The organism is Nitrincola alkalilacustris (genome assembly GCF_008973755.1).
Lineage (GTDB): Bacteria > Pseudomonadota > Gammaproteobacteria > Pseudomonadales > Balneatricaceae > Nitrincola > Nitrincola alkalilacustris.
Genome location: NZ_WBOM01000005.1, coordinates 115100 through 171578 on the forward strand (window position 1 = coordinate 115100; position 56479 = coordinate 171578).

The 56479-nt window shown below is 54.2% G+C and carries 58 protein-coding genes (2 of these 58 cut by a window edge); 30 read left to right on the forward strand and 28 right to left on the reverse strand.

The window, feature by feature from the left end; all coding sequences use genetic code 11:
* The 4 genes in view from recB to F7R27_RS10725 are tightly spaced (at most 48 nt apart) and all read right to left on the reverse strand, a layout consistent with a single transcriptional unit that may run on beyond the window.
* On the reverse strand, positions 1-3642 hold the 5' portion of the coding sequence (gene recB, locus F7R27_RS10710; RefSeq protein ID WP_151704254.1) for an exodeoxyribonuclease V subunit beta. 111 nt of this gene lie to the left of the window's left edge; only the first 3642 of its 3753 coding nucleotides appear in the window; the start codon lies at positions 3640-3642; the stop codon falls past the left edge of the window.
* On the reverse strand, positions 3639-7142 hold the full coding sequence (gene recC / locus F7R27_RS10715; RefSeq protein WP_206060475.1) for an exodeoxyribonuclease V subunit gamma: 3504 nt from the start codon (positions 7140-7142) through the stop codon (positions 3639-3641). Before recC ends, recB begins: the two co-directional genes overlap by 4 nt.
* Before the next feature lie 47 nt (positions 7143-7189).
* On the reverse strand, positions 7190-7534 hold the full coding sequence (locus F7R27_RS10720) for a DUF4870 family protein (RefSeq protein WP_151704256.1): 345 nt from the start codon (positions 7532-7534) through the stop codon (positions 7190-7192).
* Positions 7535-7582: 48 nt separating this feature from the next.
* A complete protein-coding gene (locus tag F7R27_RS10725; protein WP_151704257.1) occupies positions 7583-8524 on the reverse strand; it encodes a DMT family transporter in 942 nt (313 codons plus the stop codon).
* Between the two features lie 306 nt (positions 8525-8830).
* Between F7R27_RS10725 and F7R27_RS10730 the strand changes: the two genes are divergently transcribed.
* Complete coding sequence (locus F7R27_RS10730; protein WP_151704258.1) at positions 8831-9172, forward strand: hypothetical protein; 342 nt, start codon at positions 8831-8833, stop codon at positions 9170-9172.
* 107 nt (positions 9173-9279) lie between these two features.
* Positions 9280-10587 (forward strand): hydroxyacid-oxoacid transhydrogenase, encoded by a 1308-nt coding sequence (locus F7R27_RS10735; protein ID WP_151704259.1) that lies wholly within the window; start codon positions 9280-9282, stop codon positions 10585-10587.
* Between the two features lie 53 nt (positions 10588-10640).
* Here the strand turns inward: F7R27_RS10735 and F7R27_RS10740 are convergent, their stop codons facing one another.
* The gene (locus tag F7R27_RS10740) at positions 10641-11279 is read right to left on the reverse strand and encodes an NAD(P)-dependent oxidoreductase (RefSeq protein WP_151704260.1); all 639 of its coding nucleotides are present in this window, start codon (positions 11277-11279) and stop codon (positions 10641-10643) included.
* A gap of 114 nt (positions 11280-11393) precedes the next feature.
* Between F7R27_RS10740 and F7R27_RS10745 the strand changes: the two genes are divergently transcribed.
* Complete coding sequence (locus F7R27_RS10745) at positions 11394-12290, forward strand: LysR family transcriptional regulator (protein WP_151704261.1); 897 nt, start codon at positions 11394-11396, stop codon at positions 12288-12290.
* A gap of 3 nt (positions 12291-12293) precedes the next feature.
* Here the strand turns inward: F7R27_RS10745 and F7R27_RS10750 are convergent, their stop codons facing one another.
* The 6 genes from F7R27_RS10750 to F7R27_RS10775 all read right to left on the reverse strand — a co-directional run bounded on the left by F7R27_RS10750 (position 12294) and on the right by F7R27_RS10775 (position 17141).
* Positions 12294-13133: a DODA-type extradiol aromatic ring-opening family dioxygenase gene (locus F7R27_RS10750; protein WP_151704262.1), complete on the reverse strand. Its 840-nt coding sequence runs from the start codon at positions 13131-13133 to the stop codon at positions 12294-12296.
* Positions 13134-13162: 29 nt separating this feature from the next.
* Positions 13163-13519: a TfoX/Sxy family protein gene (locus F7R27_RS10755; protein ID WP_151704263.1), complete on the reverse strand. Its 357-nt coding sequence runs from the start codon at positions 13517-13519 to the stop codon at positions 13163-13165.
* A gap of 94 nt (positions 13520-13613) precedes the next feature.
* On the reverse strand, positions 13614-14204 hold the full coding sequence (locus F7R27_RS10760; protein ID WP_151704264.1) for a hypothetical protein: 591 nt from the start codon (positions 14202-14204) through the stop codon (positions 13614-13616).
* Between the two features lie 68 nt (positions 14205-14272).
* On the reverse strand, positions 14273-15343 hold the full coding sequence (ada, locus tag F7R27_RS10765) for a bifunctional DNA-binding transcriptional regulator/O6-methylguanine-DNA methyltransferase Ada (protein ID WP_151704265.1): 1071 nt from the start codon (positions 15341-15343) through the stop codon (positions 14273-14275).
* Positions 15344-15359: 16 nt separating this feature from the next.
* Positions 15360-16337 (reverse strand): DMT family transporter, encoded by a 978-nt coding sequence (locus tag F7R27_RS10770; RefSeq protein WP_206060476.1) that lies wholly within the window; start codon positions 16335-16337, stop codon positions 15360-15362.
* 147 nt (positions 16338-16484) lie between these two features.
* The gene (locus F7R27_RS10775) at positions 16485-17141 is read right to left on the reverse strand and encodes an alternative oxidase (protein WP_151704266.1); all 657 of its coding nucleotides are present in this window, start codon (positions 17139-17141) and stop codon (positions 16485-16487) included.
* Positions 17142-17346: 205 nt separating this feature from the next.
* Here F7R27_RS10775 and F7R27_RS10780 point away from each other — a divergent pair, with 205 nt between their 5' ends.
* From F7R27_RS10780 to F7R27_RS10820, 9 genes are all read left to right on the forward strand, one after another.
* Positions 17347-18732, forward strand: coding sequence for an FAD-binding oxidoreductase (locus F7R27_RS10780; RefSeq protein WP_151704267.1), 1386 nt, complete (start codon positions 17347-17349; stop codon positions 18730-18732).
* Between the two features lie 63 nt (positions 18733-18795).
* The gene (locus F7R27_RS10785; RefSeq protein WP_168927480.1) at positions 18796-19254 is read left to right on the forward strand and encodes a protein disulfide oxidoreductase; all 459 of its coding nucleotides are present in this window, start codon (positions 18796-18798) and stop codon (positions 19252-19254) included.
* Between the two features lie 119 nt (positions 19255-19373).
* Positions 19374-19616, forward strand: a complete 243-nt coding sequence (locus F7R27_RS10790; protein ID WP_206060477.1) for a type II toxin-antitoxin system Phd/YefM family antitoxin — start codon at positions 19374-19376, stop codon at positions 19614-19616.
* Positions 19617-19620: 4 nt separating this feature from the next.
* On the forward strand, positions 19621-19968 hold the full coding sequence (locus F7R27_RS10795) for a type II toxin-antitoxin system RelE/ParE family toxin (protein WP_151704270.1): 348 nt from the start codon (positions 19621-19623) through the stop codon (positions 19966-19968).
* An 11-nt stretch (positions 19969-19979) separates the two neighbouring features.
* A complete protein-coding gene (locus F7R27_RS10800) occupies positions 19980-20813 on the forward strand; it encodes an alpha/beta hydrolase (protein ID WP_151704271.1) in 834 nt (277 codons plus the stop codon).
* A 125-nt stretch (positions 20814-20938) separates the two neighbouring features.
* A complete protein-coding gene (locus tag F7R27_RS10805) occupies positions 20939-21217 on the forward strand; it encodes a DUF3325 family protein (protein ID WP_151704272.1) in 279 nt (92 codons plus the stop codon).
* A gap of 143 nt (positions 21218-21360) precedes the next feature.
* Entirely contained in the window at positions 21361-22242 is an 882-nt protein-coding gene (locus F7R27_RS10810; RefSeq protein WP_151704273.1) for a ZIP family metal transporter, read from the forward strand.
* Positions 22243-22437: 195 nt separating this feature from the next.
* Entirely contained in the window at positions 22438-23625 is a 1188-nt protein-coding gene (locus F7R27_RS10815; RefSeq protein ID WP_151704274.1) for a M24 family metallopeptidase, read from the forward strand.
* Between the two features lie 105 nt (positions 23626-23730).
* Entirely contained in the window at positions 23731-23925 is a 195-nt protein-coding gene (locus F7R27_RS10820) for a dodecin domain-containing protein (protein ID WP_151704275.1), read from the forward strand.
* 80 nt (positions 23926-24005) lie between these two features.
* On the opposite strand, the gene F7R27_RS10825 is transcribed toward F7R27_RS10820, so the two are convergent.
* On the reverse strand, positions 24006-24590 hold the full coding sequence (locus tag F7R27_RS10825) for a TetR/AcrR family transcriptional regulator (RefSeq protein ID WP_151704276.1): 585 nt from the start codon (positions 24588-24590) through the stop codon (positions 24006-24008).
* A 104-nt stretch (positions 24591-24694) separates the two neighbouring features.
* Between F7R27_RS10825 and F7R27_RS10830 the strand changes: the two genes are divergently transcribed.
* The 4 genes from F7R27_RS10830 to F7R27_RS10845 all read left to right on the forward strand — a co-directional run bounded on the left by F7R27_RS10830 (position 24695) and on the right by F7R27_RS10845 (position 27811).
* Positions 24695-25501, forward strand: coding sequence for an MBL fold metallo-hydrolase (locus tag F7R27_RS10830; RefSeq protein WP_151704277.1), 807 nt, complete (start codon positions 24695-24697; stop codon positions 25499-25501).
* A gap of 65 nt (positions 25502-25566) precedes the next feature.
* Complete coding sequence (locus tag F7R27_RS10835; protein ID WP_151704278.1) at positions 25567-25773, forward strand: dodecin; 207 nt, start codon at positions 25567-25569, stop codon at positions 25771-25773.
* A gap of 15 nt (positions 25774-25788) precedes the next feature.
* On the forward strand, positions 25789-26700 hold the full coding sequence (locus tag F7R27_RS10840) for a LysR family transcriptional regulator (protein WP_151704279.1): 912 nt from the start codon (positions 25789-25791) through the stop codon (positions 26698-26700).
* A 199-nt stretch (positions 26701-26899) separates the two neighbouring features.
* Entirely contained in the window at positions 26900-27811 is a 912-nt protein-coding gene (locus tag F7R27_RS10845; protein ID WP_151704280.1) for an alpha/beta hydrolase family protein, read from the forward strand.
* On the opposite strand, the gene F7R27_RS10850 is transcribed toward F7R27_RS10845, so the two are convergent.
* Together F7R27_RS10850 and F7R27_RS10855 are read right to left on the reverse strand one after the other, a co-directional pair.
* Positions 27771-29102, reverse strand: a complete 1332-nt coding sequence (locus F7R27_RS10850; RefSeq protein WP_168927481.1) for a heavy metal sensor histidine kinase — start codon at positions 29100-29102, stop codon at positions 27771-27773. The genes F7R27_RS10845 and F7R27_RS10850 overlap by 41 nt on opposite strands.
* A gap of 1 nt (position 29103) precedes the next feature.
* Complete coding sequence (locus F7R27_RS10855; protein WP_151704282.1) at positions 29104-29787, reverse strand: heavy metal response regulator transcription factor; 684 nt, start codon at positions 29785-29787, stop codon at positions 29104-29106.
* Between the two features lie 193 nt (positions 29788-29980).
* Here F7R27_RS10855 and F7R27_RS10860 point away from each other — a divergent pair, with 193 nt between their 5' ends.
* The 4 genes from F7R27_RS10860 (at position 29981) to F7R27_RS10875 (ending at position 33554) form a co-directional block, all read left to right on the forward strand.
* Positions 29981-30685, forward strand: coding sequence for a cupredoxin domain-containing protein (locus tag F7R27_RS10860; RefSeq protein ID WP_151704283.1), 705 nt, complete (start codon positions 29981-29983; stop codon positions 30683-30685).
* Entirely contained in the window at positions 30682-32337 is a 1656-nt protein-coding gene (locus F7R27_RS10865) for a cbb3-type cytochrome c oxidase subunit I (RefSeq protein WP_151704284.1), read from the forward strand. Before F7R27_RS10860 ends, F7R27_RS10865 begins: the two co-directional genes overlap by 4 nt.
* Positions 32338-32352: 15 nt before the next feature.
* Positions 32353-32556, forward strand: a complete 204-nt coding sequence (locus F7R27_RS10870; protein WP_151704285.1) for a hypothetical protein — start codon at positions 32353-32355, stop codon at positions 32554-32556.
* Between the two features lie 68 nt (positions 32557-32624).
* Positions 32625-33554 (forward strand): WD40/YVTN/BNR-like repeat-containing protein, encoded by a 930-nt coding sequence (locus F7R27_RS10875; RefSeq protein ID WP_151704286.1) that lies wholly within the window; start codon positions 32625-32627, stop codon positions 33552-33554.
* Positions 33555-33659: 105 nt separating this feature from the next.
* Here the strand turns inward: F7R27_RS10875 and F7R27_RS10880 are convergent, their stop codons facing one another.
* From F7R27_RS10880 to F7R27_RS18720, 3 genes are all read right to left on the reverse strand, one after another.
* Entirely contained in the window at positions 33660-33875 is a 216-nt protein-coding gene (locus F7R27_RS10880) for a DUF2933 domain-containing protein (RefSeq protein WP_151704287.1), read from the reverse strand.
* Between the two features lie 17 nt (positions 33876-33892).
* Complete coding sequence (locus F7R27_RS10885; RefSeq protein ID WP_240776345.1) at positions 33893-36187, reverse strand: heavy metal translocating P-type ATPase; 2295 nt, start codon at positions 36185-36187, stop codon at positions 33893-33895.
* A gap of 87 nt (positions 36188-36274) precedes the next feature.
* Positions 36275-36925 carry a Spy/CpxP family protein refolding chaperone gene (locus tag F7R27_RS18720; protein ID WP_206060479.1) on the reverse strand — a complete coding sequence of 217 codons (651 nt, stop codon included), beginning with the start codon at positions 36923-36925 and terminating at the stop codon, positions 36275-36277.
* A 721-nt stretch (positions 36926-37646) separates the two neighbouring features.
* Between F7R27_RS18720 and F7R27_RS10890 the strand changes: the two genes are divergently transcribed.
* From F7R27_RS10890 to F7R27_RS10910, 5 genes are all read left to right on the forward strand, one after another.
* A complete protein-coding gene (locus F7R27_RS10890; RefSeq protein WP_151704288.1) occupies positions 37647-38216 on the forward strand; it encodes a diguanylate cyclase in 570 nt (189 codons plus the stop codon).
* Complete coding sequence (locus F7R27_RS10895; RefSeq protein WP_151704289.1) at positions 38213-39325, forward strand: beta-ketoacyl-ACP synthase III; 1113 nt, start codon at positions 38213-38215, stop codon at positions 39323-39325. Before F7R27_RS10890 ends, F7R27_RS10895 begins: the two co-directional genes overlap by 4 nt.
* A gap of 10 nt (positions 39326-39335) precedes the next feature.
* A complete protein-coding gene (locus tag F7R27_RS10900; RefSeq protein ID WP_240776346.1) occupies positions 39336-40052 on the forward strand; it encodes an iron-containing redox enzyme family protein in 717 nt (238 codons plus the stop codon).
* A complete protein-coding gene (locus F7R27_RS10905; RefSeq protein WP_151704290.1) occupies positions 40045-40896 on the forward strand; it encodes a DUF6999 family protein in 852 nt (283 codons plus the stop codon). The genes F7R27_RS10900 and F7R27_RS10905 overlap by 8 nt, the downstream gene beginning before the upstream one ends.
* 112 nt (positions 40897-41008) lie before the next feature.
* Positions 41009-41665, forward strand: a complete 657-nt coding sequence (locus F7R27_RS10910) for an alpha/beta hydrolase (RefSeq protein ID WP_151704291.1) — start codon at positions 41009-41011, stop codon at positions 41663-41665.
* Between the two features lie 63 nt (positions 41666-41728).
* On the opposite strand, the gene yfiB is transcribed toward F7R27_RS10910, so the two are convergent.
* The 3 genes from yfiB to yfiR are packed head-to-tail and all read right to left on the reverse strand — an operon-like array spanning position 41729 to position 43948.
* Entirely contained in the window at positions 41729-42226 is a 498-nt protein-coding gene (gene yfiB / locus F7R27_RS10915) for an outer membrane lipoprotein YfiB (protein WP_476739165.1), read from the reverse strand.
* Entirely contained in the window at positions 42192-43496 is a 1305-nt protein-coding gene (gene dgcN / locus F7R27_RS10920) for a diguanylate cyclase DgcN/YfiN (RefSeq protein WP_151704293.1), read from the reverse strand. Before dgcN ends, yfiB begins: the two co-directional genes overlap by 35 nt.
* Complete coding sequence (gene yfiR, locus F7R27_RS10925; RefSeq protein WP_168927482.1) at positions 43493-43948, reverse strand: regulatory sequestration protein YfiR; 456 nt, start codon at positions 43946-43948, stop codon at positions 43493-43495. Before yfiR ends, dgcN begins: the two co-directional genes overlap by 4 nt.
* Positions 43949-44366: 418 nt before the next feature.
* Between yfiR and F7R27_RS10930 the strand changes: the two genes are divergently transcribed.
* The gene (locus F7R27_RS10930; RefSeq protein ID WP_168927483.1) at positions 44367-44726 is read left to right on the forward strand and encodes an META domain-containing protein; all 360 of its coding nucleotides are present in this window, start codon (positions 44367-44369) and stop codon (positions 44724-44726) included.
* 4 nt (positions 44727-44730) lie between these two features.
* Here the strand turns inward: F7R27_RS10930 and F7R27_RS10935 are convergent, their stop codons facing one another.
* A complete protein-coding gene (locus F7R27_RS10935) occupies positions 44731-45486 on the reverse strand; it encodes a substrate-binding periplasmic protein (protein WP_151704296.1) in 756 nt (251 codons plus the stop codon).
* A 157-nt stretch (positions 45487-45643) separates the two neighbouring features.
* On the opposite strand from F7R27_RS10935, the gene fusA reads away from it, so the two are divergent.
* The 4 genes from fusA (at position 45644) to F7R27_RS10955 (ending at position 51643) form a co-directional block, all read left to right on the forward strand.
* Entirely contained in the window at positions 45644-47749 is a 2106-nt protein-coding gene (gene fusA, locus F7R27_RS10940) for an elongation factor G (RefSeq protein WP_476739166.1), read from the forward strand.
* 226 nt (positions 47750-47975) lie between these two features.
* A complete protein-coding gene (locus F7R27_RS10945; protein WP_151704298.1) occupies positions 47976-48542 on the forward strand; it encodes a DJ-1/PfpI family protein in 567 nt (188 codons plus the stop codon).
* A gap of 49 nt (positions 48543-48591) precedes the next feature.
* The gene (locus tag F7R27_RS10950; RefSeq protein ID WP_151704299.1) at positions 48592-48942 is read left to right on the forward strand and encodes a ribbon-helix-helix domain-containing protein; all 351 of its coding nucleotides are present in this window, start codon (positions 48592-48594) and stop codon (positions 48940-48942) included.
* A gap of 94 nt (positions 48943-49036) precedes the next feature.
* Positions 49037-51643: a PEP/pyruvate-binding domain-containing protein gene (locus F7R27_RS10955; RefSeq protein WP_151704300.1), complete on the forward strand. Its 2607-nt coding sequence runs from the start codon at positions 49037-49039 to the stop codon at positions 51641-51643.
* Positions 51644-51759: 116 nt separating this feature from the next.
* On the opposite strand, the gene gdhA is transcribed toward F7R27_RS10955, so the two are convergent.
* The 7 genes from gdhA to F7R27_RS10990 all read right to left on the reverse strand — a co-directional run.
* Entirely contained in the window at positions 51760-53109 is a 1350-nt protein-coding gene (gdhA, locus tag F7R27_RS10960) for an NADP-specific glutamate dehydrogenase (protein WP_151704301.1), read from the reverse strand.
* A 169-nt stretch (positions 53110-53278) separates the two neighbouring features.
* A complete protein-coding gene (locus tag F7R27_RS10965; RefSeq protein ID WP_151704302.1) occupies positions 53279-53623 on the reverse strand; it encodes a Na+/H+ antiporter subunit G in 345 nt (114 codons plus the stop codon).
* Entirely contained in the window at positions 53620-53889 is a 270-nt protein-coding gene (locus tag F7R27_RS10970; RefSeq protein ID WP_151704303.1) for a K+/H+ antiporter subunit F, read from the reverse strand. The genes F7R27_RS10965 and F7R27_RS10970 overlap by 4 nt, the downstream gene beginning before the upstream one ends.
* The gene (locus F7R27_RS10975) at positions 53886-54380 is read right to left on the reverse strand and encodes a Na+/H+ antiporter subunit E (RefSeq protein ID WP_151704304.1); all 495 of its coding nucleotides are present in this window, start codon (positions 54378-54380) and stop codon (positions 53886-53888) included. The genes F7R27_RS10970 and F7R27_RS10975 overlap by 4 nt, the downstream gene beginning before the upstream one ends.
* Positions 54377-55903, reverse strand: a complete 1527-nt coding sequence (locus tag F7R27_RS10980) for a monovalent cation/H+ antiporter subunit D (protein ID WP_151704305.1) — start codon at positions 55901-55903, stop codon at positions 54377-54379. The genes F7R27_RS10975 and F7R27_RS10980 overlap by 4 nt, the downstream gene beginning before the upstream one ends.
* Positions 55900-56238, reverse strand: a complete 339-nt coding sequence (locus tag F7R27_RS10985; RefSeq protein WP_151704306.1) for a Na+/H+ antiporter subunit C — start codon at positions 56236-56238, stop codon at positions 55900-55902. The genes F7R27_RS10980 and F7R27_RS10985 overlap by 4 nt, the downstream gene beginning before the upstream one ends.
* Positions 56238-56479, reverse strand: partial view of a monovalent cation/H+ antiporter subunit A gene (locus F7R27_RS10990; RefSeq protein ID WP_151704307.1) — the final stretch only. 2557 nt of this gene lie beyond the right edge of the window; 242 of the gene's 2799 nt are visible here — the last part of the coding sequence; the start codon falls outside the window, past its right edge; its stop codon occupies positions 56238-56240. Before F7R27_RS10990 ends, F7R27_RS10985 begins: the two co-directional genes overlap by 1 nt.

Sequence of the window (56479 nt, forward strand, 5' to 3'; positions counted from 1 at the left end):
GCCGCCCATGTCCCGCTCATAGTCGTAATCGCGCAGACGTGTTTTCAGCAGGCGGTGCAGGGCCAGCAGGTAGAGGGCGTATTGCACGTCGTAGCGTTTTTCTAGCACGGCGTTGTGGATCGCCTCGCGTGTGTAGGCCTGATCATCCGGGCCAAGGTGGTTGGATTTCCAGTCGGCGACGTAGTAGCGCCCCTGATGTTCAAACACCAGATCGATAAAGCCTTTGAGCATGCCGTTGATGGTGTTGGGCAGCAGAGCCGGACGCGCGTGGCCGGGCAGCAGGTGTTGTCGGCAGAGGCTATCCAGTGCCTGAGTCGTGACCTGATGACTGGCAAACATGAACTCCATCTCGGCCTGACACTCAGTCAGATCGGTCAGACGGAAGGTGACCAGTTGATCACCCGATTCCAGCCTGAATTCGGTGCTGATGAAATGCTTCAGCCAGCGATCCAGCGGATCGATCCAGGCCTCCCAGCCACGAATCTGGCAGCGTCTGGCCAGCATCTCCCGGCGTGCCTCATCATTCAATGTGGCCTGTTCAAACCCTTCGGCAACCGCCCACTCCAGCAGACCATGCAGGAAAGTGCCCGGGTTCGGGCCGCGGTGGAAACGGTGCAGCTGCTGATCATTATCTGCCGGTTGGCTTGATGCACGATCTGCCTTGCTGACCTCATGCTCCTCATCCTGAGTGGCCTGTATCGCGTTTTCCGGCTCATCGGGGACAGCTGCATCAGTCGGCTCACTGTCCAGTTGCACACCGGTCTTGAGTGCCGAGTAGCTGGCGATCCACCAGAATTCACGCGGGCTGCGTTCAGCGATCAGTGCCGGTTGCAGTGCCTCCAGGGCAGGTGGTGTAAAGCGTTGAGCACTGGGCTCAGGCGCAGGCTGCAACTGAATGTGCTCGCTCTGTTGGCAGAGCTGCTCCAGTGTGCTGTTCAGAAGGTCGGCATCTATCCTGTTGCGCCCCTGCAGCAGATAGCCGATGGCACTCTTATGCAGGTCGCAGTTTTTGCTGTTGCCGACTCTCAGTGGCGCTACTCCCAGCCACAGGGCATGACGGGCACGTGTCAGGGCGACATAGAGCAGGCGCATATCTTCAGCCTGTCTGTCTCTGTCTGCTGTCTGCCAGGCGCTTGCCGCTTTCTTGTTGCCGGCGATCTCAAGTCGCTGATAGCCCGGCTCCTGAATTGTCACCTCAGAGGTTTTGCCATCCACTTCACGCCAACTGCTGATAAAGGGCAGCATCACCAGCGGGTACTCCAACCCCTTGGATTTGTGGATAGTGACCACCTTGATCAGATCGGCATCGCTTTCCAGACGCAGTATCTGTTCTTCGCTGGTCTCTTCCAGTTGCTCGGCCAGATGACGGATCAGACCCTGTTCGCCCTCCTGCTGCACGCTGGCTTGCTGCAGCCATTCGGCCAGATGCAGCAGATTGGTCAGACGGCGCTCGCCATCCGCTCTGATCAGCAAGCGTTGCGGCAGTTCGTACACCTGCATCAGACGGCGCAGCATCGGCAGCACCCCCTGGCTATACCAGAGACGGCTGAAGGTGCGGAAGTGTTCCGTCTCGCTTTCCCAGGTCAGCTCATCCCGATTAAGCTGATCCAGTCGGGACAGGGGCAGATCCAGCGATGAAGTGGCCAGTGCTGCACGCAGCTTGCGATCATCTGCGGGTTCTGCGCAGGCGCGCAGCCAGATTAGTATATCCTGCGCTTCCTGGGTGCTGAACACCGATTCCCGATCCGACAGATAGACACTTGCCAGCCCGCGTTCACTGAGTGCCTTGCGGATTGCGTCTGCTTCGCCACGGCCACGCACCAGTATCGCGATATCCGCCGGTTTCAGCGGAGTATGTCGACCCTCCTTGAGAAAACCAGCCTGGCATAGCCCTTCCTGACTCAGCCCTTCCTCATCAGTCCTCGCCTGATTCAGCCATTCGACCAACTGGCTGGCACAGCTCTGCGCCATCCTCTTGCGGAACTGGGTGCTGGCTACGGCCGGGTTGTCATCATCCGTGAGCATCCACCAGGTCAGAGCCTGTGCAGGTTTGTTATCCAAGAGCAGTTGCTCATCCCGTCCCTTGGCATCCACCTCGATAAACGGCACAGGGTTGTCATCCTCCTCCCTGAAGTGGAAGGCTCCCTCGGGAAAGGCTTCTGCATGCCGGAACAGGGTATTCACCGCCTCGACCACCGCCTGAGTGGAGCGGTAGTTGGTTTTCAGATTGAAATGTCGGCCTTCGGTGGCTGTGCGAGCCTGAAGATAGGTATGGATGTCGGCGCCACGGAAGGAGTAGATCGCCTGCTTGGGGTCGCCGATCATGATCAGTGCCGTGTCCTGCTGGTTCTGCTCCACCCGATAGATGCGGTTGAAGATGCGATACTGCAGCGGGTCGGTATCCTGAAACTCGTCGATCATCGCTACGGGATACTGGCGGCGCAGTGTCGCCGCGAGATGTTCGCCCTGCTCGCTGCCAAGCGCCTTATCCAGTTGCTGCAGCAGATCATCAAAGCCCAGTTCGGCTCGCTCCAGCAGTGCTGTTTTGAGCCGCTGCTGCATCCAGCGGCTGGCATGGCTCAGCAGATGAGCACGCAGGCTGGGTACCGTGCTCTCTTCATCCCCGGTATCCAGACTTACCAACTCGCCAATGGCTGCCAGTGCTGGGTGTTGTGGCTGGGGTGGTGCTTTCTTGCCACCGCTCAGCGGGATCGCACCCTGGGCCAGCCTCTTCAACTCATTCGGTGCGGAAGCACCCTCCGACCAGCTGGCCAGATCGTCGAGCAGTTGGTTGAAGTCGTCATCCTCTTTCTTACGCCGGAAGCTGTTACCATTCAGGTGCGGGCGCAGCTCATGCAACAGCGCATTCAGATCAGCCTGATGAATCTGCCAGAGTGCTCTTGCCTGCTGTTCAATTCGTGCCTTTTCTATTGCTTTGGCGGCATATTCGCCGATGATGCCCTGAATATTAGTATCGGATGCCAGGGGCTGGCCGGCATAAGTGAGCTGACTTTCTGCGCGGCGGAGCAGCGGCTGAACCGCCCTCAACAGCGCCTCTGGTGTGGCAAACTCTCCCAGAATCAGGCTGGCCGCCGCCGTGCCCAGCGGGTAGAAGTGGATACGCCAGTAGTCGCGGATCAACTCCCCCAGCAACTCCGACTGATCGGTGATCAGGTTCTGCGAAAAGAGACTGCCGCTGTCAAACGCATGTTCACGCAGCATGCGGTAACACCAGCTGTGGATGGTCGAGATGGCCGACTCATCCATCGACTGTGCCGCCAGTTGCAGCAGGCGTGAGCAGGTCAGCCATTGCTCAGGTGGGTAATCGGCGCGGATCTGATGCAGCGGGTCTTGCGGGTTGTTCACGGCTGTTGTCGGATCATCCATAAAACAGGCCGCAGCTTCGACCAGACGCTGGCGGATACGATCCTTCAGCTCCTGTGTCGCGGCATCGGTAAAGGTGACCACCAGAATATCGGCAGGGCTCAGCGCACGAGCAAACGCCTGCTCCGCGCCATGTTGCAGAATCAGGCGCGTATAGAGCAGAGCGATGGTGAAGGTCTTACCGGTACCGGCGCTGGCTTCAATCAGGCTGCTGCCACGCAGTGGAAAGGTGGGGATATGCAGATCCAGGCCGCTCATGCGTTATCCTCCGCCACTGTCTGTTTGCCGCACTGCTGGATCATCGGCTCATAAAGTGCTCGACTCAATTCATCAAAACGACTGCCTGGAACTCGTGCTTCTGAAACAAGAGCGTCTGAAATCAGGGTGCCTGAAACACGTGTGTCTGAAACAAGTGCATCGAAATCGGGCCAGAGCCTAGCCAGCGCAGGACTGCTGCCCACTTCTCCCTGATGCTGATAGCCGCCTTCGTATGTCTGGCGTGCCTCTTTTTCCCGGTCGCCGCTGTCGGTCAGCCAGACGCAGGCGGTTTTACAGGCGATCGGCAGGGGTTCAGTCATATTGTGTAACCAGTGCTCCATCAGTCTTGTCAGCAGTGCTTTTGCGTCATCTTCTGCCAGTGGTGGCAGTTGCAGATCCGTGTTCGGGCCGAGAATACGGGTGTGAGTCGGGCCGTTCAACTGAGCGGCCAGATGCAGGGGCCAATGGCGCACCAGATTGTGCCATTTCCAGGTTTTGCCCTCATGGATATTGCTGGTCTGCAGTACCAGTCGCATCCGCTCACCGGCAGCATTGCAGCGGATATCAGACAGATAATCATGCAGCGTCAGAGTTGGGGTCGTCAGTTCTACTGCCTCAGGTGGCTGTTTGTGCCAGAGCGACAGCAGCGACTGATATTGCAGCAGTGGCTGAGCCAAGGGGGCGACCAACTGTTCGGCAATGCAGGGGCCAAAGGGGGGCAGGGGGAGCTCGCCTCTCGCCTGCTGCCGGGCCACCTGTGACGACAGGGCTTCGGCCGGGTCCAGCGTGATGCCCTTATCCATTGCCTGACGCAGTTGTCCGAGCAGTTGATCCTGATGCTGCCAACGGCTCAGACCATCAACATTAAAGGGCTCCTGATCCTCACCCGTCACATCGCTCTGATCAAACTGCACACTGAGCCTTTCTTTGAAAAACTGACTGGCGGGATCACGCAGCAGCGCACCGAGCTGCATCAGCGTCAGAATCTGTTCAGGCTGCTGCTCGGAAAGATGCTCGGACAAATAGGGGGAAAGAGGCGCGTCAGCATACCAGTCCTGATCGCGTGTTTCATGAATGCTCTGCCACTCGCGGGCATAGGTGCTGAATCCAGATCCTGCGGTGAAGTAACGGCGACTGAACGGCTGCAGCGGGTATTCACGTGTCAGCGCTGCCAGCTGTTCCTTGCCATGAATATCCGCCAGATAGTCACGCAACTGACCGACCAGCACCGAGGGTGGGCGCTCGGTATTGTCGCGGATACTGCGCCCTATCCAGCTGATATAGAGCTGATCACGGGCAGACAGCAGAGCTTCCATGAACAGATAACGGTCATCTTCGCGTCGGGAGCGATCACCGGGGCGATAATCATGCCGCATCAGATCAAAATCGACAGCGGGTACCTGACGTGGATAGTCGCTCTCGTTCATGCCAAGCAGGCAGATATGTCGGAAGGGGATCGCCCGCATCGGCATCAAGGTGGCGAAGTTAACGGCGCCGGCCATGAAGCGCTGGCTCAGGTCGCTCTGATCGATCTGGCCCAACAGCACCTCACGCACGATACCCAGTGGCAGTGGCTGATCGAAATCGGCGGCTTCACACTCCTCCAACCAGTTTTGCAGGCTCAGCTCTATCCGGGTCAGCAGCAGTTCATCACGGCTGTCGGTGGCGCTGAAAAAACGCTGGCAGAGCTGGCGCAGGCAGGCGACCCAGTCTTGTGGCGTCATCTGCTCCTGCAGGCGCTGCCAGTACTCCTCCAGGGCATTGAGCAGGCGTACGAGTGAACCCGCCAGTGCTGCATCCAGCCCACCGATCTCGGCATAGGGCTCGATCGCTTGCCAGGCATCCCCCTGACCCACGGCATAGCCCAGCAACATTCGCTTCAGGCCGAACTGCCAGGTGTTCTGTTCACTGCCGGGCGGCAGATCAAACTGTTCGCGCTGGCGGGCATGCAGTCCCCAGCGGATATTTGCGCCCTCCACCCAGCGGTGCAGCAGGGGTTTATCCTCTTCACGGATACTGAAGGTTTCACGCACGGCCGGCACTTCGAGCAGATCCAGCAACTCACTGACGCTGAAACGTGAGCGTGGCAGATTCAACAGCATCTCCAGCGCGATCAGCAATGGTGCCTGCTGGCGCTGTCCCTGATCCGACAGGGTGAAGGGGATAAAACGCGGATCAGTCTGATCGATCTGGGCAAACACGGCGCGGATATGCGGTGCATAGAGGTTGATATCGGGCACCATCACCAGCACATCACGCGGGCGGAGATCCGGCTGTGCGGCAAAGGCAGTCAGCAGATGGTCCTGCAGTATCTCCACTTCGCGTTGAGCACTGTGCGTGATATGAAAACTCAGGCTGCGATCCTGCTGTGGATCGGGTGTTCTGCCCAGTGATTTGATCTCGGTTGGGTTGCGCAGATTCAGAATATCGCTCTGTAACTGGGCCAGCAGGCTTGTGGTGCTTGGTTCTTCAAACAGGTCGATACTGAGCTGATTGCCCTGGAACAGGGGCTCATACTGATGGCGTTGATCATGTTCATCCAGCAGGCGGATATAGTCGCGCCCCTGTTTACCCCAGGAAGCGAGCAGGGGGTGTGCATGCAGGTGCAGGTCATCATCGGTCAGCTCACCACTCCACTTGCTGGTGTGGCGTGCAAACGCTTGTTTGAACAGATGCCGATCCTCGACGATATCGCCCCAGTAGTGCTGGCAGGGGTTATGCACACAGAGCAACACCTGCGAGCAGTTGGCGACAGCGCTGAGCACCTCGACCGCCTGCTGCGGCAGGGAGGATATACCGAACACCACAACCCGTCGTGGCAAAGTGGCAGGGCGAGTCTCGGGTGTCAGCGCTTTGGCGGCACTCAGAAAACGTTGATGCACCTGAGCACGGCTGGTGTCATTCTGATCCTCTGGCATCTGTGCGATGATCCGGCGCCAGAGTGCGGCCTGCCACACCTGCTCGCTTGAGGCCATGCCACCCTCGGTAAACATAGAGTCATCTCCAGCCGCCCAGGCATCAAGCCAGTCAGCGCGGTAAACCTGATACTGATCGAACAGGTCTGCCAGGCGCTGTGCCAGTTGAAACTGTTTACGCAGATCCTGATCATCACGCAGAAATCGTTGCAGGGGTGCAAACACCGGATCATCCAGCAGATCCGGTAGCATGCGCAACAAGCGCCAGGTCAGCAGATGCTTATCATAAGGGGAGGAGTCGGGCAGATCGCCCAGCACGGCGCGGTAGGCCTGCCAGATATAACGCGCGGGCAGGCTGATATTCAGAGCGGCGGCAATACCGCAACCACCGCCATTGGCGGCATCTTCATCTTCAGCCAGAGCGAGCTTCAGCCACTGGGCGATACCATTGCTCTGCACCAGTATCGTTTCATTCTCCAGCGGCTTCAGCGGATAGCGACGCAGCCACTGCACAGCCAGTTCGCGCAGTGCTTCAAGACGATTGCCCTGAATCACCATAAATCCATTTTCGATCTGACTGTCCATCACGGCCCTCTTGTCTCAATAAAACGGCAGGTTTTACGATGAACCCATCAGCCATAAAGCCAGGAATCAGGATGCTTGACCGCTTCGCGCTTCTGCAGGCGTATCAACCCCATCACGCAACGAAAAATAAACCAGAACATGGTGATCATCAAAATCAGGTAGCCTACCAGCAGCCACATGGTGGCAAAGCCGATGATAGACAGTACCAGCCCCACCCAGAAGGTACGTATCAGGTATTGATAGTGGCTTTTCATCCACACGGGGGCCGTCTTCTGCTGCATATAGGCCACCACCAGGCCAATAATGACCGTCACACCGACAAACAGGCCGGTGAGATAGAGCACATATACAATCAGCGGTACGGTGATATCGTCTTGCTGTTTTATTTCCATTGGTACCTTTCCTCGATCAGATTCAGTGCTTTTCAGATCAGAGCTGTGTCAGTTGGGTGTTGGCCCCACCATGACACGGCGATGATGCAACATCTGCCAAGTCAGGTGGGCCAGCAGGGCAGTGAGTATGATACCACCCCCGATCAGCGTTGAGACGCCCGGTATCTCATTCAGGAACAACCACACCCAGAGTGGCCCGAGCATCGGTTCGGCAGTACCGATCAATGCCGCAACCGGAGAGGGTAACAGACGGGCGCCGGTCACGAACAGCGCCAATCCCAGCCCAAGATTCAGCGCCCCGAACGCAAACAGAATACCCATATCCAGTGTGCTGGTGGCAAAGCCCGAAGTCATCAGCGCTGCCAATACTGCCGCTATCACTGTGCCGAGACACACGGCTGGCGCCATGCGTACATGCGAATAACGGCGTGTGATCACCGTGGCTATGGCAAAGCAGAAGGCGATCACAAGCGCGAGTGAGTCCCCGATGGGCGATACCTTGCCGGTAAAGGACTCAGACACCATCACCCCCACACCCAGAATAACCACGGCGATCGCCAGCCAGGTTGGGCCGCTGACTCTTTCGCGAAAAAGGATCCAGGCGATCAATGCCGCAATCAATGGCACACCTGCCTGAATCAGCAGAATGTTGGCGACGGTGGTATGGTTCAGTGCCACCACAAAGGAAGTGGACGCTGTTGCAAAGCAGAGACCGACACCAATCCCCGGCCATCCCATAGAGCGGAACATGACCAGTGTTTCACGCAGGCCATTGCGCAGCAGCATGAAGCTGATCAGAAACAAGCCCGCCCAGACAGAGCGCCAGAACACCACAGTCCAGCTATCCTCAACATTCAGCAGGCGCCCGAAGGTGCCGCCGAAACTCCAGACAAAGGCTGCACCGAACACCAGCAGGATACCGAGTCGCAGTTCAGAAGTTATCCCCGTTTGCTGAGCCGGTAAGCCGGGAATGGGGGGGCTGTTGCTCATGAGTTTGACCACTGATAAACATAGATGGGGATCACCGTACCCTGCAAGGGTGCAGCGGGAGATGAAAGGGTATACATGAGTGATTCCTGATGTGAAATTTGATTGGTCAAGTCTACTCAATACAGGGCTAAATCCAAGCCTTATTTCAGAGCATGGAACTAACACCAACATTTTTAATTGGTATCACATGCGCTGCATGGTTAGAATTATTGCAGAGCTGGTCAAGCGCCCGTGATAGCTGGCTGGAGCAGTGATCACATGGCTCATGTTTGGACATAGCAAGAGCACTGAAGAAGAGATAATACGATGAGCCCTAAGTTACCGCTGCCGGAAAACAAGCAGATGACGGCTCTGTGCCGTGTAGAGCCTGGTTGCCTGGGGCCGGATGGTGCCGATCATGTTGAGGGTTTCTGTCTGTTTGCCCAACAGGAACTCGCTTCCTTTGAATCCGGCTTGATCAACTGGCGCTGTGTGCCACGTTCAGATAAAAGCCTGGATGAGATGCAATACTCCGTGCAGAACAAGATTTTGACCCATGAGCAAGCTGCGCGCTATCTCGCTGTATTTGAGCGTGAAATCGATGATGTGGAAGATTTTTTTCATACTATACTGGTACGGCTGATCAACCAGTATCTGGGGCGCCACTGATTGCAAGCCGTTGCATCGCGAAGGCTGTCATGGCCCACACAGTGTAACGGCTATCCAGAGCATGGCATGGGTCAGGCAAACTCGAAACAGTCATCAAGGAGGGTTTCATGGCCTGCTGTCATCATTATGCTCATACCGAAGGCGGCGATGCTGTCTTCTCGGTTGATATCTCTGCAATAACCTTTGGTCCTGGAGCGCTTGCTGAAGCCGGAGACCATGCGCGTCAGCTTGGGCTGAAGCGTATCGCTTTGTTCACAGATCAGCGTCTGGCACAGCTTGAACATGTCGGGATAGTGCATCGTTCGCTGCTGGCTGCAGGGCTGGATGTGGTGATCTATGATGAAGTGGCGGTGGAGCCTTCTGATGCCTCCTTCCTGAAGGCTGCACAGTTTGCCCGTGAAGGGCAGTTTGATGGTTATCTCTCGATTGGTGGTGGTTCTGTCATCGATACGGCCAAGGCAGCCAACCTCTATGCGACCTATCCGGCTGAACTGGCTGCTTATGTTAATGCCCCGCTAGGCGAAGGGAGGCCTGTGCCAGGTCCGCTCAAACCGCATATCGCTTGTCCGACCACCAGTGGAACCGGGGCTGAGTGTACCGGCATCTCGGTTTTTGACTGGGTGGAGAAGGGCGTTAAAACCGGTATTGCATCACGCTATCTACGCCCAACTCTTGCGCTGATCGATCCCACGACCACCTATACACTTCCTCGTGCAGTTGTCGCGGCATCAGGTTTTGATGTGCTGTCGCATGCGTTGGAAAGCTACACAGCACTGCCGCACACAAAGCGTGCCAGAGCTGATCGCCCGACTTTGCGGCCGATGAGTCAGGGCGCTAACCCCTGGAGCGATTTCGGTTGTGAAAAGGCGCTGCAATTGACGGGGCAGTATCTGAAGCGTGCAGTCATGGATGCCAGTGATCATGAAGCGCGTGATGGCATGATGTGGGCTGCGACGCTGGCTGGAATTGCCTTCGGTAATGCTGGTGTGCATCTTCCACATGGCATGTCTTACGCAGTAGCGGGTGGTGTGCGTGATTTTCGAGCGCCAGGTTATCCCCAGGATGAACCGATGGTACCGCATGGGATGTCGGTGATCGTCAATGCGCCGGCCGTGTTTCGTTTTACTGCTGATGCCTGTCCTGAACGACATCTGCATGCAGCCGGGTGGCTGGGGGCTGATATTCAGGGTGCAGCGTTGGACGATGCCGGTGAGCGTGTTGCGAGCCGGCTGATTGAACTGATGCAGTTCTGTGAGATTCCCAATGGAGTGGGTGGTGTCGGTTATCACGAAGGTGATATCGACACCCTCGCTGCCGGTGCCTGGGCACAGCAGCGCTTGATCAAGAATGCACCCAAGGCAGTGGAAGAGCAGCACCTGGCACAGCTGTTTGCAGGCGCGATGCGTTACTGGTAAGAACGTCGCGCATGTGAATTGATCTGTGCCGAGTGGCTACTCTGCTGTTTGCCTCAGTAAGCTACAGCGAAGCGGCTGTTGGCGTGCTGAGGATTTTCCAGCTCATTCAGCATGGCGACGGCATAATCCTGCACGGAGATGCGGCTGTTGCCTTCGGCATCGATCAACAGTGTGTCGGTGCTGAGGCGGAACTGTGCGGTGCGCTCGCCCGGAAAAATCTCGGCAGCGGGTGACAGCATGGTCCAGGTCTGAGCTGTCTGAGCACGAAGCTGTTCCAGTGCAGTCCTGGCACCCTCGGCCGTTGGCTTATACATGGCCGGAAACTCTTCGGTATCGAGCAGTTGCTTACCAGGTGCGATCTCCAGTGAACCAGCACCACCGACAATCAGCAGACGCGGTACGCCAGCGGATTGCGTTGCAGACAAGATAGATTCAAAACCTTTCAGGTAGTAGTCGTAAACGTCTTCCTGGGCATGGCCACTGAAGGCGCTCAGCACGACATCGGCTCCTTTCAGTTGCTCGGTCAGTGCGGCTGTATTCATCACGTCACTTTTTTCAACGCTCAGGCTATCGCGTGAGGCTACCCGTTCAGGGCGCGTGACCAGAGCTTTCACCTGATGACCACGTGTCAGTGCTTCTTCCAGCAGGGATGATCCGATAAAACCACTTGCGCCGATCAATGCAATATTCATATTTCTTTCCTCATGTATGTTTGCGATGGCGCTATTGTCATCCACTCTATTGATTTTAAAAATACACCTATTGATAATTTACTGTTATTGAAATAATAACAATAGGGGAGTGCCATGGCCGTTAAGGAAGGGCTTGATCTCAACACACTGCCGGTCTTTCTGGCGCTGGTCGAGACCGGTGGTTTCACGGCGGCTGCGGATCGTCTCGGCTGCACCAAAACCCGGGTCAGCCTGCAGATTCGTAAGCTCGAAACTCATCTGGGTGTCGCGCTGTTTCATCGCACAACGCGCAAGGTGCATCTGACAGAGGCGGGTGAGCTGTTCTATCGAGAGTGTCAGCCATTACTGGATGGCTTGCGGGGCGCCATAGCCGCCGTGGAGGCTGATGATCTTCAGCTACAGGGTGAGTTACGCCTCACGGCACCGGAGGACTATGCCACTCGGGTGTTGGGCCCGGCGTTGGTCGAGTTCGGCAAGCGCCATCCTGATCTGCGCATAGAGCTGCGCAGTGGTGATCGTGTCAGCGATATGGTGCAGGAGGGGATAGATCTCGCGTTCAGGCTGGGTTGGTTGAAAGACTCCACACTGCGCTCATCACAGCTGGGGAGTTTTGAGCAGTTCCTGATGACATCGCCCGAGTACCTCAGAACTCACGGAACACCGGAGCATCCCGCAGCACTTGCCGATCACGCCTGGATCACCTTTTCACCACTGCCATCGCCGCTGACCTGGGTGTTCACGAAAGGTGATGAGCAGTGCAGGGTACAGATGCAGTCACGCTTCAAGGCTAACTCGACTGCCAGTCTGCGTGCACTGATGGGCGCTGGGGCCGGGATCTCGGTGATGGCCGATATCACCGCCGAAGAGGATATCCGCGCCGGGCGACTGGTGCGCGTACTTAAAGACTGGTCGTTACCAGAGGGTGGCGTGCATGCGGTCTACCCACCGGGGCGCCATGTGCCGAGCAAGGTCAGGGTTTTCATGGCTTTTTTCCGTGATTATTTGCGGTAGAGATCAATCCCACCAATAGCAACTACCCTCTCTACCCAGTGTGGTAAATCGCCACTGCTGGCTTGCCTTGCTGCCAGAGGCGCCAGCACAGACATGGATCGGCAGCAGATGCTCCTCGCGTGGATGGCAGTAGCGGGCACCGGGTGCAGTCTCCCAGTTGAGAAGTCGTTGCTCGCGCTCGGCATCATTGCAGTCCAACAATGTTTCAGACAGCCAGTTTTCAAACGAGAGATTCAGATCTGCCTCGGCCTGGGTGCCGGGATGAAAAAATGCACGCATGTTATGAAATGAGAATCCGGACCCGATGATCATCACATTTTCCTGACGAAGCGCCTGCAGAAGTTGTCCCAGTTTCAGGTGAGCGGCGGGGTCCAGTGTTTTCAACAAGGATAACTGGAGGCACGGAATCTCCGCTTCAGGAAAGAGCATGATGCCAGGTACAAATACGCCATGATCCAGACCGCGTGTTTCATCAAGATGAGCTGACATGTCCTGGTCGTTCAGCTTGTCTCTGATCCTGTTGGCAAGTGCAACAGCGCCAGGAACAGGGTAGGCCACCTGATAGGCTGCATCAGGAAAACCATAGTAGTCATAGTAAAGAGATGGCTGTGGCGCTGCAGTAATCGTGAATTCATCGGCCTCCCAGTGAGCACTGATAAACAGCAGTGCGGATGGCTTTACTTCAAGTGCCTTGAGCTTGTTTCTGATCTGCGCATATGCATCAATCAGGCCCGCATGGCCGGGATCGTTGAGCAGTGGCAGAGGCCCGCCGCCATGAGAGAGGAAAAGGACCGGTTGTCTGGCATTGTTTAACATGCTGCTGTCCATCTGTGTGCTATTCATTGTGTACTCTCACCATCATGCTCTCATCATCAGAGCTGCTTTTTCCGCCGAGCTGGCTTGCTGACTGCTTTTGCTCGCAACGCCGCCTGGAACGCGCGCTGCCCCCAGATCGCCGCGAGTTCACGATCATCCATTATCTCTTCGGGCGCCAGATAGTAGGACATCTTCGTGACCTTTCCGTTCTTTTCATACTCGAAGGGCTCTGAACCCTCCTGCTCAAACAGGGGAATGGTTTCGGCATCCGCCTTCAGAAACAGGGTGTCATCCGCCACCAGCGCAAACATCAACCCCTGATGATAGATACCATAGCCGCCAAACATCTTGCGTGCCGTGATCGGCCCGAACTGGTCAAACACCTCTTGTAGAAACTCAATGTAGTCGCTCATCAATCTTTACCGTTACTGGCTCTAAAAATGAAAAATGTATCAGGCCCCTTTTCTCCTGAAATGTACCAGGCCCCTTTTCCGGCCCCTTTTCCAACTATCGATACCTGCTTCTTGCTCGGAGGGCCTCCAATGCATCCTTGGTCTTTTTGGGATTGATGCCCTGATTGCCCAGAGGCAGGCGCCTGAAACCACTGGGGAGCTCCGGTTGCAGCAGATGTTTTATAACGGTGGATGCTTTGGCATCATCCCAGTAGGGTGAGTTAGCGGCAATCTCCAGGACGACAGTCTTAATCATCCCACTGCCCGCTGAATGGCGTTCTATGGTGATCTGACCTATCTCATTCCAGGGAACGAAAAGGCTCTCCTGATAATCATCTCCACCAACGAAAAACAAGCCGCTCGGATCAGCTGCCATCGCGATTGGCGTGCGCCAGGTTTTTGGTCGCAGCAGAATGATCAGAAAGGGCATGATAAATGCCATCAATATCCACTCGGCTGTATCGGCCAGGCCGCTGAAAATCCGCCATATGGAAAAACTCAAACCCGCCAGCATCACTGCCAGCCCAGAGCATAACATCAACCGCCAGACCAGCCAGTGGGTCTGGTGCAGATAGCAGGGTGCGCCAAGGTTCCTGAGCGAGGAGGGCAGGCCCGTTGGCTTATGGGGGTGAAGTAACATACTCATCTTGCGTACTCAGTCAGACAATACAGTACCTTCATACACCATTTTCTGCGATCAGAATATGCAACACCTTACGACTTAGAAGTATCCTTCTCCCGCTTCAGCAACTCTCGCTTACGCTCAACGCCCCAACGATACCCACTCAAGGCGCCATCGCTGCGCACCACGCGATGACAGGGCACTATGACGGCCAGCTTGTTGGATGCGCAGGCCTGTGCAACCGCACGGACGGCCTTGGGTGAGCCGATGCGCTGTGCGATATCTGTATAGCTGACGGTGCTGCCGGGTGGCACTTCACGCAGTGCCTGCCAGACTTTCTCCTGAAAAGCGGTGCCCTGGATATCAAGAGGCAACTCGATCCCTTTTGATGGGGCTTTGATAAAGGCGATCACCTGCTGCACAAGTTCAGAAAACGTTTTGTCTGCCTCACTCAACAGTGCTTTTGGAAAGCGATCCTGCAATTGAGTGAGCAAGGTGGCCGGATCATCACCAAACTCAATGGCGCAGATCCCCTTGTCGGTAGCCGCAACCGTTATCCAGCCCAGAAAACAGGAGGTAATCGCATAGCGAATGGTCAGCCCGGCTCCGCCTTTTCGGTATAAAGACGGGGACATGGCCAGACGCTCGCGGGTGTTCTCATAAGCACGGCTGCTGGAGCCGAAGCCCGCGTCATAGATGGCGCTGGTCACAGATTCACTCTCCTTGAGGCTATCGCGAAAGCGCTCGACCTGCCGGGCTTTTGCGTATTGCTTGGGTGTCATACCGACTGCTGTCTTGAATACCCGCTGGAAGTGCCACTGGCTTAAGCCTGCCTGTGCTGCCAGGCTGGCAAGAGTTGGGGGTGCTTCAGACTCATCGATCTGGCGACAGGCCTGAGTGATCAGTTCCTGCACGCGAGTCTGTGCTGAGATGGCATCAGGTTTGCAACGTTTACAGGGGCGATAGCCTGCCTGCACAGCCTCTTCGACCGTATCAAAGAACAGAGTGTTCTCACGTTTTGGCAGGCGTGAGGCACAGCCGGGGTGACAATAGATACCGGTTGTTTTGACCGCATAGACAAACACTCCCTTTGCATGTTGATCACGTGCCAAGAGTGCCTGCCATCGACTCTCTTCGGTAGCGAATCTGGATACGGTTACCATTGGTCAGCCTCCTGTTTCAGATGTCACGATCAGTCACCTGCTCCGGCATGGCCGGGGCGCAGGGTGGGCTGCCAGACAGCCAGAGGCGGACAGCCTTGAGCGGCCTGCCATCTATTGCTGCCAGGCCAATAGCGATGAACGCCATGCCGGTGAAGTGCTTCAGTTCAAGTTTTTCACCAAGAAAAACCGTGCCGAGCAGTATCGCACTGACCGGGATAAGAAAGGTCACCAACAGTATATTGGTCGCACCAGCAGTCGACAGCACGCGGAAGTAGAGAATGTAGGCAAGGGCTGTAGAAAGCAAGGCCAGCCCCAGAATTGCAGCCCACACCGTGGCGCTCGGCATGGGCAACAGCCATGGGCGCTCCAGCAGGAGTGCCAGGGGTATCAGCACCAGTGCCGATGCAGTGACCTGACCGGTAGCCGTAACCAGGGGTGGGCTGTTCAGTATGCGAAAACGCCGACCATAAATGCCGGCAAAGGCATAGGATAGTGCTCCACCGAGTACAGCAAGCTGCGCCAGCAACTGCGTACTCAGACCCGATAAAGCCTCGGTGCCGACCATGAAGACAACCCCAGCAATCCCCAGTACTACCCCAGCAAAACGCCCCCCGGTCAGTCGTTCATCCTGGGTCAGGTAGTGCGCTGCGATCACGGTGAAAAAGATGGTTGAAGCATTGAGGATCGATGCCAGCCCGCTGGCTATATAAGCCTGTCCCCAGACGATCAGCGTGAAAGGGATCATATTATTGAGTAAACCCATGCCAAAGAATGCTTTCCACATCGGCTTTTCGGCAGGCATCCTCAACCCCATCAGCACAACCACCAGATTGAGTGCTATCGCTGCCAGCCCGACACGAAGCGCCACGATGGTCAGTGGTCCCAGAGCATCAACTGCGACCCCCACAAAGAAGAATGATCCTCCCCAGAGGATCGACAGGGTAATCAGCAGTATCCACTCGACAGGGCCCATTGAATGATTGATGGCGTTCATGTGTACTCTCGAATTGAGTTGGAATACACCTACTCTAGGCCTTGGTAAGCGGATGAACACTCTGCTTCTTGCTGTGTAATTCGAAAAGCCGAGATTTTTTCAGGCAGGTGGCTGATTGTTATCAGTCTTTCACTTGCTATCAATCCTTCACTTGGGAGGTCTGTCAAAACTGTCTGCAAAACAGTGATTCACGTCTCGATGCCCGGCCTCATCGTTTCTTACCGCAATGATCACCTCTCGAAGTTTCGCATCGGCTGGAAGCTGCCAGTATTCGATGGCAATTTGAGGTGCTTCAATGTTGGGAATATTGCCGTTGTCTACCTCGGCCAGATATTCGGTGTAGCTATACACCGCTTCCTCTTCAAAATAGCCCACTAACCGGTGTGCCGTGCGCCCCGAGATAATATAGAGGATGAAAAAACTGGTGAAAAATATGCCCTGTGCCAGCAGGATAATCATGCGCTCCATCCAGTTGGGCTGGGCAATCTTAATAAAGACCATCAGATGCATGCGCTCGTTTTCAGCTTCGGATAACAGCGTGTGGATCCACTCGCGGTCATCCTCCAAGTGGCGTAATGAGCGCATATGGCGCACCATACCGCCTACCATGCCCGGCACCCCAGCCACAGTTTCCAGCACAACCGCTCGATGGCCATAGCGCTTGGCAAAAAAGCTGTCAGCAAAAAAACGCAGAAATTTGGTCAATCCAAATGCGACGCGATCAGACAGTCCGGTGGGTTGGTGGCGCTTGTGCAGTGGGTCTTCGCTCAGTGTTTGTGGTAGCTCGCTCTCGGTCCTGTGCATGGTAACAACTTCCTGTTCATGTCCATTATTGATGGTGATGCCGGTGTGCGCATCATGTAAGCAAAGGACAATATAGCACGTGTGCTTGGTCTATCTGGTTTCATTACTGTCGGTCTCTGATCCTGCAAAGCAGTCGTACTTCTTGATTGTCTAATGGAATCTGGTACATAGTCCCCATTGGCGCAAACAATCAAATGAGGACACGATGAATACGCTCCTGCAAAACATCCAAGAAGTGGTAGGCCCCAATGGTCTGCTGACCGGCTCAGATGTCAGCCAGCGTTCGGCAGACTGGTTTGGTGATGCGCGTTGTGAAGCAGCGGCGATTATCCGGCCTGCAAGCACGCAGGAGTTGTCGGCTGTGATGAAGCTTTGTCATGCCGCTGGTCAGCCGGTGGTGACGCATGGCGGAGTGACGGGTGTTGTGCAGGGGGCACTGGCATCGGCGGATGAGCTGGTGATTTCGCTGGAGCGGATGAATCAGATTGAGAGCCTCGATCCGGTCGGTGGTTTGATGATAGTGCAGGCCGGGGTGCCTTTGCAGACAGTTCAAGAGAGTGCAGAGGTAGCGGGTTTGCATTTTCCTCTGGATCTCGGGGCACGTGGTTCATGCACCATCGGTGGTAATATTGCAACCAATGCCGGTGGGGTGCGAGTGATCCGCTTTGGCATGATGCGCCAACAGGTGCTGGGGCTGGAGGCGGTGCTGGCGGATGGCACCATCATCAGCTCGATGAATCAGATGCTGAAGAACAATGCCGGGTATGACCTCAAGCAGTTGTTCATCGGCAGTGAAGGTACCCTGGGTATTGTGACCCGAGCTGTGTTGCGCCTGCAGCCACAACTGCCGTGTGAGCAGACGGCGCTGGTGGCAGTGCCTGATTTCGATTCGATGACGCGTCTGTTACAGCAGATGGGGCAGCAACTGGCGGGTAGCCTGAGCGCATTCGAAGTGATGTGGCACAACCACTATGACCTGATGGGGCGCCAGAGTGGTCGGCACACACCACCCATTGCGCCGGATTATCCCTTCTATGCCATTATCGAGTCTCTGGGTGTGAATGATGAAACCGACCGAGAGCTGTTCAATCGTGCGCTGGAGCAGGCATTTGAGGATGGTTTGATCTGTGATGCGGTGCTGGCGCAGTCCGATAAACAGCGTGAAGGGATCTGGGCGATCCGTGAAGATATTGAAGGTTTGATTCAGGAGCTGAAACCGATACTGGCATTTGATATCAGCCTACCGATCCCGGCGATGCAGCAGTATGTAGAAAATCTCGAAGCGCAATTGATGGCGCGCTGGCCTGAGTCTGCACGGGTCACGGTATTCGGGCACCTGGGTGATGGTAATCTGCACCTGATGCTGAGTGTCGGAAGCTCAGATGAGGAGAGTCGCCACGAGGTTGAACGACTGGTATATGAGCCTTTGACGGCGTTGGGTGGGTCGATCTCGGCCGAGCATGGTATCGGGCTGGAGAAGCGTGATTATATGCACTTGTGCCGCACCCCAGAGGAGATCGCCCTGATGCGTACACTGAAGCAGGCGATGGACCCGCTCAATCTGTTGAATCGACATAAAATATTACGCTAGGAGTCCACTATTTTTTCTTTTTACAGAAACAGGCCGCGTTGGCAACGATGGACGTTTGAGATAGTGCTGGTGGTTGTGATTCTGCTGTCCGTGCGCGCCTGGCAGTCTCCAGCAGTAGCACTGGGTGATGCGCCACCGATTGATCGTCTGACCCTGCAGGGGCAACCGGCCTCACTTTCACTATATCGTGGCGAACCGCTGCTGATTCTGTTCTGGGCGGAGTGGTGTCGGGTCTGTCGGATCGAGATGCCCGTTATCAGTAAGCTGGCAAAGGATAAACAGGTGCTGACCATCGCTATCCAGTCGGGTGATGACGAAGCAGTCTGGTCATTTCTGCAGCAGGAGGGACTGGACAGTTTGCCGGTGGTGAATGACCAACAGGGAGCACTGGCACGTGATTATGGTATTCGTGGTGTGCCGGCCATGTTTATTCTGGACGGCAAAGGCCAGATCCGATTTATTGAAACCGGTCTGACCAGTGGCTGGGGGCTGCGTGCCCGGATGTGGTGGGCAGGAAAATAATCCTTTCATAGCTTCGGATAGGGCCGAATTAGGCCATAATTTTGGCCTTTCGTGATTGATATGTATACTGGAGTCAGTGACTGGAGGTTAAGGGTATGCATAGAGCACCTGGAATGAAAATGACAACGATATCGGCTTTCAAGAAAGAGCTGGCTGCGTTAGATGTGACTGGTCCTGTTCTGGTGACGCAGAATGGCGAGCCACTGTACGTAGTTCAAGATCCTGTTCAGTATGAGATGCAGCAGGAGCAGATGGCGTTACTTCGAATGCTGGCGCTGGCTGAGAAGGATGTTAAAAGTAGCCGTGTGAACTCATCTGACGCCTTGCGGAAGGGTTTGAAAAAACTGGCAGGGGATATGTGAGGACGTGGCTATTCAAAGGATTGAGTACACCCATACATTTGAGAATCAACTTCATCAACACCTTTCCTGGCTGGCAAAATATGTTGGTGCAGCTGCTGCAGAACGCCAGCTGCTAGAGGTTCTTGACCAGTTCGAAGCACGAGTCAGAGATCATCCTGTCAGTGCACCAGTTTGTGAAGAGGCGGCAGATCTTGGCCTCACTGACTATCATGATTATGTTGATACAAAACTTCAGGTTAGAATCATCTATCGTTTCGACCCGTCGGCTGAAACAATCCTTGGCATGCTTTATGTGAATACCCGTCAGAGTATGCGCGATGCATTGGTGCAGCTTTGTTTACGCCAGGAGTGAGTGGGTTACCGATGGCAGTTATTCGTTCCATAAAAAGCATCCTGTTTACCCTGACAACCGGCTATCTGTTGCTGGTTGTGCTGGTATGGTCAATGCAAGGATGCATGGTGCATGTGCCCAGCAAACATCTGGTGGCAACGCCTGCCGATGCAGGCCTGGGATATGAAGATCTCACACTGATCACAGCGGACAATGAGACGCTCCACGCCTGGTACATACCAGCCCCCGCTGCACGCGGGGATCTGCTCTTCATGCATGGCAATGCTGGTAATATCTCACATCGGCTGACCTCTATCGGCCAGTTTCATCGTATGGGTCTCAATGTTCTGATTGTGGACTATCGCGGTTATGGTAAGAGCAGTGGTAAGCCGAGTGAGCAGGGGTTGTACAGGGACGCCGAGGCAGCCTATCGGTGGCTCGTTGAGGAGCGGGGTGTAGTGCCTGGGCGGATTGTCGTATTCGGACGCTCACTGGGCGCAGCAGTGGCCGCTCATGTCGCGGCTGAAAAACCGGTGGGGGCCTTGATTCTGGAGTCAGGTTTTACGTCGGTGCCCGATCTGGGGGCCGAAATCTATCCTTTCCTGCCTGTACGCCAGCTATCGCGCTATCAGTATGATACGCGAGAAAAGCTGTCACGCATCAGTGTGCCGGTACTGGTCATACACAGTCCTCAGGATGACATAGTTCCCTTTCATCATGGCCAGGCGCTGTTTGATGCCGCAGCCGAACCCAAGCAGTTTCTTCAGATTCAGGGTGATCACAATCGCGGATTTGTTCAATCGGGGGAGCTGTATACCCGAGGATTGGCTGCATTTGTTGATCGGTGGATGGGTGTTCAGCATTAGGGGATGCTTTTAGATGGTGAGCGAAGAGCTGTTTGGTAGCTGAGAGTCTGCGCTGCGACAAAGGGAAGAGGAAATAATTTTTTTAAGTTTACAAATGATAATAGTTTTCATTAAGGTGTGGTTAGATTGGCAAATCGCATCGTGATTCCCTTCATCATCACGAACTGAACCATATTCCGCGGCTAAGCCATCAGGTGGCGTCGCGGGTTTTGCTCTGTTCATGCGGCACAGTGGTAATGCAGCCTCAAATATTGGGACTGAGTATCGGGCTGGTGGCCTGGTTCGGAGTTACGACGTTTGCTGTATTTATGCTGATACTGCAGATGGCCTATTCCCCGCGTCGGGTTATCTGGTCAGCCATGGCTGCGCTGGTGATCAGCGTGCCGTCCGTATTGATATTCTGAATCATAGTTAAAATTTAGTGAACTCATTGGTCAATACTAGTTGTTTTTTATGTTGATGCAAATAATAATGATTTGTATTAGATATATTAAATGGGTTGTTTAGGCATTATTGTTTAAACGGTAATATCGGGAGTCAGATAATCATGATCACAGCAACGAGTGGATTCAGGGTGTTGTTTCAGCCCAGAAAAATGCTGGGCCTGTTGGTTCTGATCGCTGGTGTTGCGCTGCTGGTATACCAGTTGGTAGTCCTGCTGCAGGAGCGTGAGTTGGTACGCTACGCCTTCTATGCAGGTATGGTTGCTGCAGTTGCCACGGCATTGGGAACCTTACCAGCGATCCTGGCGCACAAAATATCGGACCGTATTCTGGATAGCCTGATGGGGTTTGGAGCCGGAGTGATGTTGGCCGCCTCTATCTTCTCGTTGATTCTGCCATCAGTAGAGATCATGGCAGAGCAAAGTGACATTGCCTGGATTGCTTCAGGACAGGTCGCACTGGCGATACTGCTGGGGGCGATGCTGATGATGGTGATTGAGAAGCTGGTGCCGCACGAGCATTTCATCAAAGGTAATGATAGCACTACAAATACACGCTTGCGCCGGAGTTGGTTGTTTGTGTTGGCCATTGTGCTGCATAACTTCCCGGAAGGTTTGGCGATCGGTGCATCCTATGCTGCAGGGGAGGGGCATGCACTGGCAGCGGGAATCGCCATTCAGGATATGCCTGAAGGATTCGTTGTTGCGATGGCACTGATTGCTGCCGGTTATTCACGGGCTTTTGCGATCACAGTCGGCGTATTGTCAGGGCTGGCTGAGCCTGCCATGGCTATTGTTGGTGCGACCCTGCTGGATGCCAACAGTGGCCTGTTGCCTTGGGGACTGGCCGGTGCAGCCGGTGCGATGCTGTTCGTGATCAGTCATGAGATTATCCCTGAATCACACCGCAAGGGGCATGAGTTTTTCGCAACCAATGGGTTGATACTGGGCTTCGTGATGATGCTGATGCTGGATACGGCGTTGTGAGGATATAAAAGAAACAATAAAGCAGCAGGTACCGCGCGTTTTCAGCACGGCATGATGGTGTAAACCCCAGTTCGGCGAAACTGCATTGATGACGATTTAGTGCAGGACTCGTACTAAGCTCTCTAGTAATTTCATACAGGTAGCTAACTTTAGACCTACACTGTTATGCAAACCGTTATTTACCTGGAGATTGCCATGGATTACCACGCGTACCGTCACGCCTTGGCCCATCATTTAGAGGGCAGTGAGCTGCCTTTCCCCATCGATGAGTTTCGTCACCGCCTGAAACGTACCCGATCTCTGATGATAGAAAAAGGACGCGATGCCCTGCTGCTGACCGACCCTGCCGATATTTTTTACCTGACTGGCTACCACACTTTTGAGGTATCTGTGCATACCGCGCTGGTTGTCACCGCTGAGCGGTTAGTTCTGCAGGTACCGTCGATAGAGACTGGCCCGGCCGTTGTTACAGCCACAGTGGACGAAATCATTGGCTACCGCTGGGAGAATATCGACGAAGTCATTGAGCCACTGCTAGCCTTGTTGTCATCCTACCAGCACATAGGCCTGGATGTGTTTTCTGCTGGTTTGCGGCAAGGCATTATTCAACCTCTGTTACATCGTCTGGGTAAAGCACGCTTTCATAATGATGGTGGTGTATTACTGGATAGTCAGCGTCTGGTCAAAAGCGAAGCCGAGCTGAACTACTTGCGCGAGAGCGCGCGCATTACCTCGATCGGGCTGCAAGCAGCTGAGGCGATTATTGAACCCGGTGTCACCGACAACGCTGTGGCTGCAGAGGGCGCACGTGCCATGCTTGCCGCTGGCAGCGAGTTCATGAGCCTGCAGCCGATTGTCACTAGTGGCCAGCGTATCAGCGTGATCCACGTAAATCATAAACGCACTCATATTGAGGCTGGAGACCCGGTCTTTCTTGAATTTGGCTCAGCCTATCATCGCTATACGGCACCGATGATGCGCACCGCAGTGGCGGGTAAAGCTACGACGGAAATGCATGATATCGCAGAAGTGTGTCGCACCATCTATGCAGCCCTGAAAGAAACGATGCATCCTGGCAACACCTTTGATGATGCGGCACAGGCTGCCGAAGCAGCGCTGGCGCCGCATGCCGATCGCGTGTTTTTCTCAGGCGTGTTCGGCTACTCGGTGGGCGCACAATTTCCACCCAGCTGGGTGGAAGGCACTGGCTATATTGCCCGTGGCCTCAAACACCGCTTCGAGGAAAACATGGTATTCCACCTCCCTCTGTGCCTGCGCCTGCCTGGGGTATGGGGTGTCGGCCTCAGTGACACTGTGCAGGTTACAGCCAAGGGTGGAGTAGCCATCACAGACAACGATTGGCAGATCAACGAGCGTGGATGACAGACTGCCGGATCTCCCTCTATTGCCGGGAATCTTGGCTGTAACTGGCTTTTCCGCATAATTTCTGATTTTGTCAGTCATGACAAGACTGAAAAGGAGATCATCATGCCTGCACGTATTTATAAAATTATTGAAGTGGCAGGTTCTTCGACAGTTGGTACGGATGATGCGATCCGTTGCGCCATTGCCAAGGCTGTGAAAATCGAGTGGGGAGTTACATGTCACCCGGTAGCCGCCTCGGAGATGCGGTTGATGGATCTGTATGCCACCCCTGTCTGTCTGTCGGCCTGCATTGGCTGAACAGATCCTGTCTCCTGAAATACTCCTTGAACAGCCCGGTTACCATTCAATTGGTGATGATCAGCGTGAGCGGGATATGGCTAAAGCCTACCCGATGCACTTATCCACCCACAAACCAGCGTGACCATCTTCTCATCGCTCAGTCCCTGCTCCCTTAAGGATTTCCAGGTTGTGAAATCCAAGGCATGCTGGACGGTGATGGCCAGTTCCGGGTTATTATCCAGCGCTGCCATTAGCCCGTCTTTTATAGAACGCATGAAAGTGCGTACTTCCTCCATCGGTTGCTGTAATGCTGGTACCAATGCCTCATCCCGGTAAGAAACTGTCAACATGCGCTCTGTCTGTCGATAGTAATGATAGAAAGCAAGCAGGGCTGTTCTGGTACGTTCCATCCCATCTGAAATGCTCATCCACTTATCAGGGTCAGGTAGAGGATTCAGGCATAGCCAGTGTGATGTGCAGGCCTGAAATATTGCAGTTTCATCAGCAAAGTGTCGGTAAACGGTAAGCCTTTGTACACCTGCGCGTTCTGCGATGGCACTGATTGTCGTTAAACTGGGACCTAATTCCTCATGTAGTTGCATGGACGCTTCAACAATCCGTTGACGTGTTTCTTCTTTGGTTTCCGCACGCTTGCGGAGTCGGTAGTTGCGCTTTTCTGTCATTCGATAAACATACATGTTTACTTAAATGTTGACAAGTACGATAGGCTGAATTATTTTTTATTTAGATAAACAGTTGTGTTTATTTAAATTCGGAGGATTGATTCATGAGTAAACTTCAACAACCGGTAATGCTGAGTGCCCTGATGGCTGGAGATAGCTGGACAGTTTTGCCCGCCTTTGTTCCTGTACCTGGGATGGGGGTATTGCCTGTTAACAGCTTTCTGTTGCAGGGGAGTGAGCCTCTGCTAGTGGACACGGGGCTCGCAATGTTGGGGGATGCCTATCTGGAAGTATTGGCATCCGAAATTGATCTTGATGACCTGTGCTGGATCTGGCTGAGTCATACTGATGCTGATCATATAGGGAATCTGGCATCAGTTCTTGAAAGGGCGCCTAAAGCAAAAGTTGTTACCAATTTTCTGGGTATGGGAAAAATGAATATGCTGGGTCATGATCTCAGCAGGGTGCACCTTCTGGAGCCGGGTGCGCGACTGGAGTTGAGTGATCGGACGCTGACGCCGGTACGGCCGTTATACTACGATGCTCCTGAAACGATCGGATTCATGGATTCCCGCTCGGGCACTTTCTTTGCTGCCGATAGCTTCGGAGCACTGCTGCCTGATATTGTGAGCACATTTGAGGAGATAGATGAGGACTCGCTACGTGATGGGATGGCTCTCTGGTCAACTGTAGATGCTCCCTGGTTGACAAGTGCAGATCAGGCAAAATTTGCACAGGCTTTGTCAGCAATGCGACAGATCGCGCCTGAAAGAATCCTGTCCGGACATCTGCCGGTGGCGAACAGAGGTGTAGAGCGGCTGACGCGAATCGTACATGAGTTCTGGTGTACTGATACTGAAAGGGTGGCTGACCCCCTGTCGATTGAGATGGTGGCTGCAAGTCTTGGCTGAAACTGGCTTATCCCGGATAATTTTCTGATACTGTCAGTCATGACAAAACTAAAAAGGAGGTCATCATGTCTGCACATGTTTATAAAATTATTGAAGTGGCCGGTTCTTCGACAGTCGGTACGGATGATGCGATCCGTTGTGCCATTGCCAAGGCAGCCGAGAGCGTCAAACATATGGACTGGTATGAGGTGATTGAAAATCGTGGTCATATCGTAGATGGAAAGGTGGCACATTTTCAGGTGGTGGTTAAAATCGGGTTCCGACTCGAATAAGGATTAACCCGCTGCATGTATCGACATCTGCCTTCACTCAATCTGCTGCGCTCTTTCGAAGCGGCCGGGCGGTTACTCAGCTTCAAGAAAGCGAGTGAGGAGTTACATGTCACTCCCTCGGCGATCAGTCATCAGGTCAAGGAGCTTGAGGAGCATCTGGATGTCCGGCTCTTTATCCGGCTGAATAGAGGACTGGAGCTCACCGCAAGAGGTGAGAGCTATCTGCAAGAGGTGTCTCGGGCATTGCAGATCCTGTCGGTCGCGACTCGGGATCTGCGTCCTGCCCGGCTCAAGTCATTGCGGATCAGCAGTATCCCTTCATTGGATTCGGATGTTATAGCGCCGCGTCTGCATCAGTTACAGAGCCTGATTCCAGGTATCGGCATCAAGCTGATTGGGGATGCCAGAGTGCTGGATATGGAAGCGGCGCAGGTGGATGTCGCCATTCGATTCAAGCGTGATCCGGTTGTGGCTGCTGATATGAAGTTGATGGATCTGTATGCCACCCCTGTCTGTCGGCCTGCATTGGCTGAACAGATCCGCCTGTCTCCTGAGATACTCCTTGAGCAGCCCAGTTATCGTTCTATCGGTGATGATCAGTGTTGGTCACAATGGTTTGCTCAGCAGGGCTGGCAGGCACCGGAGACGGAATCCTCCATGCAGTTCAATGCCAATCGCAGTGCGTTGAATGCCGTCAGGCAGGGTGATGGTGTCTGTATGGGCTATCTACCGCTCGTTGTGGACTGGCTTGAAAGAGGCTCCCTGGTTGCACCTTTTCCGGATCGCCGAATCCTGTTCGGGACCATCTATGTGGTGGTTCGGCCCTCTGTTGCCGGTTATCCGGAGGTACAGCAACTGATGGGCTGGCTGAAAGGCTTATTGGCTGAATATGAAAGCCGCTACGCAGCCTTCATGAAAGCAGGGTAAATGCCAGCCATAAAAAGTCACGTTAGATTTTCGTTCAGTCATTCGGGTGAGTTTTTCTTATCTGAATTGTTGAAGAGCTCGTTTGTCACAGGGCCCTCCTGTTACGTAATCTCGATCCGAAATTTGTCATAACAGCGCGTCGTCAGTATTGGCGTCGCCAAGTTACAAGTGCTGCTGTACCAGACAGGAGAGGGCGGTAATGGTTAATATCAGTTCCAAAACATTGCTGGCGCGTGACGGTTATCCCTTGGCAGTGCGTTGGTTTGAAGCTGCCGGATTGGGAGCAAGAACAACGCTGTTGATCGGATCGGCAACGGCCGCTCCACAGACCTATTATGATCACTTTGCGAGCTTTCTGGCGCGTCAGGGGATCAGAGTGGTGACGTTCGACTATCGAACCATCGCGGCCAGTAACCACGCCGACTGGACAGGCAGCGATCCCACGATGCTGGATTGGGGGCGTCAGGATCTGTCATCACTGATTGACTGGGTCAGTGGAGAGTGGCCGCTGGAGTCGATACTTTATCTTGGCCATTCAATCGGGGGGCAGTTGCTGGGACTTACCGATAATCATCATAAGGTCAGTGCTGCCCTGATGGTGGCCTCGCAGAATGGTTACTGGAAAAACTGGCCGAGAATCAACCGCTGGCGTCGCTGGTTGGACTGGCATCTGCTGGTGCCGTTGACACTGCGCATTTACGGCAGGCTGCCCAGTTTCCTGATAGGGGGTGATGGGTTACCCGGCTCGGTAGCGAAAGAGTGGAGTCGCTGGTGTCGCCATCCGCAATTTATTCATGATCAGGATGGAAACTTTTACCACGACAGGTTTGCTGAGGTTCAAACGCCGATGGAACTCTGGGCCTTCTCGGATGATCTCAGGTTTGCACCGGAACCGGCTGTACAGGCGCTGGCCAGATACTATGCCAATGCACCGACGCAGGTGCGACTGATGACCCCAGAGGAGTTTGAGATGTCAGCAATAGGCCATTTCGGCTTCTTCCGGCGCTCAGTAGCGAGGCCCTTGTGGGATCAGGTGGTTGAGTGGCTGGAACCGCATCTGATATCCATGATCATGGAAGAGGAGCAGACATTTCAATCAAAAATCGCGTAACACCGCTTGTCGAAGTCACGCTTATCTGACCGCCATGCGCAGTGATGATCGCGCGCGTGATGGCTAGCCCCAGTCCTGAATGTTCTGTTGCATTATCTCGGGCTGGATGGGCACGATAAAAGCGATCAAAAAGATAGGGAAGGTGTTCTTCAGGTATCTCTTCTCCCTGATTTTCGACGGCGATCTGCACTCCATCCTTGTGTGCAGTGATGATCAATTTAATCTCAGAATCAGGCGCTGCATGGTGTATGGCATTGGAAATGAGATTGGACAAAGCGCGAGTCAGCATGACTCGATCTCCCGCTACCTCTGCGGCGCCTTCAATACTGATCTTTACTGATGACTCTGCCGCCAGTGGCTCGAAGAACTCTGCCAGGCGCCCGGTTTCAGTTGAAAGGTTGATTTTCTCGCGCAAGGGAATGATCAGACCATTGTCCGCCTTGGCAATAAACAGCATGTCTGAAATCATGCGCGCCAGTTTCTCATACTCCTCCAGATTGGAACCCAGCAGATCGCGGTACTCCTCTGGTGTGCGTGAGTGTGACAGGGCCACTTCGGTCTGTATCATCAGATTGTTTACCGGTGTACGTAACTCATGTGCAATATCTGATGAAAAGTGCGACAGACGCTGAAAGGAGTCCTTCAGCCGTTCAAGCATCTCGTTGAGTGACTGCGCTAGCGGTAATAGCTCAGCGGGCACCTGGGTCATGCACAGGCGCTCATCCAGCCTGTCAGCGGATACCTTGCTTGCCAGAGCGGTTACTTTGCGCAGAGGCGCGAGCCCCTGGCGGGCGGCAAACCATGCCAGCACCGTCATGATCAGGGAAAAGAACAGTACGAAGCTCCATACCAGGCGATTGAAATAGATCAGGAACTCTTCATGGTGTGTGATATCCAGGTCGATCGTCAGCAGGATGTTGCTATCGGGTAACTCGGTTGGGTAGATTCCGCTGAGACGTCGAAAATGGTGTCCATCCTGTTGCCAGCTAGTCAACTCTGGTTCAATGAGTGATCTTGAGGTGTCTGATGTTCGGATAGCTGAGATCATCACATGATGGGTATGCAGGGTGTTCAGTTGGTGCAGCAGATAGTCCAAGGCATCCGATGTAGTAGCTGTTGCCAGTTGTGGCGTGATTACCGCCAGTCTGCTTTTTAATTCGGTCGTATCCTGCTCGATAAAATGTCGATCAATAGCCAGGGACAGCATCCAGCCGGACAATAGCAGTACCAGTGTGGCGGCTATCGTAAAGAGTAACGCCAGACGGGCTGTGAGTGATATCGGTTTCATCATGCTATTGATTCGTGTCAGGGTCTTCCAGCACATAACCCATGCCACGGACATTGCGGATCAGTCTGGGAGAAAAAGGGTCATCCACCTTGGCACGCAGGCGGCGCACGGCGACCTCGACCACATTGGTGTCACTGTCGAAGTTCATATCCCAGACCAGAGAGGCGATCAGTGATCGTGGCAGAATCTCCTCCTGACGACGCAGCAGCAGTTCAAGCAGAGCGAACTCTTTGGGGGTGAGAGTAATACGTTGCCCGGCGCGATGAACGCGGCGGCGCAGCAGGTCCATTTCCAGATCACCTGCTTTTAATATTTCGACCACAGGCGCCTTGTTGCGACGGGACAATGCCCGTACCCGTGCGAGTAGTTCAGAGAAGGCAAAGGGCTTGATCAGATAATCATCAGCACCCAGTTCCAGCCCCTGCACGCGGTCTTCCACCTGATCACGTGCGGTCAGAAACAGCACCGGCATGTCACGACCGGAGGCGCGAATTGACTCCAGTACCTTCCAGCCGTTCATGCCGGGCAGCATCACATCCAGGATCACCAGATCATACTCTCCCTCCAATGCCATATGCAGGCCATCGGGCCCGTTCCGGGCAAGGTCTGTAACAAAACCAGCCTCGATCATACCTTGCAGCAGGTAGTCACCGGTTTTGGGTTCGTCTTCAACAATCAGTATTCGCATGTCCTACATTCTCAGGTGCCAGAGCATGACACGCAAGCGGTTACCAGAAAGATTACAAAGTTGTAATCCAGCGGTAAAAGTTCAGTCGGTATCTGCCCCTTATACTCGTTCCAGTAATCGTAATGCAATGACAAGGCGTTTTTGGGTTCAGAACTCCTGCAAGGAGTTTTTGGCAGGGCGCAAGGGAGGCAGCATGGCTTCAGAAAAACATTTTACAACCCGGCGCGCTTTTATCGCGGCTATGGGGTTTGGCGGCGTCAGTCTTTACGGTGTATGGGCTGCCTATGGTGCAGCACCTGGTCCGCTTGCACTACTCGGAATGGGAGGGCACGGAGACCACGGTGCGGGAGCGGGTGGGCATGCTGCCCATGCAGGCCATGGTGCGGCGAGTGGGCCGAGTGTTGAAGAGTTCAATCGCCAGAGTGCCGCATTCATCGAACGCTATAGTCTGTCGGATGGCACGGTTCATCCGCGCCAAATGACATCGATGCCTGGAGCTGCTGAGGGCGTAATGGATCACGGTGCTATGGATCAAGGTGCTATGGATCACAGCATGATGGCTCATGGCAGTATGGCTCACAATGCCGTTGAGCAGGAATCAGCTGCTCTTCAGCAGGAGGTGCTGGATGTCTATCTGGCAGCTGGCATGTGGTATTACCAGCCGAACAAGTTACGTCTGGATGTCGGGCAACCCTATCGATTCAGAATGATGGCAGTGGATGTCTCCCATGGTGCATCAATTCAGTTCGGCCAGGGTGGTCGGATGGTGCGTCTGCGGCCCGGTCGTTTAACCGAAATGGAGATCACCTTTAATGAACCGGGCAGATATCTGGTGTATTGCACCGTCTTTTGTGGGGCTGCGCACGATGTGATGCAGGCTACTCTGGAGGTTGTATGAACAATACCTATACAGATCGATTTGCTGCACTGGCGACGTCTGACCGGCGTTTGCTTGCCCTCATGAGTGCTGCCTCTCTGGTCATATTGGTGCTCGGGATTATGGGTGGGCTAATGACGGCGCTGGCCCGGGGAGGCTTTATCGATATCCTGAACACCACGGGCTATCGTTGGCTGACGCTGCATGGTGTCAGTATCTTCTTTTACTGGTTATTCATCGCGCAGGCTGCTCTGCTGCTGGGCTTCGCAGCCATTGAACGGGGCAGAGGACTGGTCCTTAAAGCGCTCGCCTGGCTTGGTTTTGCATCGATTCTTGTTGGTTTTGGATTGAGTATGGTCGGAATCCAGCAAGGGATGCCGCTGCTTTATGATGGCGCGCCGGAGTTGGCCAGATATGCACCGCGAGATCTGCTGGTGTTCAATCTGGGGTATCTGTTGCTGGGGTTGGGTTTGATGATATTGCCTCTTTCAGCCATTGCCACACTGATCGAACCGCGTCGTGCCGGTCGTCAGGAGCGATTGTCAGCCGTGGGTTTTGCACTGTTTACCTGGGCCGGTTTTCTGATTGTCAGCGGTTTTGCCGCTATCTACACGTTTTTACCGGGCACGCTCTGGGCCTTGGGTTGGGCGGATTTTCCGGCTAATCACGGCACCAATTGGCATATCGTCTTCCACAATATGCATTATTTACCGCTGATGGCGACGGTGCTGCTCTGGTATGTCCTTATCCATGCGCTGACCGGTGTGAAATCCGTGTTTGGTGAGCGTTTTTCCAAAATCGTGTTTGCGCTGTATCTGGTTTTTGTGCCGCCGACATCGCTCTATCACATGTTCCTTGAGCCGGATCTTCCCGGAGTGGTGCGTGTGGTTGGTTCGCTACTGTCCCTGTTTGTCAGTGTCCCGACGCTGACTGCCTTTTTGATTATTGTCGCTTCACTGGAGGTCTATGCGCGCAGTCAGGGTGGGCGAGGACTGTTTGGCTGGATACGTTTGCTACCCTGGCGCCATCCGGCAATGTCTGCGATTGCCGTGGCGGTGCTCAGCATGGGGTTGGGAATCACCTTTGCGTTCGTTCTGATACAGGAGCAGCTAGCACCTCTGCTGTCTGATACCTTTTTTGTACCGGGCTACTTTCACTTTTTTACGGTTGGCACCGTCAGCCTGACCTTGCTGGCTGCGCTGCAGGTGATGCTGCCGGGCCTGGGGGGCAGGGCGGCCTGGCGGCCTGAGCTGATGCGATTACTGCCCTGGTTGGCGTTTATCGGTCTGTTGCTGTTTGGTGGTGCGGGTGTCGCAGCGGGTTATCTGGGTGTACCACGCAGAGTGATGGATATGGCTTATCAGGGCCAGGCCCCGGAGATGTGGCAGATCTTGATGGCTACAGTGGCAATTGGCGGCAGCATTATGGCACTTGCCCTGATCTTATTTGCAGCGGGTGTTGCTGTTTCGCTGTTGCCGCGTCGTCAGCCACTGTCAGAGCAGGTTGGCTTAACCGTGGACTGGAGCCGCCATGTGGTGAGCCCAGGGCTACGCGCCATGACAGGGCCGTTGTCCATATTGGTGATCGTGTTGGCCATGTATGGCTTTACCATCATTGGTTTTGAAATGATGCAGGCTTTACCCGCTACTGCCTCCGGTGGCGGTGGCCATTAATAGGAGTATATGACAATGAATGAAGATTTCTGGCTCATCGTCCCGATTGTGGTTGTCTGGGCTCTGCTCGCGTTGGCCTATGCTCTGGCCCCTTGGGGTGACATGATTGGCTATGCCTGGGTATGGGGGTTTGGCTCACTGCTGTTTACGGTGCTGGCTGCGCTGTTGGTAGCGCGCCCGATCACTGCAGCAGATATCGGATTGAAAGCAGATCAGTAGAGATCATGACTGCCTGATTGTTTACAGGTGTATAGTATTCAGTAATAACGAGATCAAGAGGAGTTTACATGTTTTATCGATTACCACACTGGAGCCGATATGGGGTGCTGCTTCTGTTAGCCATACCACTGATTCTGGTTGGTCTGCGGTTTATGCCAGCCTCATCGAATGCTGATTTCATGCAGCCTGCTAAATCAATTTCTCATCTGCATGGACTGGGCGTGGATGCTGTCAATGACCGTATTGTGCTGGCAACGCATCATGGCCTGTTTGCACTGGCAGATGGAGCGCTGTTTCAGATGGGGGATAACCGGGACGACTTTATGGGTTTCTCACAGCATCCGTATGATCCAAATATCATTTACGCCAGCGGCCACCCTGCCCGTGGCGGCAATATAGGGGTGATCAAGTCGGAAGATGGCGGGCGTACCTTCAACCGGCTTTTTACCGGGCTGGAGGGTGAAACGGTTGATTTTCACAGCATGACGATCAGTGCCGCCGATCCCGAGGTGCTGTATGGCAGCTTTGCCGGGCGGTTGTATCGCAGTGTTGATGCAGCTGTCAGTTGGAGCTTTGCCGACGCAGATGGGCTTCCTGCTCAGGGTGGTTTTTGCTGGGGTGCTCCCTGCCTGGCGGCCAGTGGCACCGAACGCGATACAGTTCATGCAGGCACTCCACAGGGAGTGTGGGTGTCTGAGGATCTGGGTGAACGTTGGGTAGCGACAACGGGCCAGACGGGTGCTGTGGCGGGAGTGGGTAGCAGTCTGCATCAACCGGGTGTGCTGTTTGCACACACGGAATCCTATGGCGTTGCCCGCTCAGCAGATGGTGGGCAGAGCTGGGAAGCCCGCAATACGGGCCTGCAACTCGAGGCGAATGAGCTGGTGTTTGCCTTTGTCTTCCACCCTCAATTGCCTGACAGAGTCTATCTGGCGACAACCGGGAATCAGGTTTATGTCAGTGATGATCAAGGCGATAACTGGGTCAAGTTTCTGTAGCAGCAGTGCCGACAGCGAACAAAGAGCAGTACCGTAAGCATCCCACAGAGGGTGTTTCGTGTTCAAGGAACATGGTGCGGTGAGCTTTGTAGAGATCTGATCTACTCAGTGCTGGTCATCATCGCGCCGGTCATGGTGATGGTGTCCATGCCCTCGATGCATGAAAAAATGCATCAGGGGGCAGATCAGTATGATCAGATATGGCAGAACACCGAGGATATGGCCACGGTGCTGATCCCAGAAGTAGAGCAGTACCAGTGACACCACAGCGATGGCGATTGGCCAACTGCGTTGCAGGGATGAGTGCTTGATAGGGTTCATGAAGATGCTCCTTCTAGTTATCTACTGAAGTTATCTACTGATGTTATCCACTGAGCGTGTCTGCGCTTCAGTAGCAGAGAGTTGCCTATCACCGATAATGAGCTGGCTGTCATGGCGATAACGCCGATCATCGGGTGCAACAGACCCAGAGCGGCCAGCGGGATAGCGGCGGCGTTGTAGGCACTGGCCCAGATCAGGTTCTGTACGATCTTGGCGAAGGTGGCGCGAGACAGGTGCATCGCTTCGACCACGGCACTCAGTTCACCACGCACCAGGGTGACATCGGCCGCTTCGATGGCGACATCCGCCCCCGCTCCGATGGCAATGCCCACATTGGCTTGTTTCAGGGCGGGCGCATCATTGATGCCATCGCCGACCATGGCGACTTTATTACCGTATTGTTCCTGCAGCTTGCGTATGGCATCCACCTTGCCTTCCGGTAGCACACCTGCCTGAACTTCATCGATGCCCACTTCGCTGGCAACGGCACGTGCGGCGCGCTCATTGTCACCGGTAATCATGACCACATGCAGGCCCAGTGCGTGCATGCCACGAATGGCGGCGACTGAATCCTCTTTGATGGTGTCGGCGACCGCGAGCAGGCCCAGAGCCTGACCGTTCAGTGCCACCGTGACGACTGTCCGCCCCAGTGATTCGAGTCGGGATAGCTCCTCGTCCAGAGCATCCAGCCCTTTGACGCCATCCTCTTCCAGAAGTCGGCGGTTGCCTATCAGAACCGCTTCACCGTCGATCTTCCCGGCAACACCTCGTGCGCCGGTGGAATGGAAGTCAGTGACCTGCTCAGGTTCTATGCCCTGTTCACGGGCACCGGCCACGATCGCTTGGGCGATCGGGTGTTCTGAGGCATTTTCGACACTGGCGGCAAGCTGTAACAGTTGCGACACCTCAATACCGGGGGCAGCGTAGGTATCGGTCAGTTTGGGTTCGCCTCGGGTGATGGTGCCGGTCTTGTCCAACACCATCACTTTGACATCCTTGAAGGTTTGAATTGCCTCGCCGGAACGGATCAGGATGCCGCGTTCCGCGCCGATCCCGGAGCCCACCATCAAAGCGGTCGGTGTGGCAAGGCCCAGCGCACAGGGGCAGGCGATAACCAGCACGGCAATCGCGGCGAGCATTGCCAACACCAATGAGCTGGCCTCTGGATTGACCCAAGGCAGGAATAGGGCGCCCCATTCAAGGACTGGCCGCAGGCTGTCAGCGGCCAGAAGCCAGGCGAATAAGCTACCCAGTGATATCAGAATCACCACCGGGACAAAGCGACCCGTCATGCGGTCAGCGAACTCCTGAATCGGCACGCGTGAGCCCTGTGCTTCATCAATCAAGCGCACCACCTGAGACAGGAAGGTATCCTTGCCAATGCGCGTTGCCCGCACAAGCAGGCGACCTTCTTTGTTGATCGTGGCACCGATCACGGTATCGCCGGTGCTTTTGTAGACCGGAACGGATTCGCCAGTGGCGATTGATTCGTCCAGATGGCTTTCGCCGCTGACCACCTCACCGTCGGTCGGCACCTTATCACCGGGTCGTAACACCATGATATCGCCGACCTGCAACTCGTCTATGGCGATGTCGATCTCCTGTCCATCACGCTCAACACGGGCTGTTTTTGCCCCCAGCGTCAACAGACTGCGGATCGCCTGTGATGCCCGCCCTTTGGCGCGAGCCTCAAGATAGCGACCGAGGAGATGGAAGGTCATGATGGTTGCAGCCATCTCTACGAAAGAGGTCATGGGGTAGATAAACCCAATCAGACCGATTATGTAGGGTGGTAAACTGCCCAGCGAGATCAGTACATCCATATTGAACGTGCGGTTGGTCAGTGATCGCCACGAGGCTTTATGAGTGGCCGCACCGCCGTACAGAAACACCACCGGGAACGCCAGCAACACAACGATCAGCAGATATCCCGGCAGCGGTTGCCAGAACATATGCGGTATCATCAGTAACATGATCAGCGTGGTGGGGATGCCCGCGATCCACAGGCGCTTTTTGGCGGTGTCCAGATAGGCTTCGTCGATCTCTGTATCTGCCGGACCTTGATCATCCAGTGCATCATTTCGCACAGCGGCGACGTCATAGCCAGCCCCTTCGACAGCAAGGCGCAGTTGCTCACCATCCGGGCCACCCGGCTGAACAGTAACCTCCACCCGGTGGTTGGCGATATTGGTATGGATCTCGCCGACGCCATCAAGGCGAGTGAGTGTCTGGCGGACAATACCGGCACAGTGGTCGCTGCCCATGCCGGGTACGGTCAGTTTGAATAGCGTGCTCTGAACATCTGCTGACATGATCTGTCTCCCTTTGAAATCTGGCATTGATATCGGGCCATCGCGGAGTTTCCATCTGCGATGGCCTGGTGCCAGTGTCGTGACTGATCAGTGGTGAGCCGCGTGGTCTGTCTCATCACTGTTGGTCGCTGGTGACTCTATCAAGGTCTGACGTTGTTCATCCGTCAGCAGATCCTGAATGGCGTTATTCAGCTTGATGCGTGCAACAAGCATTTCACCATGCATCTCGGCAATTTGACTGTGCAGTGCCTTGATTTCATCAGGGTTCGGACGATCTGATGACATTTTCTCCATCAGGTCTTCGCGCAGATTCATCAGTTGGCCCATCTGTTCGAACTGAATGGGTCGGTGAGCGTGTCTGAGCTTGCGAACCTCTAACCGTTGCTCAGGTGTCAGTTGGGCATGCATACCAGCCCCCATCATACCCATGCCGCCTTCCATCATGGGGCAGGAATTCATCATGCCGCCTCCCATGCCCGACATCATGCCGCCCTGCATGCCGCCGCTCATCATGCCACCCATCATGCCCATTCCACCCTTACTCATGGGTGAATCAGCTTCTGACTTCATGCCGGACTGCCCACTGGGCATGCTTTCCATCATGCCAGAGCCCATCATGCCCGAACCCATGCCCGAGCCCATACCCGAACCCATGCCCTGAGCAATGACCTGGCTGGACATGGCGGTTAACAAGAGTATGGTTAAGCCTTGTAACAGACTGTTTTTTGAAATATTCATGACTATTCTCCTGGCAGGCAAAGCCTGCATTCATTGCACTGAAAAAGATCTGGATTGTTTCTTACGTCAACGGCTATCGCTGCGTGCGATCACTCATAAACGCAGGCGTTGTGTCAGTAAGAATATTGGTGCAGATGAGGAGAGGTGATAGGTCGCAGTCGGGATACTGGTTGACTGATAGTTTGCCAGTCCGGATAAATCAGCCAGCTGTAACAGGAAAAAATCAGGCTTCAGCTCGGGTTTGACATGTCTTGATTGGACCAGTGCATCCTGTGAAGAGTTTACAGAATGACAGTGATGTTCGTTGTGGGGTAGCTCCAGGCCAGACCACTGATGCTCCGTACTGGATGTTGCCGCATGTGCATTGGCAGTCGTGCAGAGATGCAATATGGAGAAAACAATCAGAAACAATACAACCCCTGCGGCCAGTAAGGCCGAGTGGAAAGGTTGTTTGCTACTGATCGCACGTGAGTACATTAGTTGTGGCTCTTGAGTTGATCATGGGTACAGCTTAGTCAATTTACAGCACATTGGTGTTGATCTGTATCAACGGGAGTATTTATTAGAGATTGATGATTCCGTCTGTAGTAGTCCATCCTACCCTGTAAGTGCCTGGTACATAATGTTTCACTGTCGGTCTGTATAATTGCTGCTGGATTTGTACAGCTGTTTGAGCTGATATAATGTTTGCTGAAACTACCGCCACCGACAAGGAGTAAGAGTGGATACCAGCCAGTTATTGATCAACGCGTTGTTGTTCGTATTTTTGCCCCTGTGGGGGATAGTGGGCTTCTTTGACTGGTGTTGCCATCGTGCCACGCAGATCGAGTCCACATCTGGTCTTAAAGAGTCGCTGATGCACTCGGTCATGGGGATACAGGTGGGGATTCCGATCCTGATGTGCCTGTTGTTCCAGGTGAATGTGCTGGTGCTGCTGGTGTGTCTGGGTGCCTGGTTATTGCACGAGGCAGTGGCACACTGGGATGTTCATTATGCGTCTCCCCGACGTTTTATCAGTATCTGGGAGATGCATGCGCACAGCTATCTTGCGACCCTGCCGTTTTACATGCTGGCGATGATCTTTATCATCAATTGGCCGGTAGTGTTGGATCTGGTGCAGTTCAACTGGGTGGGACAGATGAGTCTTACTCGGGTGGATAATCCACATGGTGGTGAAGGGTATCTGGCATTTTATCTGACCTTTATGGCAATACTCTGCGGATTACCCTATCTGGAGGAGAACCTGCGCTGCTTGCATCAAGCGCTGAAACAGCGGGGGCGTGCAGCATGAGTGTCTATATCACCAGTACCGGCCATTATCTGCCCGGTGAGCCGATCGATAATGACCGGATTGAAGAGGTGTTGGGGCAGATAAATGGTAAACCCAGTCGCCTGAAACGCCGCATTCTGCAGTCCAATGGCATTCATACCCGCCACTATGCGATAGATCAGGATCACAACACACTGATCAGTAACAGCGAGATGGCGGCCAGAGCCGGGCAGGTGTGTCTGGATCAGAGCTATCTCAGTGCGCGTCAGGTGAAGATGCTCAGTGCTGCGACCAGCCAAGGCGATCTGGTGCTGCCGGGGTTTGGCAGTATGGTGCAGGCGGAGCTGGGGTTGTCGGATATAGAGCTGCACACCAGTCACGGTATCTGCTCCAGTGGCATGATGGCATTAAAAGCGGCCTATACCAGTCTCAAGGCGGGTGAGCAGCCCAATGCACTGGTGATAGCGAGTGAACTGGCGTCGCGCCTGTTCAAAGCGACACGTTATGAGGCCGCCGGCGATGAAGTCGATTTCAATGCTGAGTTTCTGCGCTGGATGCTGTCAGACGGTGCCGGTGCCATGCTGCTGGAGGCTCGGCCACGGGGGCAGTGTTTTCGTATCGACTGGATCAGAAGCTTCTCGCATGCTGATGCCTATCCGGTCTGCATGAGTGTCGGATTGCCGACCTCTGCCAACCGCCTGCAGAGCTGGCAGGATTTTCCTACCTATGCCGAGGCAGAGGCCGCTGGTGCGCTGCTGATCCGACAGGATGTGCGCTTGCTGGAGAATATCGTCAAGCTGGGAGTGGATGGTTGCCTGAGGCTGATTGATGAGGGGTTGATCGATATCCCGAAGGTGGATCATCTGCTGTGTCATTACTCGTCGCACTACTTCCGCAGCCGTATCTTCGACATGCTGCAGCAGGCAGGAGCCGCAATACCGGAAGAAAAGTGGTACACCAATCTCTATACGCGTGGGAACACAGGTTGTGCTTCGATTTTCATCATGCTGGATGAGTTCCGGCGCACTCAGCCATGGCAGGCAGGGCAGACGATCCTGTGCATGGTGCCGGAGAGTGGTCGGTTCAATAACGTTTATATGCAACTGACAGTGGTCTGTGAACAGGGCTGAGGAGATAAGAATGGAGCAGAAAGCCATGGAGCAGAAAGTCATGGAACAGAAAGTCACCACCGAAACCGGTCAGGCCTGCCTGCAGGGATTGATGCGGACCTGGTTTGAGTTTGAACGGCAGCTGGGCAGAGTGCCGGTGATACAGCGCCTGGAACGCGGCCAGTTTACACGTGAGGATTATCGGCGGTTGCTGCTGAACCTGCGTCAGCAGGTGGTAGAGGGCGCACGATGGATTACCCGCTGTGCCTCGAGCTTTGACCGGGATTTTGCCGATGTGCGCTCCGAAGTGATCGGCCATGCCAAGGATGAGCACCGTGATTATGAGATACTGGAGCAGGATTATGTCGCTGCCGGTGGTGATCTGGCCGAGATACAGCAGGCGCAGCGTAATGCCGGGACCGAAGCGTTGCATGCGTTTCTGATGTACCGTGCCAGCCAGCCCAACCCGGTGGATCTGATCGGTGCGATGTGGATCATCGAAGGGCTGGGGCAGAAGATGGCTTCCGACTGGGCGGAGCGGGTCGATCAGGCGACGGATGGCGATGGCAGTTATACCCGGTTCATGCGCTATCATGGCGAGAATGACGACGATCATCTGGATAAACTCTATGGTTTGATCGATCGCGTCTGCCAGAGCACTGAGGCGCAGCAGTCGATCATCCGCACCGCACGTGTGGTGGCGCGCCTGTATGCCCTTCAACTTGAAGAGGTGGATCATCATGGCTAAGTCGCGCAGCGCCTTTATCCGTGCCGTGGAGTTCGATAACTCTCTGCCGATTGAGCCAGCGGCTGTGCAGCTCTGGCTCAAGGATCTGGATAATCCGATGCGCTGGTCAGTGCGCCCGCTGTTGCAGTTCCTGTTCGCGATCCTGCTGCATCTGGTGTGGTTCTTCAAACGCCTGCCGCTGCCGCAGTTCAGCGCTCACAAGCTGCTGCAAAGTCTTATCTGCTGGTTCTGCGAGCACTTTGTCAGTGTCGAGGCCAACCAACTGATTCTGCGTCACTTTGCCACCGAGTCGAATATTCTGAATTTTCTGGCAGATAATACGCGCGCCGATCGGGCCGGGGAGGCGGCTCCGGTTCAGCTTTACCCTGACTCGATCAGAGGTATGCTGGTGGATAGCTTCGTAGAGCATGATCAGGAGCTGTTTCGTCTGTTCCGTGAGATGGGCCCTTGGCAGAATCGACAACCTCTAAAGGTGGATGAGGTCGACTGGAGCAACTGGAAGCCGATCGATATGGAGGCGTTCAGGATTGAGAAGCGGCGTACTCAGGTGTTCGATTTTGAAACCTCGCATTCTCTGTTCATGTGTCTGTTCTGCCTGCTGCTGACGCGTGAGGAGTATCGGGATGCGATCAACGGCTTCAATCTGGATCAATCGATTGCGATCCGTATCGGCCAGTTGATCGGTGATGACTCACTGGCCGAGATGGCGTACAACAAATATCCCCACTATCTGGTCGGGCCGTGGAATCTGAGCCAGCGCTTCCTGATGCATGGCTTTTTCACTGAGCATCTGTATGCCAGGCTTGAAGCCTTGCGCACACAAACCGACGCTTCTGAAGCGTGATGGCTTGGTTGCTGGTAATTGGTTCGCTGGTAACTTGTTCAATGACAACCAGCTCAATGCTAAACTGCCCCCCATCATCAATTATGGTCATTTAATTTAGCCGGAGAGCTCTATGTTTTTACCCTGTGTTGAGATTGAACCGGCAAAGCCTGCCGATAGTGCGGTGATCTGGCTGCATGGACTGGGAGCAGATGGACACGATTTCGAGCCGATAGTGCCTGAGTTGCAGTTACCCGAGAGTATGGCGACACGGTTTATCTTTCCGCATGCACCGAGCATGCCTGTCACGATCAATGGCGGCATGGTGATGCCAGCCTGGTATGACATTCTGGAGATGAATATTGATCGCAAGGTGGATTCGGTGCAACTGATCGCCTCTGCCGAAGCAGTGGTGCGTTTGATCGAGCGTGAAATCGAACGTGGTATTGCGCCAGAGCGGATCGTTCTGGCAGGTTTCTCTCAGGGTGGTGCGGTGGCTTATCATGCGGCGCTGAGCTATGACAAGGGGCTGGCAGGGTTGCTGGCGTTATCCACCTACTTTGCGACCGATAACCTGGTGGAGTTCAATGCTGCCAACAGTCAGATCCCGGTCATGATTCAGCATGGCACGTTTGATCCGGTGGTACCTGAGGCACTGGGTAAAAAGGCGTTTGAGACGCTGAAGAACCGAGATTATGCGGTGGAGTATCAGAGTTACCCGATGGAGCATTCAGTGTCCTTGCCGCAGATCCGGGCGATCGGGCAGTGGTTGCAGAAAGTGCTTGGTTGATCCCTTTTATAGCATCCCCTGTATCAATTGACCGGGTAGACTCCAGCCTACCCGGTCAACCGCTCAGGGTTGCACAATAATACTGACGCGACGATTTTCGCTGCGACCCTCTTCGGTGTCGTTGTCTGCAACCGGGTAGCGACTCCCCAGCCCCTGCACACTGATGCTATCAGGATTGAAGCCGGCTTCGATAAACAGTTCCTGGACTGTTCTGGCACGATTGAGAGATAGCGTATCGTTATAGGCCTGGGTACCGATTGAGTCAGTGTGGCCCTCAAGTCGGACCTGAGTGATATTCACCTCCAGCAATGAGGTTGCAAGTCTGCTGGTCAGTTCCTTTTCCTCCTCTCCGGGCGCTACGGCATCAAACCCAAACAGCAGCTTGTTTGACAGGTTGAGTAGCCAGCCCTGATCGGTCAATTCGAAGCCATTCTGCTTGAGCACCTCAACCTGCTTCGCGTTCAATCCTGATGGTACTGTCTGACAAGCTGCCAGCAGAAGAAGCATGAGTAGGCTGATGATGGATCTACATAGACGTTTGTTTCTCTCTCTGTCCTTCACTTGAAATCTCCTGATTACTTTTATTCGAGGCTGCCGGATGGGCCAGCTGCCAGCTTCCCTGTTTATTGCGTTTGGCTGTATACATGGCTTCGTCGGCGCTGTGAAGTAATACGTTGGCTGTGGCGCCATGTGTCGGGTAAACGGCAACACCCAGACTTAGGGAGGTGTGTACGGTGCGACCGTCGGGTATTTTAACAGGCTCACTCATACTGGCGAGAATATTTTCGGCAATAATAAATGCATCTTCTGTGTCATGCAGAGGGTTGATCAGCACTGCAAACTCATCGCCGCCGAGTCGGGCGACTATGTCCTCGTTGCGAAGTTGTGCTTTGACTCGCGCTGCAACTGATATCAGAACGGCATCACCTGCCGCATGTCCCAAGGTGTCATTGATCTCTTTAAAACCATTACTGTCGAGGTAGAACACAGCCAGTTGTTGATCGTGTTCAATGGCATCTCGCACAGCCCGGTTCAGCCGCCCTTCAAAGTAGAGACGATTCGGCAGTCCTGTCAGGCTGTCGTGTGTGGCCTTGTGAGTCAGGTGCTCATTCTCTTTTTTCAGGTGAGCTTCCCAGACCTCTAGCTCATCAAGCAGCTCGTTGAAGTCATCGCCCAGCTCGTTCAGCTCGGCAATACTGGCTCCCGGTACTCGCTGTGAAAAATCACGGTCGTAACGCACCGCATGTGCCACGCTGACCAGCTTGCGCAAGGGGCGAGTGATATTTCCCTGCATCCGCCGCGACAGGTGATAGGCGCTCACAATACTGATGGTCATGCAGATGATCATGCCAAGTAAGCCGCTGACCAGAAATGAAAGCAGGCTACCACCACTGCCGGTGACATATACTTCACCCAGTATTCGATTTCCCTGCAGGATAGGAACCTGCACGGGAGGCTGCATCAGGTCTGCCATCAGCCTGCCTGCCTGATCAAATAACCCCTGATCAGGTTTTTCCCAGCTAGCCAACAGCTTTCCTTCACGATCTGTGACCTGCGCGTTGGCAACTTCTTCTGTTGCAACAATCAGTGTCAACGCCTCGTACGCGGCCTCTTCATCACGGAACATCACGGCTGCTTCAACCGTATAACTGACGGAGCGGGCTATCAGTTGAAGATTATGCTCGGCATGGACACGCAAGGCCAGCAGTGCTGTCACCGTCAACAGGATGCTGGCCAGACCAACAGCGATCAGCGCAACTGACAGGTGGGCCTTGTTCAATGTGGCTCTGAGCGACGGTAGTGTCGGCGTTACTGTAACTTGCTGGTTCATTCCTGTTCTACCAGTCTGTTACCGAGTTTCAGAACATGTGGATGGACACGGATTCCACTGCGTGCAATCGAATCCAGATTGACCAGAAAGCGCACTTCGATATTGTTCACCAGCAAACAGAACATACTGCCGACACTGCAACGATCATCCTGTTCTGTAATGGTGAGAATTGGATAACCTGCGATGCGCTGGGACAGGCTCAGAAAATCAGGCTCTTCCATTACGCCGATATAAATCACCTGGCAACGAAGCGCTATGTCAAAGGCATCCCATTCGATACGTTGAGGAACAATAGGCTGCCCCAGTACATCCAGATCTGCGTGAAGCAGTGAGTCAGCATATTCAGTCGGAGCTGTGACACAGAAATCGATAGGGCCGGGCTCATTCTTCCAGCGTGTATAGCTGAGAATGCCGAGTACCACGTCTGTGACGGCAGCGGTGCGTTGGGGCATCAGTGGTTCCTGCTGCTCCTGTGCTGCGATATGGCCTGCAGCAAACAACATGCAAGCTGACAGCAGTATCAGCTTTAATCGCTGGGCGAAAATCCTAAATGATGAGTACCAGATATTTTGCAAACCGGACGTCCCTGTATCGCCTGTGGAGAGGGTGATACCAGTGTTTCTTTATTCAGTTAACATGTCAACCTGTACTGATGGGCAATGCTCTTGAGATGGGTGGGCTGGCTTGCCAAATCAGCTTATGATTGATTAATCGCTGATTCAGCGAGTCGGACTAAACTGGAATAGTGTTGAAGGGCAAGCGAGGTGTCATATGAAGATAAAAAAGCTCAACCTATGGTTGTCCATTGTGCCGATGGTAATTGTAATGACTGCCTGTACACACGTAAGAACCGAACCTGAGGTACACAGCGTGACCCTGCAGGATACTCAGTGGCGACTGGTGCAGCTGCTTGATGAAGCACTCCCCGAACAGGAAAACGTGATGCGTCATCCTGCGCTGATGTTTCTACCTGAGGGGCGTGTGGCCGGCTCTGATGGCTGTAATCGTCTGATGGGCGGTTATCATGAGCAGGGGCAGTTGTTGCACTTTACACAGTTGGCATCGACTCTGATGGCGTGTGTGGACGGTATGGAAACAGCAGATAAATTCAATCATCTGATCACTGATGTACGTCACTATCATATTAAGGAAGATGTACTTGAGCTGTTCAGTGATAGCGGAGAGCTGTTGATGCGGTTTCACCGTGAAACTGCAACAGATGGCAGGTAGCTGATTATTGATAGCGATCCACTATCTCATCCAGTGTTCCATCGGCTCTGAACTGTTTGAGTTTGTGATTCAGATCGGATATGAGACTTGCGGAAATGGCTTTGTTACAAGCCAGCCATAGATGGAAGGTTTCTTCAGTCTGCTGCACCGGGCGTAAAGGAATATCCATCTGCGTCGCAATATAGGGACCTCCAATGGAGCCAGCCAGCCAGAGGTCTATGCGTCCATGGGCCAGCATCATAAGGTTAGTTGGGATCTCGGTGGTACGATGAATCTCGATGCCGAGATTTTCTATCCAGTCAGAATAGGCATCGGCTGTTTGTCCGCCGACAACATAACGGTTGGCATCTGCCAGGTTGTCCAGTTCAATCGGGTTGCCTGCCATCGCATAGAGTACGATATGTTCAGTGCTGAGAGGCCCAACCCATTGATATAAGTTTTCCCGCTCTTCTGTTCTTGCTGCCGAGAAGAGGCAGGAGTTCGATTGTTGTTGAGTCAGTTCTTGTGCTCGTCCCCAGGGGACAATGTAAAAGCCAACAGGTTGTTTGAGCGATATCATCGCTCGTGTCAGTAGCTCTGTATTGATACCTTTGACAGACTCTCCTTCGGTATAGCTGAAGGGCGGATACTCTTCTGTATAAAAATAGTACTCGTTAGCCAGGGTGTTGTAAGATAGAGTCGTTAACACCATGAAGGACCACAATACTGAGTGGCACTTGATGCTGTGCTTAAAGTACTCGGCAATAGTGGCTATCAGCATGGCTGCTCCAGAGAAGATGGCGGCATTTCATGACACTATATGACACAGCGAGCTTGCGAGCATAATAAAAATTTAATAGCCGAAATCATTTTTCCTCTGCAAAACGATTTAAAAGCCTGTATAATGTCGCACTATTTTAAAACCCTAGCTTATTGAGATGACTATGTCAGCAGATTTATCCTTATACAGAAACATTGGTATCTTCGCCCACGTAGATGCTGGCAAAACCACCACTACCGAGCGTATCCTGAAACTGACCGGTAAAATCCATAAGTTGGGTGAAGTTCACGAAGGTGAATCAACTACCGACTTCATGGAGCAGGAAGCTGAACGCGGAATTACTATCCAGTCAGCAGCTGTGAGCTGTTTCTGGAAAGGTCACCGTTTCAACGTTATCGATACTCCGGGCCACGTTGACTTCACCGTAGAAGTTTACCGTTCACTGAAAGTGCTCGATGGTGGTGTTGGTGTATTCTGTGGTTCCGGCGGTGTTGAGCCTCAGTCAGAAACCAACTGGCGCTATGCGAACGACGCTGAAGTATCCCGTCTGATATTCGTTAACAAGCTGGACCGTATCGGTGCTGACTTTATTCGCGTGACCGAGCAGGTTAAAAAAGTCCTGGGTGCAAACCCACTGATCATGGTACTGCCTATCGGCCGTGAAGATACCTTCACTGGCGTGGTTGATCTTTTAACCCAGAAAGCCTACATCTGGGATGAAACCGGCTTGCCGGAAAACTACACGGTTACTGATGTACCAGCTGATATGGCTGATGACGTTGAAATGTACCGTACCCAGCTGGTCGAAACGGCGCTGGAGCAGGACGACGATCTGCTGATGGCTTACATGGAAGGCGAAGAGCCATCTATTGAAGACCTCAAGCGTTGCATCCGTAAAGGCTGCCGTGATCTGGTATTCTTCCCGACTTACTGTGGTTCTGCCTTTAAAAACAAAGGTATGCAATTGCTGCTGGACGCTGTTGTTGATTATCTGCCATCACCAACTGAAGTCATTCCTCAGCCACTGACTGACGAAGAAGGTAACGAAACAGGCGAGCACGCCATCGTTTCTGCTGATGAGCCATTCCGTGCTCTGGCCTTCAAAATCATGGATGACCGTTTCGGCGCCCTGACCTTTATCCGTATTTACTCTGGTGTACTGAACAAGGGTGATACCATCCTTAACTCTTTCACCGGTAAAACCGAGCGTATCGGCCGAATGGTTGAAATGTACGCGAATGACCGTATCGATCTGACCAGTGCTCAGGCTGGCGACATCATTGCGCTGGTGGGTATGAAGAACAACACCCAGACTGGCCACACCCTGTGTGATCCCAAGCATCCTTGTACGCTTGAGCCAATGGTATTCCCTGAGCCTGTTATCTCTATTTCTGTTGCGCCTAAAGACAAGGGTTCTACAGAGAAAATGGGTATCGCTATCGGCAAGATGGTTGCAGAAGATCCAACGTTCCGTGTTGAAACTGATGTTGACTCTGGTGAAACCATCCTCAAAGGCATGGGTGAGCTGCATCTGGATATCAAAGTAGACATTCTGAAGCGTACCTATGGCGTGGAACTGGTTGTAGGTCAGCCGCAGGTTGCTTACCGCGAAACCATTACCAGTGAAATCGAAGACAGCTATACCCACAAGAAGCAGTCTGGTGGTTCTGGTCAGTACGGTAAAATTGACTACCGCATCCGCCCAGGCGAGCAGAACTCCGGCTTTACGTTCAAATCATCAGTTGTCGGTGGTAACGTACCAAAAGAGTTCATTCCAGCGATCGAGAAAAGCTTTGCGGGCATGATGGCCACCGGTCCTCTGGCTGGCTTCCCGGTATTGGACGTTGAAATTGAAGTGTTCGATGGTGCTTATCATGCCGTTGACTCCTCAGCTATTGCCTTTGAAATTGCTGCAAAAGGTGCTTTCCGTCAGTCAATGCCTAAAGCAGCCCCGCAACTGCTTGAGCCAATCATGAAAGTTGACGTGTTCACGCCGGAAGATCACGTAGGTGATGTTATCGGTGACTTGAACCGTCGCCGTGGCATGATCCTGGGCCAGGAAGCAGGCGTAACTGGCGTACGTATCAAAGCTGACGTACCTCTGTCAGAAATGTTTGGTTACATCAGTACTCTGCGTACCATGACTTCAGGCCGTGGTCAGTTCTCCATGGAGTTCGCGCACTACTCACCGTGCCCGGCTAACGTAGCTGAGACTGTTATCGCCAAAGAGAAAGAAAAGAAAGCAGCTGCTGCTAAAGGCTGAGTAGTTAATACAGCTCATTAGTCAGCGCGCTTTAAAAAGCCCCGCCAGTTCATGCTGGCGGGGCTTTTTTTTATGCACAGGGAGGTGCAGTATGCTGGCAATGCAGGAGCAATTGCCAGCGTTGTCTGGTTTTGCGTACTGTTTTGCCATGTAGTAATCCGCTACTACCCCTTGTTCTCATTTCATTGCTACAAAGAGGGTTCAAACAACCATCAGGAGTAGAGCAATGAATAAGAAGATTCTGATGATCACTGGTGATTTCACCGAGGATTATGAAACCATGGTGCCTTATCAGGCACTTCAGGCGGTTGGCCATGTCGTACATGCCGTTTGCCCCGACAAGAAAGCGGGGGATACGGTTGCGACCGCGATCCACGATTTTGAAGGTGATCAGACCTATACCGAGAAACCCGGGCATCGCTTTGCGCTGAATGCCAGCTTTGATGAGATTCGGGTGGATGATTACGATGCGCTGGTGATTCCCGGCGGACGTGCGCCTGAGTACCTGCGCTTGAATGTTGATGTATTGAAAATGGTGCAGCATTTCTTCACTGCAGATAAACCGGTGGCGGCGATCTGTCATGGTGCGCAGTTGCTGGCTGCAGCCGGTGTGCTGAAGGAAAGGCACTGTTCAGCCTACCCGGCCTGCCAACCCGAAGTAGAGCTGGCGGGTGGGCGTTATGCCAACATTGCCGTGGATAAGGCAGTCACCGATGGCAACCTGGTCACGGCGCCTGCCTGGCCGGCTCATCCTGACTGGTTGGCTCAGTTCATGGTACTGCTCAATAAGTGATGTATGATCTATATCTTGAGCCTCATGCAGACAGTCGCGGAGTTCTTACATGTGCAGATTGTTTATCGGCGCTGATCCAACCCTCTGGGTCAGTTCTTCCCGTTCCCTTCGTATCGACGGCATGGTGACCAGTATCCGGCTGGAAAATGGCTTCTGGACACTGCTTGAGGAGATTGCGCAGCGTGATGGCATGCAACTGCCACAGATGTTGACCAAGCTCTATCATGAGTCGATTGATGCCGGGCACGATCTGGGTAATTTCACCTCTTTCTTGCGTGTCTGCGCCCTGCGCTATCTGTCGTTACAGCTGAGTCAAGATATTCCTGCCGATGTTCGGGTACCGATTGCATCCCTTGATGCCGCACAGATACTGGCGCGGGAAAAAAAAGGGTGGCATTAGGAGTCCAGGGAGATTAGGGGAATAGGGAAGCATTGACGCGACCTGTCTGAATCTGTCGTAATGTCGGTATCTTTCAATATACAGGCGATCACAGATGCAGACAGGCGGCGAATCAGGCAGTGTTGTTTCAACCGGTATCATCGGCCTGGACCGGATTCTGAGCGGCTTGCGCATCGGTGATAATGTGGTCTGGCGGATCGAGGATATCGAGGACTATCGTCGGGTTGTCACACCCTTTGTCGCTGCGGCAGTCGCTCAGGGTCGCTCCATCATCTATCTGCGTTTTGGCCATCATTCACCCTTGGTCGAGGAGGGTGGCGGCGTTCGCGTTGTTCGGATCGACGCCTTGCGCGGGTTTGAGGCTTTCACCCGACATGTATGGCAACTTGTGGCGGAGCACGGTCGGGGCGCCTTTTATGTCTGTGACTGTCTGACCGACCTGCTGGATGCCTGGGCGACGGATCATATGGTGGGCAACTTCTTCCGCGTGATCTGCCCCTTTCTTTACGAGCTGGATACAGTGGCTTACTTTGCACTCTACCCGCGCGCGCACTCACAGGTGACACTGGCGCGTATCCGGGATACCACGCAGGTTCTGATAGACGTACATCGGGCTGAGAATGAGTTCCAGATTCAGCCGGTCAAAGTGTGGGAACGGCAGTCGCCAACCATGTTTCTGCCCCATCGCCAGACGCGGGATCAGTTCATACCCGTCACCGACAGCAGTGACGCAACACGCCTGCAGGCATTGATTGAACTCAAGCATGGACAAGGGCAGCAACTGCTTGATCACTGGGATCGGCTGTTTCTGAACGCATCGGATACAAGGACGATGGGAGATGCGGCCGCACAACAGGTATGTCTGGAGCAGATCCTGCCGGTGTTGATCAGTCGCGACTCTCGCATGCTGGCGTTGGCGCGCGAGTATCTGACGCTGGATGATCTGCTGGCCATTCGTAGTCGCATGATCGGCAGTGGCTATATCGGTGGCAAGGCGGCAGGCATGCTGCTGGCGCGAGCTGTATTGCTCCGTGAGGACCCGGAGTGCTGGCATCAGCGGCTGGAGCCGCATGACTCCTATTATCTCGGCTCAGATGTCTATTACGCCTTTCTGGTACACAATGGTCTCTGGTCAGGCATGATGCAGCAGCGAACCGAATCAGGGTATTTTGAACAGGCCCCTGGGCTGCGGGATGCGGTGTTGAAAGGTGATATCCCGCAGGAGATGCGGCAGGAGCTGGAGCGGATGCTGGATCATTATGGCCAGTATCCCATTCTGGTCAGATCAAGCAGTCTGCTTGAGGATGGCTTTGGCAATGCGTTTGCGGGCAAGTATGAGAGTGTGTTTCTGGTCAATCAGGGCAGTCCTGAGCAGCGGCTGGAGCAACTCGAACGGGCGATTCGGCAGGTGTATGCCTCCTCATTCAGTGAGGATGCACTGGTCTATCGTCAACAGCGTGGTCTGGACCAGTTGGAAGAGCCGATGGCCTTGTTGCTGCAACGTGTTAATGGTCGTTATCAGGGGCACTACTACCTGCCAGATGCTGCAGGAGTCGGTGTCTCGCGTAACACCTTTGCCTGGGATGCCGATATGGACCCGGCTGCCGGCATGGTAAGACTGGTGATGGGGTTGGGTACCCGTGCAGTGGATCGGATCGAGGGAGATCATGCCTGCGTAGCTGCACTGGATTATCCGCATAAGCGACCTTTTCGCAATCGAGATGAGGCCTATCGCTTTTCGCAATCGCTGGTGGATCTGCTTAATGTTGCTGAGAATAGCCTGCAGTCACGCTCTTTGATGCAACTGAGCCGGGAGTGCCCGGATCTGCCGTTGTCTGCTCTGGGCGAATTGGACAGAGAGGCGACAGAGCGTGCCCGACAGTTGCCGGACCCTGCGCCGGTGTGGCGACTGACATTTGACCCCTTGTTGCGCTGGACTGCATTTGTGAGACTGCTCAGGCAGATGCTGAGCACTCTGGAACAGGCGTATGATCATCCGGTGGATGTCGAGTTTACGGTTCATCTGGGCCCGGATGGTGAACCTACCTTCAATCTGGTGCAGTGCCGTCCACTGGCCGTGTTGGGTCCGAGTCAGAAGGTCGAGCTGCCCGGGCAGGTGGATGACGCATCGTTGTATTTCAAGACCGATGGCCACTTCATGGGTGGTAACATGGATATCCGTCTGGATCGTATTGTGCAGGTTGATGCCGAACGGTATTCAGGTCTGACTATCTCGCAAAAGTACGAGGTGGCTAAACTCGTTGGTCAGATATGCCGTTCAGGTGAATCTCAGTCGACGCTGTTGATGGGTCCGGGTCGCTGGGGTACAAGCAGCCCTGAACTGGGTGTTCCGGTGCGTTTTGCCGATATCAGTCGGATTGCAGTACTGGTTGAAGTGGCCGAAATGGGTTCTGGCATGGTGCCGGATCTCTCGTTCGGATCGCATTTTTTTCAGGATCTGGTGGAGTCGTCCATCGCTTATGTGGCGCTTTTCCCGAATGAAAGCAGCACGCATCATCGCCCACAATGGTTGAGTTCTACTGGTGTGAAAACTCTCTCGGCTCGCGAGTTGTGCGTGGATGAATTCAATGAGGTGGTGAGTGCAGTAGTGCGCATTCATGATCTGAGCGCTCAGCCCTTACGGCTGGTGGCTGATGTGGTGAGTCAGCGTCTGATCTGTTATCAGGTGGATGATAGTTGATCGTCAGATCTGAACGATCTTCTGGTCCGAGTGATTTGAGAACACTGTTATGAATGAGGTGATGTGAATAAGGCGAGGCGCTTGAGCGGCACCTCGCCTGACAGGTTGGACGAGGATCAGATCACGCCCATCGCATCCATGGCACGTGCGACTCTCAGGAAGCCGGCGATATTGGCGCCGACCACGTAGTTACCGGGTGCGCCGAACTCTTCTGCGGTTTCAAAGCAGTTGCGGTGAATATTCACCATGATCTCCTGCAGACGTGCTTCGGTATGCTCAAAGGTCCAGAAGTCACGGCTGGCATTCTGCTGCATCTCCAGTGCGCTGGTGGCAACGCCACCGGCATTGGCTGCCTTGCCGGGTCCGTAGGCGATACCGGCCTGCTGGAAGATAGCGATCCCTTCCGGTGTGGTCGGCATATTGGCACCTTCGGCCACCGCGATACAGCCGTTTTCGACCAGGGATTTGGCGTCCTTACCGTTCAGCTCATTCTGTGTGGCGCAGGGCAGGGCGACATCACAGGGAATCTGCCAGATATTGCCACCGGGCAGATACTTGGCATGGCTGCGCTCCTCGGTATAGGCGCTCAGTCGACGGCGCTCAACCTCTTTCAGGCGCTTGACCAGATTCAGGTCAATACCCTGTTCATCCAGGATGACGCCGTTGGAGTCGGAACAGGCGATCACCTTGGCACCCAGTTGCATGGCCTTGTCGATCGCATAAATAGCGACGTTACCGGAGCCGGATACCACACAGGTTTTGCCGTCCAGTGAGTCGTTACGCGCCTTCAGCATCTCCTGAACGAAGAACACGGTGCCGTAGCCGGTGGCCTCGGTGCGCGCACAACTGCCACCCCAATTGATTCCCTTGCCGGTGAAAACGCCGGATTCATAGCGGTTGGTGATGCGTTTGTACTGGCCGAACAGATAGCCGATCTCACGGGCCCCGACGCCGATATCACCGGCCGGTACATCGGTATACTCACCGATATGACGGAAGAGCTCGGTCATCAGACTCTGGCAGAAACGCATGATTTCATCATCGGATCTGCCCTTCGGGTCGAAGTCGCTGCCTCCCTTGCCACCGCCGATCGGCATGCCGGTCAGGGCATTCTTGAAGATCTGCTCGAAACCGAGGAATTTGATGATGCCCAGATACACGGACGGGTGAAAGCGCATACCACCCTTGTAGGGGCCGAGTGCACTGTTGAATTCGACTCTAAAGGCGCGGTTTATCTGGATCTCGCCCTTATCATCCTGCCAGGGCACGCGGAAGATGATCTGACGTTCCGGTTCACAGATGCGCTGAATGATCTTGCGCTCGGCATATTCGGGGTATTTCACCATTACAGGACCCAGGGTTTCCAGCACCTCATGTACCGCCTGATGAAACTCCGTTTCACCTGCATTGCGATGCAGGACATCCTGATAGATCAGCTCGAGCTTCTCGTCGAGAATTACCGACATGTTTGTGACTCCAAGAAAATGAACAACAGAAAAAGTGGCGTGACCAGAGCTCGCAGATACCGGATGCATCACGCAAAGCGCTCAATTTCATCACAGTGCACTAATATAAAGCAACGGTCAAAAGGTCGTAGGTGTTTATCACGACTCAAATGGCAGTGACTGCGTCAGTCTACTGATCCTTCCAGGGAACATTAAGTGTCTTGTCGACACATCTGACTCGCCGATGCAGTGCTGCCTTGGCCATCATATGGGCACTGGCCGGTGCCGTCACAAACAGAAACAGTGTGATGATCGCTTCCTGTACGGATATACCCTCTGTCAGGAAACTGAAGTAGAGCAGAGATCCGATCAGGGTGCAGCCCACGCCGAGGGTGCTGGCCTTGGTCGGGCCATGCAGGCGCATATAGAAATCCGGCAGCCGTGCCAGTCCGATGGAGCCGAGCAGTGCGACCAGAGCACCGATCAGGATGAACAGTGCGATGATAAGCTCCAGTAGCCAGGGTAGTGTATTCATTCGATCACATCCCCCCGCAGCAGGTACTTGGTCATGGCTACTGTGCCGACGAAACCCATCAGCGCGATCAACATCGCAGCTTCGAACAGAATACCTAGTTGCATCTGGATGTCGGCCAGCACTATCACCGCAATGCTGTTGATCATCAGCGTATCCAACGCAAGAATGCGATCAGTGATGTCCGGACCGATCAATAATCGGTAGAGATTCAGCAGTATGCCAAGCGAGAAGAGCGTCAACGCAAGTGGGATGACCAGTGCAATCATTGGAATATCTCCTGCAGTGGTTGCTCGTAACGTGTCCTGATCTGATCGATCAGTGCCTGTTCGTTGTCGATGTGCAGTACATGGATCAGCAGCGTGCGTGCCTGAGTATCATAGTGTGTCGTGACGGTGCCCGGCGTCAGTGAGATGGTGCTGGCAAGCAGAGTAATGGCAAACTCATCCTCCAGTGACACCGGATAGGTGATAAAACCGGGGCTCAGGTGCTCTGTCCGCCCGATAATGCGCCGAGCCACAATCAGATTGGAACAGATGATGTCCCACAGCAGCACCAGAAAGTAGCGCAGCAGAGGCAGCGGATGGCGCAGACTGCTTTTTTCCGGCCAGAAGCGGTGGGTAGAAAAGGGGATCAGCAGGCCCAGGCCGATACCGAGTATCACTTGTGCCACACTGAAACTGTTTACCATGAACAGCCACAACACAGCCAGAAAGAGTGAAAACAGGGGTCTTGGGACCCAGAAGGAGAGTCTGCTCATGGTACCACCTCCGCCTCGCTCAGCCAGGCTGACTGCAACACGGCATGGATATATTCATCAGGGGAGAGGATCTGCTCAGCTGTCCGCTCCAGGTAGTGAATGATCGGCTCGGCCAGCAGTGATAACACCAGACTGGTAGTGAGCATCAGACAGATCAGCACAAAACTGGTCTTATCCAATCTCAGCGGGGACGAGACCGATGTGGTTGGGCGCCAGAACCATCGGCTGCCAGCCCGGCTAAGGGCAATCAGAGTCAGCAGACCTGTCAGCAGCATCAGCCCCCAGAGCAGGCCGCCACTTGGAGCCTTGATTGCCGACTGGATAAGCCACAGCTTGCTGATGAAGCCGCTGAAGGGCGGCAGTCCGCTGATGCTGATGGCGGCAATGAAAAACAGACAGCCCAGCAGCCAGCGATGGTTCAGGGGGGATACCAGTGAAAATCGATCATATCCACGGTAGCGCTGCTTGCCTATCAGATCCGCAAGCAGGAAAAATGTAGCTGTCAGGCAGGTGCTGTGCAGCAGGTAATAGAGAGCGGAGCTGAGCATCTCCTGACCCGGCAGCGAGATGGCCGCCAGCAGTATGCCAACGGAGACGATCACCAGGTAAGCGGTCATGGTGCGCAGGCTGGCTGATCCCAGCACGCCGACGGCGCCTAGCAGCAGAGTTGCCAGTGATAGAGGCCAGAGCCACTCCCACAGCGTCAGATTGATCGGCTGCTCGCCCTGGCTGAAGACCAGATGAAAGACTCGGAGCATCGCATAGATACCGACCTTGGTCATGATCGCAAACAGTGCGGCCACCGGAGCACTGGCAGCAGAATAGGCGCGGGGCAGCCAGAACAGCAGTGGCAGCAATGCGGCCTTGACACCGAACACCACCAGCAGCAGGAGTGCGGCGCTGGTCAGCAGTGGCTGATCTTCAGCCGGTATCAGCGCGATCTTAACGGCCAGATCGGCCATGTTGAGTGTGCCTGTCAGGCCATACAGGGTACCGACTGCAAACAGGAACAGGGCGGAGCCGACCAGATTGATGATCACATAGTGCAGCCCCGCACGGCTGCGCGCACGGCCACCACCATGCAGCAGCAGTGCATAAGAGGCGATCAGCAGAATCTCGAAAAATACAAACAGGTTGAACAGATCACCGGTCAGAAAGGCACCGTTGATGCCGGCCAGTTGCAACTGAAACAGGGCATGAAAATGGGCACCTTCCCGATCCGTACCCCGGCAGGCGTAAAGCCCGGCGATAAGGCTCAGGCAGGCAGTCAGCAATAGCATGATTGCACTCAGACGATCCAGTACCAATACGATGCCATATGGGGGAGCCCAGTTTCCGAGGTAATACAGAGTATGTGGATGTTGCCCGGCCTGCAGCACGGCCCAGATGCCCAACAGAGCCAGCAGACTGCAACTGCCAAGGCTGATCAGGCGTTGTGTCATCAGGGGGGCTTTGAAGGTGATCAGCAGGCATGCCCCTGCTACCAGAGGAACGAGAACAGGCATGGCCATGAGATGATTCATGGGCGGTCCTCATTCGGGTTTTCACCATCGACATGGTCGTTACGCAACTCGACGGCAGCCTTGAGTGCGAGTACAACGACGAAGCTGGTCATGGCAAAGCCGATGACTATCGCTGTCAGTACCAGCGCCTGAGGCAAGGGGTCGGCATAATCAGGCACCAGACCGATCACAGCCGGGGATTCGGTTTTCAGGCGCCCCATGCCGAACAGATACAGATTGATGGCATGGGACAGCAACGTGAGGCCCAGAATCACGGAAAAGGTTCTTGCACGCAGCAGCAGGTAGACACCACTGGTGGTCAGTGCCCCCAATGTGAGTGCAAACAGTATCTCCATCAGCCCACCTCCTTGCCAGGTCCGGCAACCGTCATCAGCTTGCCGAGGTTGGCCAGTATCAGCAGGGTGGCTCCCACAACGGTGGTGTATACACCCAGATCAAACATCAGGGCACTGGCCAGTTCGAACTCACCTATCACCGGCCAGTGAAAATGGTTGTAGGTTGTAGTCAGGAAGGGGTATCCAAATACCAGGCTGGCAAGGCCGGTGCTGGTTGCCAGCAGAATACCGGCACCGATCA

What these genes read in the sequence shown, in the direction of transcription:
- F7R27_RS10970 (WP_151704303.1), bottom strand. Translation starts at nt 53,889, where the DNA reads ATGATTGCACTGGTCATCCCACTTGCGTTGACGCTCTTCTCGCTTGGC.
- F7R27_RS10800 (WP_151704271.1), top strand. Translation starts at nt 19,980, where the DNA reads ATGGCAGTTATTCGTTCCATAAAAAGCATCCTGTTTACCCTGACAACC.
- F7R27_RS10880 (WP_151704287.1), bottom strand. Translation starts at nt 33,875, where the DNA reads ATGAACCCTATCAAGCACTCATCCCTGCAACGCAGTTGGCCAATCGCC.
- F7R27_RS10720 (WP_151704256.1), bottom strand. Translation starts at nt 7,534, where the DNA reads ATGGAAATAAAACAGCAAGACGATATCACCGTACCGCTGATTGTATAT.
- F7R27_RS10810 (WP_151704273.1), top strand. Translation starts at nt 21,361, where the DNA reads ATGATCACAGCAACGAGTGGATTCAGGGTGTTGTTTCAGCCCAGAAAA.
- F7R27_RS10760 (WP_151704264.1), bottom strand. Translation starts at nt 14,204, where the DNA reads ATGAGTATGTTACTTCACCCCCATAAGCCAACGGGCCTGCCCTCCTCG.
- F7R27_RS10850 (WP_168927481.1), bottom strand. Translation starts at nt 29,102, where the DNA reads ATGATGAAACCGATATCACTCACAGCCCGTCTGGCGTTACTCTTTACG.
- F7R27_RS10815 (WP_151704274.1), top strand. Translation starts at nt 22,438, where the DNA reads ATGGATTACCACGCGTACCGTCACGCCTTGGCCCATCATTTAGAGGGC.
- F7R27_RS10935 (WP_151704296.1), bottom strand. Translation starts at nt 45,486, where the DNA reads ATGCTGATAGCCACTATTGCCGAGTACTTTAAGCACAGCATCAAGTGC.
- F7R27_RS10985 (WP_151704306.1), bottom strand. Translation starts at nt 56,238, where the DNA reads ATGGAGATACTGTTTGCACTCACATTGGGGGCACTGACCACCAGTGGT.
- F7R27_RS10875 (WP_151704286.1), top strand. Translation starts at nt 32,625, where the DNA reads ATGTTTTATCGATTACCACACTGGAGCCGATATGGGGTGCTGCTTCTG.
- F7R27_RS10770 (WP_206060476.1), bottom strand. Translation starts at nt 16,337, where the DNA reads ATGAACGCCATCAATCATTCAATGGGCCCTGTCGAGTGGATACTGCTG.
- dgcN (WP_151704293.1), bottom strand. Translation starts at nt 43,496, where the DNA reads ATGAACCAGCAAGTTACAGTAACGCCGACACTACCGTCGCTCAGAGCC.
- F7R27_RS10840 (WP_151704279.1), top strand. Translation starts at nt 25,789, where the DNA reads ATGTATCGACATCTGCCTTCACTCAATCTGCTGCGCTCTTTCGAAGCG.
- F7R27_RS10730 (WP_151704258.1), top strand. Translation starts at nt 8,831, where the DNA reads ATGAGCCCTAAGTTACCGCTGCCGGAAAACAAGCAGATGACGGCTCTG.
- F7R27_RS10955 (WP_151704300.1), top strand. Translation starts at nt 49,037, where the DNA reads ATGCAGACAGGCGGCGAATCAGGCAGTGTTGTTTCAACCGGTATCATC.
- F7R27_RS10825 (WP_151704276.1), bottom strand. Translation starts at nt 24,590, where the DNA reads ATGACAGAAAAGCGCAACTACCGACTCCGCAAGCGTGCGGAAACCAAA.
- F7R27_RS10775 (WP_151704266.1), bottom strand. Translation starts at nt 17,141, where the DNA reads ATGCACAGGACCGAGAGCGAGCTACCACAAACACTGAGCGAAGACCCA.
- F7R27_RS10860 (WP_151704283.1), top strand. Translation starts at nt 29,981, where the DNA reads ATGGCTTCAGAAAAACATTTTACAACCCGGCGCGCTTTTATCGCGGCT.
- F7R27_RS10725 (WP_151704257.1), bottom strand. Translation starts at nt 8,524, where the DNA reads ATGAGCAACAGCCCCCCCATTCCCGGCTTACCGGCTCAGCAAACGGGG.
- F7R27_RS10745 (WP_151704261.1), top strand. Translation starts at nt 11,394, where the DNA reads ATGGCCGTTAAGGAAGGGCTTGATCTCAACACACTGCCGGTCTTTCTG.
- F7R27_RS10965 (WP_151704302.1), bottom strand. Translation starts at nt 53,623, where the DNA reads ATGAATACACTACCCTGGCTACTGGAGCTTATCATCGCACTGTTCATC.
- F7R27_RS10820 (WP_151704275.1), top strand. Translation starts at nt 23,731, where the DNA reads ATGCCTGCACGTATTTATAAAATTATTGAAGTGGCAGGTTCTTCGACA.
- F7R27_RS10735 (WP_151704259.1), top strand. Translation starts at nt 9,280, where the DNA reads ATGGCCTGCTGTCATCATTATGCTCATACCGAAGGCGGCGATGCTGTC.
- F7R27_RS10790 (WP_206060477.1), top strand. Translation starts at nt 19,374, where the DNA reads ATGACAACGATATCGGCTTTCAAGAAAGAGCTGGCTGCGTTAGATGTG.
- F7R27_RS10865 (WP_151704284.1), top strand. Translation starts at nt 30,682, where the DNA reads ATGAACAATACCTATACAGATCGATTTGCTGCACTGGCGACGTCTGAC.
- F7R27_RS10945 (WP_151704298.1), top strand. Translation starts at nt 47,976, where the DNA reads ATGAATAAGAAGATTCTGATGATCACTGGTGATTTCACCGAGGATTAT.
- F7R27_RS10740 (WP_151704260.1), bottom strand. Translation starts at nt 11,279, where the DNA reads ATGAATATTGCATTGATCGGCGCAAGTGGTTTTATCGGATCATCCCTG.
- F7R27_RS10845 (WP_151704280.1), top strand. Translation starts at nt 26,900, where the DNA reads ATGGTTAATATCAGTTCCAAAACATTGCTGGCGCGTGACGGTTATCCC.
- F7R27_RS10950 (WP_151704299.1), top strand. Translation starts at nt 48,592, where the DNA reads ATGTGCAGATTGTTTATCGGCGCTGATCCAACCCTCTGGGTCAGTTCT.
- F7R27_RS10885 (WP_240776345.1), bottom strand. Translation starts at nt 36,187, where the DNA reads ATGTCAGCAGATGTTCAGAGCACGCTATTCAAACTGACCGTACCCGGC.
- gdhA (WP_151704301.1), bottom strand. Translation starts at nt 53,109, where the DNA reads ATGTCGGTAATTCTCGACGAGAAGCTCGAGCTGATCTATCAGGATGTC.
- F7R27_RS10900 (WP_240776346.1), top strand. Translation starts at nt 39,336, where the DNA reads ATGGAGCAGAAAGCCATGGAGCAGAAAGTCATGGAACAGAAAGTCACC.
- F7R27_RS10780 (WP_151704267.1), top strand. Translation starts at nt 17,347, where the DNA reads ATGAATACGCTCCTGCAAAACATCCAAGAAGTGGTAGGCCCCAATGGT.
- fusA (WP_476739166.1), top strand. Translation starts at nt 45,644, where the DNA reads ATGACTATGTCAGCAGATTTATCCTTATACAGAAACATTGGTATCTTC.
- F7R27_RS10855 (WP_151704282.1), bottom strand. Translation starts at nt 29,787, where the DNA reads ATGCGAATACTGATTGTTGAAGACGAACCCAAAACCGGTGACTACCTG.
- F7R27_RS10980 (WP_151704305.1), bottom strand. Translation starts at nt 55,903, where the DNA reads ATGAATCATCTCATGGCCATGCCTGTTCTCGTTCCTCTGGTAGCAGGG.
- F7R27_RS10975 (WP_151704304.1), bottom strand. Translation starts at nt 54,380, where the DNA reads ATGAGCAGACTCTCCTTCTGGGTCCCAAGACCCCTGTTTTCACTCTTT.
- F7R27_RS10895 (WP_151704289.1), top strand. Translation starts at nt 38,213, where the DNA reads ATGAGTGTCTATATCACCAGTACCGGCCATTATCTGCCCGGTGAGCCG.
- F7R27_RS10750 (WP_151704262.1), bottom strand. Translation starts at nt 13,133, where the DNA reads ATGAATAGCACACAGATGGACAGCAGCATGTTAAACAATGCCAGACAA.
- recC (WP_206060475.1), bottom strand. Translation starts at nt 7,142, where the DNA reads ATGGACAGTCAGATCGAAAATGGATTTATGGTGATTCAGGGCAATCGT.
- F7R27_RS10835 (WP_151704278.1), top strand. Translation starts at nt 25,567, where the DNA reads ATGTCTGCACATGTTTATAAAATTATTGAAGTGGCCGGTTCTTCGACA.
- F7R27_RS10870 (WP_151704285.1), top strand. Translation starts at nt 32,353, where the DNA reads ATGAATGAAGATTTCTGGCTCATCGTCCCGATTGTGGTTGTCTGGGCT.
- F7R27_RS10755 (WP_151704263.1), bottom strand. Translation starts at nt 13,519, where the DNA reads ATGAGCGACTACATTGAGTTTCTACAAGAGGTGTTTGACCAGTTCGGG.
- F7R27_RS10830 (WP_151704277.1), top strand. Translation starts at nt 24,695, where the DNA reads ATGAGTAAACTTCAACAACCGGTAATGCTGAGTGCCCTGATGGCTGGA.
- ada (WP_151704265.1), bottom strand. Translation starts at nt 15,343, where the DNA reads ATGGTAACCGTATCCAGATTCGCTACCGAAGAGAGTCGATGGCAGGCA.
- F7R27_RS18720 (WP_206060479.1), bottom strand. Translation starts at nt 36,925, where the DNA reads ATGAATATTTCAAAAAACAGTCTGTTACAAGGCTTAACCATACTCTTG.
- yfiR (WP_168927482.1), bottom strand. Translation starts at nt 43,948, where the DNA reads ATGCCCCAACGCACCGCTGCCGTCACAGACGTGGTACTCGGCATTCTC.
- F7R27_RS10910 (WP_151704291.1), top strand. Translation starts at nt 41,009, where the DNA reads ATGTTTTTACCCTGTGTTGAGATTGAACCGGCAAAGCCTGCCGATAGT.
- F7R27_RS10905 (WP_151704290.1), top strand. Translation starts at nt 40,045, where the DNA reads ATGGCTAAGTCGCGCAGCGCCTTTATCCGTGCCGTGGAGTTCGATAAC.